The 57,671-nt window shown below is 60.6% G+C and carries 46 protein-coding genes, 1 tRNA gene and 1 pseudogene (1 of these 48 running past the window's edge); 30 read left to right on the plus strand and 18 right to left on the minus strand.

Annotation, left to right across the window (positions count from 1 at the left end; all coding sequences use genetic code 11):
* The 5 genes from AB5Y85_RS02420 to AB5Y85_RS02440 all read right to left on the minus strand — a co-directional run.
* Positions 1–1,123, minus strand: a 1,123-nt coding sequence (locus tag AB5Y85_RS02420) for an ATP-binding cassette domain-containing protein (RefSeq protein ID WP_368221119.1), incomplete at its 3' end; no start/stop codon positions are given.
* Positions 1,120–2,283, minus strand: a complete 1,164-nt coding sequence (gene macA / locus AB5Y85_RS02425; protein ID WP_257686675.1) for a macrolide transporter subunit MacA — start codon at positions 2,281–2,283, stop codon at positions 1,120–1,122. The genes macA and AB5Y85_RS02420, both read right to left, overlap by 4 nt.
* A gap of 250 nt (positions 2,284–2,533) precedes the next feature.
* Complete coding sequence (locus AB5Y85_RS02430; RefSeq protein WP_040065992.1) at positions 2,534–3,424, minus strand: manganese-dependent inorganic pyrophosphatase; 891 nt, start codon at positions 3,422–3,424, stop codon at positions 2,534–2,536.
* 342 nt (positions 3,425–3,766) lie between these two features.
* Positions 3,767–5,431 carry a DNA repair protein RecN gene (gene recN / locus AB5Y85_RS02435; protein ID WP_257686674.1) on the minus strand — a complete coding sequence of 555 codons (1,665 nt, stop codon included), beginning with the start codon at positions 5,429–5,431 and terminating at the stop codon, positions 3,767–3,769.
* Positions 5,432–5,571: 140 nt separating this feature from the next.
* Positions 5,572–6,885, minus strand: coding sequence for a 6-phospho-beta-glucosidase (locus AB5Y85_RS02440; RefSeq protein ID WP_257686673.1), 1,314 nt, complete (start codon positions 6,883–6,885; stop codon positions 5,572–5,574).
* Between the two features lie 162 nt (positions 6,886–7,047).
* On the opposite strand from AB5Y85_RS02440, the gene AB5Y85_RS02445 reads away from it, so the two are divergent.
* Positions 7,048–7,989: a LysR substrate-binding domain-containing protein gene (locus AB5Y85_RS02445; protein ID WP_257686672.1), complete on the plus strand. Its 942-nt coding sequence runs from the start codon at positions 7,048–7,050 to the stop codon at positions 7,987–7,989.
* Here the strand turns inward: AB5Y85_RS02445 and nadK are convergent.
* Positions 7,986–8,870 (minus strand): NAD(+) kinase, encoded by an 885-nt coding sequence (gene nadK / locus AB5Y85_RS02450; protein ID WP_042018657.1) that lies wholly within the window; start codon positions 8,868–8,870, stop codon positions 7,986–7,988. The genes AB5Y85_RS02445 and nadK overlap by 4 nt on opposite strands.
* A 292-nt stretch (positions 8,871–9,162) precedes the next feature.
* Between nadK and grpE the strand changes: the two genes are divergently transcribed.
* The 8 genes from grpE (at position 9,163) to AB5Y85_RS02490 (ending at position 19,967) form a co-directional block, all read left to right on the plus strand.
* The gene (gene grpE / locus AB5Y85_RS02455; protein ID WP_042058176.1) at positions 9,163–9,738 is read left to right on the plus strand and encodes a nucleotide exchange factor GrpE; all 576 of its coding nucleotides are present in this window, start codon (positions 9,163–9,165) and stop codon (positions 9,736–9,738) included.
* Between the two features lie 298 nt (positions 9,739–10,036).
* Positions 10,037–11,965 carry a molecular chaperone DnaK gene (gene dnaK, locus AB5Y85_RS02460; protein ID WP_368221121.1) on the plus strand — a complete coding sequence of 643 codons (1,929 nt, stop codon included), beginning with the start codon at positions 10,037–10,039 and terminating at the stop codon, positions 11,963–11,965.
* A 101-nt stretch (positions 11,966–12,066) separates the two neighbouring features.
* Positions 12,067–13,209 carry a molecular chaperone DnaJ gene (gene dnaJ, locus AB5Y85_RS02465; RefSeq protein WP_033136595.1) on the plus strand — a complete coding sequence of 381 codons (1,143 nt, stop codon included), beginning with the start codon at positions 12,067–12,069 and terminating at the stop codon, positions 13,207–13,209.
* Between the two features lie 264 nt (positions 13,210–13,473).
* Positions 13,474–14,994: a carbohydrate porin gene (locus AB5Y85_RS02470; protein WP_368221122.1), complete on the plus strand. Its 1,521-nt coding sequence runs from the start codon at positions 13,474–13,476 to the stop codon at positions 14,992–14,994.
* Positions 14,995–15,109: 115 nt separating this feature from the next.
* On the plus strand, positions 15,110–16,066 hold the full coding sequence (locus AB5Y85_RS02475) for an aminoimidazole riboside kinase (protein ID WP_368221123.1): 957 nt from the start codon (positions 15,110–15,112) through the stop codon (positions 16,064–16,066).
* An 83-nt stretch (positions 16,067–16,149) separates the two neighbouring features.
* Positions 16,150–17,514, plus strand: a complete 1,365-nt coding sequence (locus tag AB5Y85_RS02480; protein ID WP_043818633.1) for a sucrose-specific PTS transporter subunit IIBC — start codon at positions 16,150–16,152, stop codon at positions 17,512–17,514.
* Complete coding sequence (locus tag AB5Y85_RS02485) at positions 17,514–18,929, plus strand: glycoside hydrolase family 32 protein (protein ID WP_368221124.1); 1,416 nt, start codon at positions 17,514–17,516, stop codon at positions 18,927–18,929. Before AB5Y85_RS02480 ends, AB5Y85_RS02485 begins: the two co-directional genes overlap by 1 nt.
* Positions 18,930–18,956: 27 nt before the next feature.
* Positions 18,957–19,967, plus strand: a complete 1,011-nt coding sequence (locus AB5Y85_RS02490) for a LacI family DNA-binding transcriptional regulator (protein WP_368221125.1) — start codon at positions 18,957–18,959, stop codon at positions 19,965–19,967.
* 92 nt (positions 19,968–20,059) lie between these two features.
* Here AB5Y85_RS02490 and AB5Y85_RS02495 read toward each other — a convergent pair whose 3' ends face one another.
* The 4 genes from AB5Y85_RS02495 to AB5Y85_RS02510 form a co-directional block, all read right to left on the minus strand.
* On the minus strand, positions 20,060–20,788 hold the full coding sequence (locus tag AB5Y85_RS02495) for an MgtC/SapB family protein (protein ID WP_100654143.1): 729 nt from the start codon (positions 20,786–20,788) through the stop codon (positions 20,060–20,062).
* A gap of 218 nt (positions 20,789–21,006) precedes the next feature.
* Complete coding sequence (locus tag AB5Y85_RS02500) at positions 21,007–21,411, minus strand: hypothetical protein (RefSeq protein WP_005359258.1); 405 nt, start codon at positions 21,409–21,411, stop codon at positions 21,007–21,009.
* 381 nt (positions 21,412–21,792) lie between these two features.
* Positions 21,793–23,064 (minus strand): NAD(P)/FAD-dependent oxidoreductase, encoded by a 1,272-nt coding sequence (locus AB5Y85_RS02505; protein ID WP_005338013.1) that lies wholly within the window; start codon positions 23,062–23,064, stop codon positions 21,793–21,795.
* Between the two features lie 55 nt (positions 23,065–23,119).
* Positions 23,120–23,305, minus strand: coding sequence for a DUF2892 domain-containing protein (locus AB5Y85_RS02510; protein ID WP_005344304.1), 186 nt, complete (start codon positions 23,303–23,305; stop codon positions 23,120–23,122).
* 88 nt (positions 23,306–23,393) lie between these two features.
* Here AB5Y85_RS02510 and AB5Y85_RS02515 point away from each other — a divergent pair, with 88 nt between their 5' ends.
* Genes AB5Y85_RS02515 through AB5Y85_RS02555 form a run of 9 tightly spaced genes read left to right on the plus strand, consistent with a single transcriptional unit; the run spans position 23,394 to position 33,143 of the window.
* Entirely contained in the window at positions 23,394–23,708 is a 315-nt protein-coding gene (locus AB5Y85_RS02515; RefSeq protein ID WP_005338008.1) for a helix-turn-helix transcriptional regulator, read from the plus strand.
* A complete protein-coding gene (locus tag AB5Y85_RS02520) occupies positions 23,708–24,121 on the plus strand; it encodes a YeeE/YedE family protein (protein WP_041202268.1) in 414 nt (137 codons plus the stop codon). Before AB5Y85_RS02515 ends, AB5Y85_RS02520 begins: the two co-directional genes overlap by 1 nt.
* Positions 24,122–24,134: 13 nt before the next feature.
* Positions 24,135–24,605 carry a YeeE/YedE family protein gene (locus AB5Y85_RS02525; RefSeq protein ID WP_257686664.1) on the plus strand — a complete coding sequence of 157 codons (471 nt, stop codon included), beginning with the start codon at positions 24,135–24,137 and terminating at the stop codon, positions 24,603–24,605.
* Positions 24,606–24,646: 41 nt separating this feature from the next.
* Positions 24,647–25,702 carry an efflux RND transporter periplasmic adaptor subunit gene (locus tag AB5Y85_RS02530; RefSeq protein ID WP_319920208.1) on the plus strand — a complete coding sequence of 352 codons (1,056 nt, stop codon included), beginning with the start codon at positions 24,647–24,649 and terminating at the stop codon, positions 25,700–25,702.
* Positions 25,695–28,871: an efflux RND transporter permease subunit gene (locus tag AB5Y85_RS02535; RefSeq protein WP_319920196.1), complete on the plus strand. Its 3,177-nt coding sequence runs from the start codon at positions 25,695–25,697 to the stop codon at positions 28,869–28,871. The genes AB5Y85_RS02530 and AB5Y85_RS02535 overlap by 8 nt, the downstream gene beginning before the upstream one ends.
* Positions 28,872–28,898: 27 nt before the next feature.
* A complete protein-coding gene (locus AB5Y85_RS02540) occupies positions 28,899–30,038 on the plus strand; it encodes an efflux RND transporter periplasmic adaptor subunit (RefSeq protein WP_319920195.1) in 1,140 nt (379 codons plus the stop codon).
* Positions 30,031–30,729, plus strand: coding sequence for an ABC transporter ATP-binding protein (locus tag AB5Y85_RS02545; RefSeq protein WP_319920194.1), 699 nt, complete (start codon positions 30,031–30,033; stop codon positions 30,727–30,729). The genes AB5Y85_RS02540 and AB5Y85_RS02545 overlap by 8 nt, the downstream gene beginning before the upstream one ends.
* Positions 30,730–31,944 carry an ABC transporter permease gene (locus AB5Y85_RS02550; RefSeq protein ID WP_319920193.1) on the plus strand — a complete coding sequence of 405 codons (1,215 nt, stop codon included), beginning with the start codon at positions 30,730–30,732 and terminating at the stop codon, positions 31,942–31,944. It begins immediately after the preceding gene.
* On the plus strand, positions 31,944–33,143 hold the full coding sequence (locus AB5Y85_RS02555) for an ABC transporter permease (RefSeq protein ID WP_319920192.1): 1,200 nt from the start codon (positions 31,944–31,946) through the stop codon (positions 33,141–33,143). The genes AB5Y85_RS02550 and AB5Y85_RS02555 overlap by 1 nt, the downstream gene beginning before the upstream one ends.
* 51 nt (positions 33,144–33,194) lie before the next feature.
* Here AB5Y85_RS02555 and AB5Y85_RS02560 read toward each other — a convergent pair whose 3' ends face one another.
* Positions 33,195–35,657, minus strand: coding sequence for a diguanylate cyclase (locus AB5Y85_RS02560; protein ID WP_368221127.1), 2,463 nt, complete (start codon positions 35,655–35,657; stop codon positions 33,195–33,197).
* Positions 35,658–36,085: 428 nt separating this feature from the next.
* Here AB5Y85_RS02560 and AB5Y85_RS02565 point away from each other — a divergent pair, with 428 nt between their 5' ends.
* Both AB5Y85_RS02565 and AB5Y85_RS02570 read left to right on the plus strand, forming a co-directional pair.
* Positions 36,086–37,102, plus strand: coding sequence for a lipoate--protein ligase A (locus AB5Y85_RS02565; RefSeq protein ID WP_368221129.1), 1,017 nt, complete (start codon positions 36,086–36,088; stop codon positions 37,100–37,102).
* 224 nt (positions 37,103–37,326) lie between these two features.
* Positions 37,327–39,021 (plus strand): pyridoxal-dependent decarboxylase, encoded by a 1,695-nt coding sequence (locus AB5Y85_RS02570; RefSeq protein ID WP_270795408.1) that lies wholly within the window; start codon positions 37,327–37,329, stop codon positions 39,019–39,021.
* 146 nt (positions 39,022–39,167) lie between these two features.
* On the opposite strand, the gene AB5Y85_RS02575 is transcribed toward AB5Y85_RS02570, so the two are convergent.
* From AB5Y85_RS02575 to yiaY, 3 genes are all read right to left on the minus strand, one after another.
* Entirely contained in the window at positions 39,168–39,797 is a 630-nt protein-coding gene (locus AB5Y85_RS02575) for an NAD(P)H-binding protein (protein WP_368221131.1), read from the minus strand.
* 171 nt (positions 39,798–39,968) lie between these two features.
* On the minus strand, positions 39,969–40,307 hold the full coding sequence (bamE, locus tag AB5Y85_RS02580) for an outer membrane protein assembly factor BamE (protein ID WP_005337980.1): 339 nt from the start codon (positions 40,305–40,307) through the stop codon (positions 39,969–39,971).
* Positions 40,308–40,443: 136 nt separating this feature from the next.
* Entirely contained in the window at positions 40,444–41,595 is a 1,152-nt protein-coding gene (gene yiaY, locus AB5Y85_RS02585; RefSeq protein WP_368221132.1) for an L-threonine dehydrogenase, read from the minus strand.
* 382 nt (positions 41,596–41,977) lie between these two features.
* Between yiaY and udp the strand changes: the two genes are divergently transcribed.
* Positions 41,978–42,733, plus strand: coding sequence for a uridine phosphorylase (udp, locus tag AB5Y85_RS02590; protein WP_005337975.1), 756 nt, complete (start codon positions 41,978–41,980; stop codon positions 42,731–42,733).
* Between the two features lie 140 nt (positions 42,734–42,873).
* Here udp and AB5Y85_RS02595 read toward each other — a convergent pair whose 3' ends face one another.
* Positions 42,874–43,602, minus strand: a complete 729-nt coding sequence (locus tag AB5Y85_RS02595; protein ID WP_368221134.1) for an RluA family pseudouridine synthase — start codon at positions 43,600–43,602, stop codon at positions 42,874–42,876.
* A gap of 222 nt (positions 43,603–43,824) precedes the next feature.
* Here AB5Y85_RS02595 and rihA point away from each other — a divergent pair, with 222 nt between their 5' ends.
* The 3 genes and pseudogenes from rihA to AB5Y85_RS02610 form a co-directional block, all read left to right on the plus strand.
* Positions 43,825–44,760, plus strand: a complete 936-nt coding sequence (rihA, locus tag AB5Y85_RS02600) for a pyrimidine-specific ribonucleoside hydrolase RihA (protein WP_368221135.1) — start codon at positions 43,825–43,827, stop codon at positions 44,758–44,760.
* Between the two features lie 33 nt (positions 44,761–44,793).
* On the plus strand, positions 44,794–45,279 hold the full coding sequence (locus tag AB5Y85_RS02605; protein WP_368221136.1) for a hypothetical protein: 486 nt from the start codon (positions 44,794–44,796) through the stop codon (positions 45,277–45,279).
* A 61-nt stretch (positions 45,280–45,340) separates the two neighbouring features.
* Positions 45,341–45,490: pseudogene (locus AB5Y85_RS02610) on the plus strand (IS3 family transposase); the annotation flags it as partial.
* Positions 45,491–45,492: 2 nt separating this feature from the next.
* On the opposite strand, the gene AB5Y85_RS02615 reads toward AB5Y85_RS02610, so the two are convergent.
* Both AB5Y85_RS02615 and AB5Y85_RS02620 read right to left on the minus strand, forming a co-directional pair.
* Positions 45,493–46,482 (minus strand): DUF481 domain-containing protein, encoded by a 990-nt coding sequence (locus AB5Y85_RS02615; protein ID WP_368221137.1) that lies wholly within the window; start codon positions 46,480–46,482, stop codon positions 45,493–45,495.
* 39 nt (positions 46,483–46,521) lie between these two features.
* Positions 46,522–47,430, minus strand: coding sequence for a L,D-transpeptidase family protein (locus tag AB5Y85_RS02620; protein ID WP_368221156.1), 909 nt, complete (start codon positions 47,428–47,430; stop codon positions 46,522–46,524).
* Between the two features lie 440 nt (positions 47,431–47,870).
* Between AB5Y85_RS02620 and AB5Y85_RS02625 the strand changes: the two genes are divergently transcribed.
* Positions 47,871–47,960 (plus strand) — tRNA-Ser (locus tag AB5Y85_RS02625).
* A gap of 165 nt (positions 47,961–48,125) precedes the next feature.
* The gene (locus tag AB5Y85_RS02630; protein WP_201902199.1) at positions 48,126–49,376 is read left to right on the plus strand and encodes an integrase domain-containing protein; all 1,251 of its coding nucleotides are present in this window, start codon (positions 48,126–48,128) and stop codon (positions 49,374–49,376) included.
* Positions 49,377–49,590: 214 nt separating this feature from the next.
* Here AB5Y85_RS02630 and AB5Y85_RS02635 read toward each other — a convergent pair whose 3' ends face one another.
* Positions 49,591–50,766, minus strand: a complete 1,176-nt coding sequence (locus tag AB5Y85_RS02635) for a hypothetical protein (RefSeq protein WP_368221138.1) — start codon at positions 50,764–50,766, stop codon at positions 49,591–49,593.
* A 713-nt stretch (positions 50,767–51,479) separates the two neighbouring features.
* Between AB5Y85_RS02635 and AB5Y85_RS02640 the strand changes: the two genes are divergently transcribed.
* The 4 genes from AB5Y85_RS02640 to AB5Y85_RS02655 all read left to right on the plus strand — a co-directional run.
* On the plus strand, positions 51,480–53,330 hold the full coding sequence (locus AB5Y85_RS02640) for a type I restriction-modification system subunit M (protein ID WP_368221140.1): 1,851 nt from the start codon (positions 51,480–51,482) through the stop codon (positions 53,328–53,330).
* Positions 53,320–54,648 (plus strand): restriction endonuclease subunit S, encoded by a 1,329-nt coding sequence (locus tag AB5Y85_RS02645; RefSeq protein ID WP_368221141.1) that lies wholly within the window; start codon positions 53,320–53,322, stop codon positions 54,646–54,648. Before AB5Y85_RS02640 ends, AB5Y85_RS02645 begins: the two co-directional genes overlap by 11 nt.
* Positions 54,649–55,028: 380 nt before the next feature.
* Positions 55,029–56,648, plus strand: coding sequence for an AAA family ATPase (locus AB5Y85_RS02650; protein WP_368221143.1), 1,620 nt, complete (start codon positions 55,029–55,031; stop codon positions 56,646–56,648).
* Between the two features lie 110 nt (positions 56,649–56,758).
* Positions 56,759–57,671 carry the 5' portion of an McrC family protein gene (locus AB5Y85_RS02655; RefSeq protein WP_368221145.1) on the plus strand. The gene runs 302 nt beyond the window's last position, so only the first 913 of its 1,215 coding nucleotides appear in the window; the start codon lies at positions 56,759–56,761; the stop codon falls past the right edge of the window.

Raw genomic sequence — 57,671 nt, forward strand, 5'->3', positions numbered from 1 at the left:
GATAGCGCAACTGGCCGGAGCTGCCGATCTCGGGGCTGGCGCCCGCAAGATAGGGCTGCCCCAGCAGGGCATCGAGATCCCCCTTGTTGAGGGTCTGGATGCTGGCCATCTTCTCATCGCCCCATCCTTTACCCGGGAAGATTTCGATGGTGTTGGTGCCCATCGCATTGATCTGGTCGATCACCTTGGCGCGCGCCCCTTGACCAAGAGCGACCACGCTCACCACGGCGGCGATGCCGATGATGATGCCGAGCATGGTGAGGAAGGTGCGCATCCGGTGGGCGAGCATGGCATGGATCGCCATCCGTCCCGCTTCCCGATAGCGATCCCAGTCGTGACCCATGGCGCCTTTAGTGGGCACTATTTTTTGAGGGGCAGTGGTTGTGCTTGTGGCGGTGGCTGGAGCCAACACGGCCGTTTGGCAGGGGCCGCTATCTTGTTCAATCCGACCATCCTTGAGAGTGATGATCCGGTCGGCATGGCTGGCCACGTTCATATCGTGGGTGACCAGAATGATGGTGTGGCCCTGAGCGTGCAGCTCCTTGAGGATCGCCATCACCTCCTTGCCGCTCTGGCTATCCAGTGCGCCGGTCGGTTCATCGGCGAGGATCACTTCGCCGCCATTGGCCAGCGCCCGGGCGATACTGACCCGCTGCTGCTGACCGCCGGAGAGCTGGCCCGGGGTATGGTGACTGCGATCGGCCAGCCCCAGTCTGCCCAGCAGCTGACGCGCGCGCGCCTGGCGATCCGGGCGGCTGGTGCCGGCATAGACAGCTGGGATCTCCACGTTGGCGGTGGCATCGAGATGGGGCAGCAGGTGGTAGCGCTGAAAGATAAAGCCGAAGTGGTGGCAGCGCAGCCGGGCCAGCGCCAACGCATCCATGGTGGCGGTGTCCTGACCGCGAAACAGGTACTGGCCGCCGCTCGGGCTATCCAGGCAACCCAGCAAGTTCATCAGGGTCGATTTGCCAGAGCCGGATGCGCCGACAATGGCGATCATCTCTCCTGCCGAGATGGTGATATCAAGAGGGTAGAGCACGGTGACTTCGCTGTCGCCGCTCTGGTAGCGTCGCTCGACCCCTTTCAGCTGGATCAACGGCAGCTGGTTCAGGGGCTCACTCATAGCATCACCGCCATCTCATCATTGTCGGTGGGAGCACCGTGATTGAGCTGCACCTCCTCCTTCTCACTCAGCCCGCTGATCACCTCAATGCGGATCTCGTCCTTCATACCTGTCTTGATATGACGGGTTTCGGTCGTCTCATCTTCCTTGATCACGGTGACTTCATACTCGTTGTCACCCAGCGACTTGCCGAGGGCAGTTTGCGGCACAGTGAGCACCTGCTTGCGCTCGCCGAGCACAATGGTCACCTGGGTGGTCATTGCGACCCGCAGGGTATGAGCGGGATTGGGTACATCGAACAGGGCGTAGTAGTAGACAGCCGCATTGCTGGTGGTGGTACCTGTGGTGGCCTGATCGTTGATGTTGGTAGGCGCTAACTCCACGGCGCGAAGCTTACCCTGATAGCGGGTATCCGGATCGCCGATCAAGGTGAAATAGACCGGCATGCCGGCTTTGACCTTGGTGACATCAGCTTCGGAGATCTGCGCCTTGACCGTCATGGTCTCGAGGTTGGCCAGCTTGAGCACGGTCGGCACCGTCTGGCTGGCAGCCAGGGTCTGGCCCTGACGGGTCACAATGCTGATGACGGTGCCATCCATCGGCGCCAGGATCTTGGTGTAGCCCAGCTCGGTCTTGGCCCTATCAACCTTGATCAGGGCGTTGTCGATATTGGCCTGGCTGTTTTGCAGTTCGGCGCGGGTGACTGCCAGCAGAGCCTCGGCACTCTCCAGATCGGCCCGTGAGCTCGCCTCCTGCTTGAACATCTGCTGCTGGCGCCGCCAGGCGAGCTCGTTCTGTTTGAGTTGCGCCTGCTTGATCTTGAGCTGGGCGCGGTTGCTGGCAAGCTCTGCCTCGGCCGTCTTGAGGTTGTTCTGGGCAATCAGGGGATCGATCTCGGCCAGCAGGTCTCCCTGCTTGACCTGATCACCTGCCTCGACGGCCAGCTTGGTGACTTGACCGGAGACCTGAGCCCCCACATCCACCTGTTCTACGGCCTGCAGCACACCACTGGCCAGCACGGTCTGGGCAATATCCTCGCGGGTCACCTGAGCGGTCAGCATCGCCTTGGGTGGTTGACTGGGCCAGAGCAGCCAGCCGAGGAGCACCACGGCGATCAGCATGGTGATGGTCAGGGTTCTCTGCTTGGGGGTTATGTTCATCGATCACCTGAATGGAAACGGAAAAGGTTGTGCGCGGCGATTATCCTGCAGCAAAGCCCTGATAAATAACAGCCGCAAATATGTAAGCAAAGTTATGGCGTTAACTGTCAATAAGCCGAGAAAGGAGTAAGCGAGAGCCCGCAGTGGTGATCAAGATGGTCAGCAAGAGGATAGGGAGTGCTGCTGGCGGTGGCGATGAAAAAGCCCTGCGCAGAGGCAGGGCTTTGAAATAGGTTATGGCGAGGGAGGGTCAGGCCTTGGCCAGCAGATCCATCACCCAGGGCAGACCCTGCTTCTTGCGGCTGACAAAGCCCGGGTGGTAGCTGGACTCTGCCGGTACTTTGGCGTGTTCGGTAAAGTAGATACGGCTGGCTGCGGCCGTCAGGTCAGTCACCATCAGCACGAAGAAGTCGAGCCCTTCGCTCGCCACGCGCTGGGCCATCTCCTGCTGCAGGGCTGGCAAGTGCTCGGCCAGCTGCTGCTCGCTGCCCACTTCGATCTGGCTCATGATGAAGTTCAGACCTTCGGCCTGGAATGCCTTCTCATCCTGCTGCAGCAGTTGAGCTGGGGTCAGGCCGCTCAGGTCGGTTTTCGCCATCAGCAGCTGTTGGCCGAATTCGGCTAGCGATACTTCGGCCAGCGGTGCCAGACGCTCACAGGCGATCTTGTCCTGCTCGGTGGTGGTCGGCGAGGTGAGACAGAGGGTGTCGCTCATGATGGCGCCCAGCATCAGGCGAGCCTGGCTGCGGGTCACAGTGCCTTGCTGGCTCAGCAGATCGAAGGCGATGGTGCAGGTGCAGCCGACGGCACGGATCCAGGCATCCAGCGGAGATTGGGTGACCAGAGTGCCGAGACGGTGGTGATCCACCAGGCCCAGTACATTGGCTTGTGCCAGTGTGGCAGGGCCCTGTTCCAGATCACTGAAATCCACCAGCCAGACATCTTCACCGGTCAGATCTTTGGTCAGCAATTCGGGTTCGCTGACGCCTGCCTGCTCCAGAATAAAACGGGTTTCGGTGCGCAGGTCACCCAGACGCCATGGGGTGGCCTGACGGCCCTGGCCATTGAGCCAGTCGGTGATAACCAGCGCACTGCAGATACTGTCGCTATCAGGATTCTTGTGACCAAAAACGTGGATCATAGACAAAGCCTCACAATTGGATACCCATAAAGGGGGGCAACACTATGCGAAATCCGCCACATGAAGGCAACCGGATCAACGCCCATGTTGCTGCCAGCTTCGCCTAACTCGCCATTTTATTGATCTGGGTAGGTAATCCTGACGCGAGTTCAGTTATCACAGTTGGCTATTGGCTATTGGCTATTGGCTATTGGCTATTGGCTATTGGCTATTGGCTATTGGCTATTGGCTATTGGCTATTGCTGACTATGAAGGCCATGGCACTCGTCCGTACCTGCTAAGTCAGCATGTTCGGTCTGCCCTGTCAGTCGCCATCGCTGCAAATCGGCTTTATTGCCAGATTCAACGGCGCAGCAGCTCGCGAGCATTGGCCAGGGTGTTGTCGGTGATCTGGTCGCCACCGAGCAGGCGTGCCAGCTCATTGAGACGGGCATTCTGGTCGAGCGCATCCATCCGGGTTTCGGTGGTTTTGCCATCGGTATGCTTGCTCACCACCATATGCTGGTGGCCGTTGCCTGCCACCTGAGGCAAGTGAGTGACCACCATCACCTGAGTGGACTCGCCGAGCTGGCGCAGCAGGCGACCCACCACGGCGGCAGTCGGGCCGCTGATCCCCACATCCACTTCGTCGAAAATCAGAGTCGGGGTTGAGACCTTGCGGGCGCTGATCACTACGATGGCGAGACTGATGCGCGACAGTTCACCGCCTGACGCCACCTTGCCAAGCGGCTGAATGGGTTGGCCCGGGTTGGTGGTGACCATAAATTCCACCCGATCGATACCCAGCGGAGAGAGGCTGCTCTGGGCATCGGGGCGTACCTCGATGGCGAAGCGGCCATCCGGCATCGCTAGCTCATGCATGCTGCTGGTTACCTTGGCACCCAGTTCCTCGGCATAACGTTGACGGCTCTGGCTCAGTGCCTCGGCAGCCTGGACAAACGCCTGACGGGCGTCTGCCAGTTCATCTTCCATCCCCTCTAACCGTTCTTCGTCGGAATTGAGGCGGGCGAGATCGGAGGCCAGCTCCTGATGGTGTTGGGCCAGATCTGCCGGTTTGACGTGGTGTTTGCGAGCCAGATTGATCGCCTTGGAGAGGCGGGCTTCCAGCTCGTTGAAACGTTCGGGATCCAGCTCCAGTCGGTCGAGGTAGCTGCGCAGTTCGCTGTGGCTCTCCTGCACCCCGATCAGTGCTTCGTTCAGCATCTCCAGTACCGGAGTGAGACGGCTGTCCATGCTGACCAGCCCCTCGGCGCGATCGACGGCCGATTGCAGCAGGCCAGCGATGGTGGTCTCTTCGTTGTCATAGAGCAGATCGAGGCAGGCGCCGCACTCCTGCATCAGCTCGGTGCCGTTGGCGAGGCGCTGGTGCTCCTCCTCTATCTCTTCAAATTCCCCTGGCTGCAGGGCGAATTCGTCCAGCTCCTGCACCTGATACTCGATCAGCTGGCGACGGGCCTCCCGCTGCTGTTGCTCGGCCTTGAGCCGGTTCAATTCGTTTTGCAGTTGGCGCCACTGCTGATAGTGCTGACGCACCTCGTCGAGCAACAGATGGTGGCCGGCGTAGCCATCGAGCAGGGCGAGCTGGTAGTCGGGTTTGAGCAGCATCTGGTGGGCATGCTGACCGTGCACGTTGACCAGCAGCTGGCCCAGATTCTTGAGCTGGGTGAGGGGGACGGGAACTCCGTTGATATAGCTGCGTGAGCGGCCCTCGGCGGAGATGACGCGCCGCACGATACACTCACCTTCGTTTTCCAGCTCGTTGGTGGCGAGCCAGGCACGGGCGGCCGGGTTGTTGTCCAGCAGGAAGCGGGCGCTGACCTCGCTTTTGTCGCTATCGGGTCGCACCATGCCGGCTTCGGCCCGCTCTCCGAGACAGAGACCGAGTGCGTCGATGGCGATGGATTTACCGGCACCGGTCTCACCGGTGATGCAGGTCATGCCCGGTTGCAGATCGAGTTCGAGAAACTTGACGATGGCGAAGTTGTTGACGGTCAGCTGGGTCAGCATGGTCTCATCCTGTATAAGTCAACATTACTGTGTATGCATCCAGTATATACTGGTCTTATATACAGTAAAGAGGGCGCCGCCATTTTTAACGAATAGAGGCCACCAGAGCGGTGGCCTGCGGGATTGCAACAAGGAGCATGTCAGTGAAAGGCTGACATCAGATCCGGATGGGCAGCGATCACCTCGCCCAGTGCCTGTTCCAGTCGACTTCCGCTGGTGATTAGGGGGTTGAGCACCAAGGCGCGCCAGGCGGTATGGCGGTTGCCGGTGATGGCGGCCTCGATGGTGAGCTGCTCGAACTCCTTCATCAACTGCAGCAGGCGCAGGGTATCTTGCGGGAAGGGGGCCACGTTGAGTGGCAGCGGGCCCGATTTGGTGATGAGGGAGCTGACCTCCACCGCGCACTCGTCTGGCAGGCCGTTGATGGCGCCATTGTTGCGGGTGTTGACGTGCATGATGATGCGCTTGTCGTTGTGGATGGCACTCATCAGTTCGCACGCCGCTTCCGAGTAATACTGGCCGCCGCGACCTTCCAGAGCCTTCGGTTTCTCGGCGAGATCCGGGTTGCGATAGAGATCGAACAGTTGTTGTTCAATGGCCTTGACCACTTCGCCACGGGTCCCTTCACCGCTAGCCTCCCCGAGCTCCTGTTTGAGAATATCGTCGCTCATGTAGTAGTAGCGCAGATAGGCGCAGGGGATCATACCCAGATTGGCCAGCAGATCCTTGGGCCAGGCAAAGGGGGGAATATTGCGTGGTACCAGCGGGTCGTGCCCTTGCGCGAGTCGGGCGATCACCGCGCCGAGTTTATCTTCGCCCTGATGCTGTATCTGGCGCACGAAGATAAAGTGATTGAGGCCGGCCACCTGCATGATGAACTCTTGCTCATCGCGGGTATCCAGCAGAGTCGCGACCCCTTTTTGCATGATCACCGGCACGTTGCACAGCCCCACCGCCTTGATCTTGCTGTGGCGCAACACGGCTTCGGTCACCATGCCCGACGGATTGGTGAAGTTGAGCAGCCAGGCATCGGGGCAGAGGCGCTCCATGTCGGCGGCGATCTGCAGGGCGATGGGGATGGTCCGGCAGGCGTTGGCAAAGCCGCCGAGTCCGTTGGTCTCCTGACCGATCAGGCCATATTTCAACGAGATCCGCTCATCGCTGATACGTGCCTCCAGGCACCCGGCACGGAATTGGGAACAAACGTAGTCGGCATCGCGCAGCGCCTCTTCTCGCTCCAGCCGGGTTTCAACTCGAACCGCCAGTCCGGCCTTGGCCAGCATGCGGCGGGTGAGGGCGGCAATGATCTCCATCTTCTCGCGGCCATCGTCGATGTCTACCAGCCAGAGTTCGCGCAGTGGCAACTCGTGCTGACGCTGGATCAAGCCCTCGATTAGCTCCGGGGTGTAGCTGGAGCCTGCGCCGATGACCACAATCTTGAGTCCGTTTTTCATTGTCCACCTCATTAACAGGGATAGGGTTTGACCCTATTAAAGAGGGGCTGGGGCGGGCCGACAAACGAAATATGGGGCAGCATGGATTAGCCTGTTTCATGCATAAGGGGAAATGGCATACTGATGGCCTGCACCGCAACGCGCGTCATCACGAGGTTATCCATGCTGGTTCAACAGAACACTCTTGCCCTGCTGCACACCTTCGAGAGCACGGCCCGCCACCTCAGCTTTACACGGGCAGCCGAGGAGATGAACCTCACCCAGGGGGCCATCAGCCACCGTATTCGCCATCTGGAGGGGTTATTGGGGTTTCGTCTGTTTATTCGCCTGACCCGCAAGCTTGAATTGACGGAGGAGGGGACTCGTCTGCTGGCGACCATCAGCCACTCCCTGCGCCAGATCAACGAGGAGATTGAAGATATTCGTGCTCAGGATCTGCGTGGCACGCTCCATGTGGGGGTTGCGCCGACGCTGGGGCTCAACTGGCTGATGCCCAGATTGCCGCGCTTCCAGCAGCGCTGGCCCGGGTTGAACGTGATGATGCGGGTTCGAGCCGGGGCGGTGGATTTCAACGAGGAGCGGGTAGATCTGGCCATCTACTACGGCGCAACCCGCTGCAGTGATCTGCACCGTGAACTGTTGATGGAGGAGCGCCTGATACCTGTCTGCTCCCCCGCCTATGCAGAGCGGCTGGGATTGTTGAGAGATCCGGTTCGGCTGGCGGAGGCCTGTTTTATCCATGCCTCGGAGTCGACCGATGTGCAGCAGCTCTTCTCGGAGTGGCGGCTCTGGTGCGATGACTTAGGCATGTCGCTGCCCTATGAACAGCGCCACTACGGCTTCAATCACTATCAGATGGCATTGCAAGCCGCGCAAGGAGGCATGGGGGTGGCTATGGGGCGGGAGGTGCTGGTGCGCAGCTTGCTGGAACAGGGCTCGCTGGTTGCGGTAGGTGGCTCGGCTGTGGCGGCCGGGCGCAATTACGAGCTAATCTCGCCGCGGGAGAACCGCGAGCGGCCGCGTTTTCGCGCCTTCAGCGACTGGCTGCGCAGCGAGGTGGCGCTTAGCCAGAGCACTGCTGCACAGTTCGATCCCGCAGATTAAAACAGCTTGCTGCCCCAGCCGAGCTTGTTGCGCAGCACGTGGAAGTAGCTGTAGTCGAGCGGATGCACCAGATGGAGCTGGTGGTGGCTCTTCTTGATGAGGATCTCGTCCCCCGGGTGGACCGCCAGCGTCACCTGACCATCACAGCTGACCTGCATGGCATCGTCCTGATTGTCCGGTGAGACCAGCAGGCGCACTTCGCTGTCGGCATCGAGCACGATTGGGCGACTGCTCAGAGTGTGCGGGAACATGGGCACCAGCGTGATGGCGTTGAGTTTGGGAGTGAGGATGGGGCCGCCAGCCGACAGGGAGTAAGCGGTGGAGCCGGTCGGGGTGGCCACTATGATGCCGTCCGAGCGCTGGCTATACATAAAGCTGCCATCGATATAGACCTCGAACTCGATCATATGGGCGATCTTGCCTGGGTGCAGCACTGCCTCGTTGACTGCCAGATTGCTCGACTTGCGCTCGCCGTGGCGATAGACCGAGGCCTCCAGCAGGAAGCGGTGTTCGCTCTTGTAGTGACCGGAGAGCACCTGTTCCAGCGGCAGCAGATAATCCTGCGGCGAGAGGTCGGTCAGAAAGCCGAGGTTGCCCCGGTTGACCCCGATCACCGCTACATCGAAGCGCGACAGCACCCGTGCCGCCCCCAGCATGTTGCCGTCACCGCCGACCACGATGGCGAGATCGGCCTGCTGGCCGAGCTGCACCAGATCCATCACGTTTTCATCGAGGATGCTCAGGGTCTGGGCGACCCGGCTCTCGACCAGTACCCGAAAACCGCGGGCGGTCAGGTATTGATGCAGGCCGGTCAGCGTCTGGTTGGCCCCTTCATGGTGGGGTTTGCCAATCAGGGCGATGGTTTTGAACGGAGAATCCATAGTCTGTCGGGTCTGGGATGGGTATTGCGGGCCAGTATACAGTGCTTTGGCCCGCTTGTGACGCTCTCCCGTGTCACGGGGGCAGCTATCCCCTTGAGTCAGCTGGCTAAAGGGTGAGCTGCAACGCCAAGAAACAGCCGCTTGCGGCAGATCATCCACCCTGATTGGCCTTTTACCCCTTGAAAGCCGGGGATGCATCCCCATAATAGCGCCAACATAGTCGGTCTGTTGTCGTCCGGTCGCTCAACCTGACGTCAGGGCCCTCATAAGTAACCCCGGAATTGGAGATGTCATGAACCACGAAGAGCAAAAGGTTGAAGCGATGGAGCAAGTGGAAGTCCAGCCAGTCGAGCCGACCGATGTAGACAGTGAAGTGACAGCCGAGCAGGCCCGCATTGCCGAACTGGAAGCGCAGCTGGAAACCGCTATCCAAAAAGCGGCGGAAGAGCGTGAACGCGCCCTGCGTACCGCCGCCGAAATGGAGAACCTGCGCCGTCGTACCGAGCTGGATGTCGAGAAGGCGCACAAATTCGCTCTGGAGAAGTTCGCAGGCGAATTGCTGCCGGTGCTGGACAACCTTGAGCGCGCCATCGAACTGGCCGACAAGGAGAACGAAGCCCTCAAGCCGATGATCGAAGGTGTCGAGCTGACCCTGAAATCCATGCAGAGCGGCGTGGCCAAGTTCGGTCTGGTGGCGCTCGACCCGCTCAACCAGCCGTTTGATCCCAACGCTCATCAGGCGATGAGCATGGTGCCGAGTGCCGATGTGGCGCCGAACACCGTCATTGCCGTGATGCAGAAGGGCTACGACCTCAACGGTCGGGTGATCCGTCCGGCCATGGTGATGATCGCTAAAGCGGTCGACTGATTGGCTGTGGGTACCCGAGCCCGCCTCGTGGCGGGCTTTTTGTTTCGTAGTGCAGCACCCGCTCATGGTGCCCGGCTTCACGGCTCAACGTGACCGAGCAACCATGACAAAGGGTGTGGTTTTTTGGGGTTGGGGCTTGAAGCTGCGTCTGGCGACCCCATATAGGGTACAAGGCCGCGGCGGCACAAAAAATTTGATGCCGGGAGCTTGAAAGCCAGATTGGCAGCCCCCACCTAGCCGTTAACGCATTAAGGCGAGTTCCTCGCCAGTTTATTCAAAGTATTTGGAGATTCGTCAAATGGGTAAAATCATCGGTATTGACCTGGGTACTACCAACTCCTGCGTCGCTATTCTGGATGGCGACACTGCTCGCGTGATCGAGAACGCAGAAGGCGATCGTACTACTCCGTCCATCATTGCCTATGCCGATGATGGCGAGATCCTGGTTGGTCAGCCGGCCAAGCGTCAGGCCATCACCAACCCGAAAAACACCCTGTTCGCCATCAAGCGTCTGATCGGTCGTCGTTTTGAAGATGAAGAAGTGCAGCGTGACCTGAAAATCATGCCGTACGCCATCGCCAAAGCTGACAACGGCGATGCCTGGGTTGAAGTGAAGGGCAAGAAAATGGCACCGCCGCAGATCTCTGCCGAAGTGCTGAAAAAGATGAAGAAGACCGCCGAAGACTACCTGGGCGAGCCGGTAACCGAAGCAGTCATCACTGTTCCGGCCTACTTCAACGACGCCCAGCGTCAGGCTACCAAGGATGCCGGTCGCATCGCCGGTCTGGATGTAAAACGCATCATCAACGAACCGACCGCAGCTGCTTTCGCTTACGGCGTGAACAAGGTCAAGGGTGAGCGCAAGGTTGCCGTATATGACCTGGGTGGCGGTACTTTCGATATCTCCATCATCGAGATCGACGAAGTGGAAGGCGAGACCACCTTCGAAGTACTGGCGACCAACGGTAACACCCACCTGGGTGGTGAAGACTTCGACAACCGCGTCATCAACTATCTGGTAGACGAGTTCAAGCGTGAGCAGGGCATCGACCTGCGCAACGACCAGCTGGCTCTGCAGCGTTTGAAAGATGCCGCCGAGAAAGCCAAGATCGAGCTCTCTTCTGCCCAGCAGACCGACGTCAACCTGCCGTACATCACTGCAGATGCCACCGGTCCGAAGCACATGAACATCAAGGTGACCCGCGCCAAGCTGGAGTCCCTGGTAGAAGACATGGTGAAAGACTCTCTGGAGCCGGTTCGTGTTGCCCTGAAAGACTCCGGTCTGGCAGTTGGCGAGATCGACGACGTGATCCTGGTTGGTGGTCAGACCCGTATGCCGCTGGTTCAGAAGACCGTTGCCGAGTTCTTTGGCAAAGAGCCGCGTAAAGACGTCAACCCGGACGAAGCCGTGGCCATGGGTGCTGCCATCCAGGGTGCCGTACTGTCCGGTGACAAGACCGACGTGCTGCTGCTGGACGTTACTCCGCTCTCCCTGGGTATCGAAACCATGGGTAGCGTGATGACTGCGCTGATTGAGAAGAACACCACCATCCCGACCAAGAAGTCCCAGGTGTTCTCCACTGCCGAAGACAACCAGTCTGCCGTGACCATTCACGTGCTGCAGGGTGAGCGCAAGCGCGCCAGCGACAACAAGTCTCTGGGCCAGTTCAACCTGGAAGGCATCCGTCCGGCACCGCGCGGTCTGCCGCAGATCGAAGTGACCTTCGACATCGATGCCAACGGTATCCTGCACGTCTCTGCGAAAGACAAAGAGACCAACAAAGAGCAGAAGATCACCATCCAGGCCTCCTCTGGTCTGTCTGATGACGAGATCGAGCGTATGGTACGCGAAGCCGAAGCCAACGCGGCCGAGGACAAGAAGTTCGAAGAGCTGGTACAGGCCCGCAACCAGGCTGATGGTCTGGTCCACTCCGTCCGCAAGCAGATCACCGAAGCCGGTGAAGCCCTGCCTGCCGATGAGAAGAGCAAGATCGAAGCCGCGGTGAGCGAGCTGGAAGCGGCCCTCAAGGGTGACGACAAGGCTGCCATCGAAGCCAAACAGCAGGCTCTGCTGGAAGCGTCCCAGAAGCTGATGGAAATTGCCCAGCAGCAGGCTCAGGCCCAGGGCGCAGCCGGTGCTGATGCCGGTCAGTCCTCCTCTTCTGCCAAGGCTGACGACGACGTCGTCGACGCCGAGTTCGAAGAAGTGAAAGACGACAAGAAGTAAGCCCTACCCAGATGGGCGAAGTCCGCTTCGCCCATCGGCTTGGTCAATGAATTCACGGGCGTTGGGTAACCAACGCCCGTCTGCGTAACCACAGGATGAGTATGTCGAAGCGCGATTTCTACGAAGTACTGGGTGTGGCGAAAGATGCCGACGATCGCGAGATCAAGAAGGCGTACAAGCGCCTGGCCATGAAGTATCACCCGGACCGTAACCAGGGTGATGCCGCATCCGAAGAGAAGTTCAAAGAGGTCAAGGAAGCCTACGAGGTCCTGACCGATGCCAACCTGCGTGCCCGATACGACCAGTACGGCCATGCCGGTGTTGACCCGAGCCAGGGTGGCGGTGGCCACGGCGGCTTTGGCGGCAATGCCGACTTCGCCGACATGTTTGGTGACGTATTCGGTGACATCTTCGGCGGTGGCCGTGGTGGTGCCCGTCGTGGCCCGGCCCGTGGCTCCGACCTGCGTTACACCATGGAGCTGACGCTGGAAGAGGCGGTACGCGGGGTCTCCAAGGAGATCAAGGTGCCGACCCTGGTTCACTGCGAAGTCTGTAACGGCTCCGGTGCCCACACCGGCAGCAGTGCCCAGACTTGCCCGACCTGCCACGGCTCCGGCCAGGTGCAGATGCGTCAGGGCTTCTTCGCGGTGCAGCAGGCGTGCCCGCACTGTCACGGCCGCGGCAAGATCATCAAGGATCCGTGCCGCAAGTGTCACGGTGAAGGTCGCTACCAGCGCACCAAGACCCTGTCGGTGAAAATTCCGGCGGGCGTCGATACCGGCGATCGCATCCGTCTCTCCGGCGAAGGAGAAGCGGGGGAAGCAGGGGCACCGGCAGGGGATCTCTACGTACAGGTGCACGTCAAAGAGCACGAGATCTTCGTGCGTGACGGTAACAACCTCTACTGCGAAGTGCCCATCAGCTTCACCGCAGCTGCGCTGGGTGGCGAGATTGAAGTGCCGACCCTGGATGGCCGCGTCAAGCTCAAGGTCACTCCGGAGACCCAGACCGGCAAGATGTTCCGCATGCGCGGCAAGGGTGTCAAGTCCGTGCGCTCCGGTCAGGTAGGGGATCTGATGTGCAAGGTGGTGATCGAGACTCCGGTCAACCTCACCGAGCAGCAGAAAGAGCTGTTGCGCCAGCTGGACGAGTCCTTCAGCGGTGCCGCTGCCAAGACCCACAAGCCGAAATCGGAAGGCTTCTTCGAAGGGGTGAAACGCTTCTTCGACGATCTGACCAGCTGATTTCAGCCACCCGAATAAACAGAGCCGGCCTTGTGCTGGCTCTTTTTTTGCCCGCCGTTTAGCCAGGATCCGCCTTATTGAGTGGATCCTGATGAGGGATCCTCCTCACAACTCCCGCCAATTCCTGCTGTACAAATGTTATCCCGCTCACACTGTTGCTGAAACGGTTTAGTTGTCGTATTGAGTTAGCTAAATTGGTTTAGCTATGCTCTGACTGTCGATAACAACAGCGCCCGTCCGGGCCACAGATGACAGGTGAGGAAGATGATGATGTTCAAGAGCAAGTTGGCGCTGGCGGTAGCGCTGGGATTGGGGATGAGCAGCCCGCTGTGGGCGGCGCAGGCGAGTGTCGCAGGGGAGAGTGTAGGAGGAGAGAGTGTCGAGGCCCGTCTGGCGGCGCTGGAGGCGCGGGTGCAGGCGGCCGAAGCGAGAGCCGAGGCGGCAGAGAGCCGTGCCAGTCAGGCGGAAGTGAAGGCGAGCGCGGCGAGCGAGCAGGCGCAGGTGGCCGACAGCCGTAGCCAGAAGGTGGATGAGAAGACCGCTGGTGCCCAGGGCTTCGAGTTTCACGGCTATGCCCGCTCGGGCCTGTTGGTCAACAGCAATGGCAACGGTGGGCGCGGCGGCCCCTACATCACGCCAGCCGGTTCGGTGGGTGGGGCCGTCGGTCGCCTTGGCAACGAGGATGACACCTACATGGAGGCCAACCTGCTGAAAACCCAGACCTTCGAGGATGGCAGCTGGGCCCGCTACAAGCTGATGCTGGCGGACGGGGTAGAGACCAGCAACGACTGGACCGCCAGCGATTCGAGCCTCAATACCCGTCAGGTGTTTGCCGAGATCGGCAATCTGGCTAGCTTCGACGGCCCCTTCAAGAATGCGGTGCTCTGGGCGGGCAAGCGCTTTGACCGCGACAACTTTGACATCCACTGGCTCGATTCCGACGTGGTGTTCCTGGCCGGTACCGGCGGCGGCGTCTACGACGTGCAGCTGGCCGACAGCTGGAAGGCCAACTTCTCTCTCTATGGCCGGGATTACGGCGACATCAGCGCCAGCGGTCTCTCCGATATCGAGAGCTACATCCTCACCATGAACAACCGCGTCGGTAACTGGCAGTGGATGGTGAACGGTCTCTCGGCCAAGGACAATGACGCCCGCATCAATGACAAGGGGGCGGGCAGCGAGGCGGCGGACAAGGGGGCACACACCCTGCTGGCCTACCACGGCGAGAGCTTCTTCGGCCTCAACCCCGGTTTTGCCAAGGCGGCGGTGCTGTACGGTCATGGGCTGGGGGCCGAGGTCAAGGGGCTGGGCTCTGACAGCGAGCTGCTGCCGGACGCCGATGCAGTGCGGGTCGCCGTGTTTGGCGCCACCGATCTCAACTCGCGCTGGCGTTTTGCCCCGGCCCTGCTGGCCGAGCAGAGTCAGGATCGCTACGTGAAAGGGGACGAGTATCGCTGGCTTACCTTCAATACCCGGGTGGCGCAGGTGCTGAGCCAGAACGTCGAGCTGGTCTACGAGGCGGCCTGGCAGTACATGGATCTCGACCCCAAGGGTTACAAGGGACGCCAGGCGGTGAACGGCAACTTCACCAAGCTCACCTTCGCCCCCACCTTCAAGGCGCAGACCGCCGGTTTCTTCGAACGTCCCGAGCTGCGGGTGTTCGCCAGTTGGATGGACTGGTCCTCCGAGCTCGACAACTACGCCAGCGACGATGCCATGGGCCAGAGCAACTTCACCGCCGGTGGAGAGTGGAACTTTGGCGTGCAGATGGAAACCTGGTTCTAGTTCGTTATCCCGATCACAAAAATGGCAACCGGTGCCGAGATCTGTTGGTTGGCTAAAACGGTTTAGCTGATAATGCCAGCCAACAGAACAGAGTTCGGCTTTGACCGTGGATCCGATGCAGCAGTGGAGTAGCAAGGTGACGAATCGTGTGTGGGTAATGGGTGATGCGGTGGTGGACTTGATCCCGGAAGGGGCGTTGCACTACCTCAAGTGTCCGGGTGGCGCGCCCGCAAATGTGGCGGTTGGCGTGGCACGGCTGGGTGGCGATGCGGCCTTTATCGGCCGTGTCGGCGCCGATCCGTTCGGCCACTTTATGGCTGAGACCCTGAGCGGGGAGGGGGTGGATGTGGCCGCGCTGTGGCTCGATCCTGACCATTGCACCTCGACCGTGCTGGTAGAACTGGATGACGAGGGGGAGCGCAGCTTCACCTTTATGGTGCGCCCCAGTGCCGACCAGTTCCTCACCCCAAATGAGTTGCCTCGCTTCGATGCCGGTCAGTGGCTGCTCACCTGCTCCATCGCGCTCGCCAACGAGCCGGTACGCACCAGCTGCCTGCAGGCCATGGCGGCCATCAAGGCGGCAGGCGGGCGGGTCTGCTTCGACCCCAACTTGCGTCCCGAGGTGTGGGGCAACCCCGCCGAGATGCTGCCGCTGGTACGTCAGGCCATCGGGCGGGCGGATGTGGTCAAGCTCTCCATCGAGGAGCTGCAACTGCTGAGTGGCGAGGATGAACTGGCTGCCGGGCTTGCAACTCTCTCTGGCCCGGCGCTGGTGCTGGTGACCAGAGGGGCGGCCGGGGTGGTGGCTCGCCTTGATGGCGAGTTGCTGGAGTGGGTGGGGCAGAAAGTGACGCCCATCGATACCACGGGGGCGGGGGATGCCTTCGTCGCCGGTCTGCTGGCGGCGCTGGCCGGGCGCTCGTCGCTGCCGACTCTGGCCGAGCTACCCGCCATCCTGGCTCAGGCCCACGGCTGCGGGGCGCTCGCCACCACCGCCAAGGGGGCGATGACGGCGCTGCCGACCCGCTCCGAACTGGATGCCTTTTTGCGATCAGGCGCAAGCGGCTGTTGAGCTGAGGCTAGAAGCCCGGCTCGACAGCCCCTACTCTCATGTGACAAGGGCCCGCCAGCGTGGCGGGTCATAAGAGGAAGAATATGAATATCAGTGCGATAGCCAAGGATCTGGTGCCCCTGCTCGGGGGCAAGGAGAATATCGTCAGCGCTGCCCACTGCGCCACCCGGCTGCGGTTGGTGCTGGCCGATGACAGCAAGGTAAACAAGGCCGCCATCGACAAGCTGGAGGGGGTCAAGGGGTGCTTTAGCAACGCGGGCCAAATTCAGGTGATCTTCGGCACCGGTCTGGTCAACAAGGTCTATGCGGAGTTTGTGGCGCTGACCGGTACCGGCACCGCCAGCAAGGCGGAGCTGACCGACATGGCGGCGGCCAAGCTCAACGTGGCCCAGCGGTTGGCGCGAACCCTCTCCAACATCTTCGTGCCGATCATTCCGGCCATCGTCGCCTCGGGCTTGCTGATGGGGCTGCTCGGCATGGTGCGCACCTACGGCTGGGCCAATGCCGACAGCGCCCTGTTTGTGATGCTCGACATGTTCAGCTCGGCGGCATTTATCATATTGCCCATTCTGATCGGCTTTACGGCAGCACGTGAGTTTGGCGGCAATCCGTACCTCGGGGCGACCCTTGGTGGCATCCTCACCCACCCGGCGCTGACCAACGCCTGGGGCGTGGCCGGTGGCTTCAAGACCATGGACTTTTTCGGGCTGGATGTGGCGATGATCGGCTATCAGGGCACCGTCTTCCCGGTGCTCTTGGCAGTCTGGTTTATGTCCCATCTGGAGAAACAGCTGCGCAAGCGCATTCCGGATGCGCTGGATCTGATCCTCACCCCGTTTTTGACCGTCATCATCACCGGTTTCGTGGCACTGCTCTTTATCGGCCCGGCGGGTCGGGTATTGGGGGATGGCATCTCGTTCGGTCTGAGCGCCCTCTATGAGCAGGCGGGCTGGCTGGCGGGGCTGGTGTTTGGCGGCACTTACTCGCTTATTGTCATCACCGGCATCCATCACAGCTTCCACGCCATCGAGGCGGGGCTGCTGGCCAATCCGCAAATTGGCGTCAACTTCCTGCTGCCCATCTGGGCTATGGCCAACGTGGCACAGGGCGGGGCTTGCCTCGCGGTCTACTTCAAGACTCGCGACGTGAAGATCAAGGCCATCACGGTGCCGGCGGCCATGTCCTGCCTGCTGGGTATCACGGAAGCGGCGATCTTCGGGGTGAACCTGCGTTACATCAAACCCTTCCTCGCCGGTCTGTTTGGCGGGGCCTGCGGCGGCGCCTACGTGGTGGCGGCCAAGGTGGGGATGACGGCGGTGGGGCTGACCGGTATTCCCGGCATGGCCATCGTCCAGCCCATGAGCCTTATTCACTACATCATCGGGCTGGTGATCGCCTTTGGCGCCGCCTTCGCCGCTTCCTACCTGCTCAAGTACAAGGTGGAGTGATGAAGGAAAGCGATCTTCTCAACCTGATTGTCCGGTCGCTGCTGGCCGGACAGCTCAAGGCGGCGGCCGATCCCCATCGGCCCCGTTGGCATCTGGCAGCTCCGGTGGGGCTGCTTAACGATCCCAACGGCTTTATCGAGCACGACGGGCGCTACCACCTTTTCTACCAGTGGAATCCGCTGGGCTGCGAGCACCGCAACAAGGGCTGGGGCCATGTCACCTCCACCGATCTGCTGCATTGGCAGCACGAGCCGGTGGCGCTGTTGCCCACCGAAGCCTATGAGAGCCACGGCTGCTATTCGGGCTCTGCGGTGAGCGACGAGCAGGGGCGTCTGACCCTTATCTACACCGGTAATGTCAAATACCCGGATGGCAGCCGCACCGCTTATCAGTGTCTGGCCCGCGCCGACGGTGAGGCCGGTTTTGCCAAGCTGGGGCCTGTGCTGGATCTGCCCGCAGGCTACAGCGGCCATGTGCGCGATCCCAAGGTGTGGCACGACGGCCAGCAGTGGCTGATGGTGCTGGGGGCTCGCACTCTGGATGACAAGGGGGAAGTGCTGCTCTATCGCGGCGACACCCTGCAAAGCTGGCAGCGGGTGGGCCCCATCGCCGGTAGCGGGCGAGGGGGGCTGGGTGAGTTTGGCTATATGTGGGAGTGCCCGGATCTCTTCCCGTTGGGGGATCGCCATGTGTTGATCAGCTGCCCGCAGGGGATTGCCCCAGAAGGCGAGGATTATCGCAACCTCTACCAGTGCGGCTGGCTTTCTGGCAACTTCGACGGCGAGCGCTTCGAGCACGGGGTTTTCCACGAGTTGGACCGGGGCTTCGAGTTCTATGCCCCCCAGACCACTCTGGATAGCCAGGGTCGGCGCTTGCTGTTTGGCTGGCTGGGTCTGCCGGAGGAGAACGAGATGAGCCAACCTACTGTCGCTCACGGCTGGATCCACCAGATGAGCTGCCCGCGGGAGCTGTTCTGGCAGGATGAGTGGCTCTGCCAGCGGCCGGTGGCGGAGCTGGCGGCATTGAAGGGAGAGTTGACCCGTTTCGAGGGGACGCTCGGCGAATTTCCGGGGCTGGCCATCGACTCGGCCTGGCTCGATCTGTATCTCTGCGGTGAGGGGCGTCTCTGGTTCGGCGCCGTGGCCGAGCTAGTGTGGCAGCCGGACCGTATCACCTTGCGGCGCCAGAATTGGCAGAGCGGAGCGTGGGAGACCCGCAGCAGCCCATGGGCTGGCGGGCGGATCACCGTGCTATGCGATCGCTCCAGTCTGGAGTGCTTCATCGATGAGGGTCGCCACAGCCTGTCGGCGCGCTATTTTCCCGGGGACAAGCCGCAACTTTCATCAGGTAACGGCGATGATGGCTGCAAAATTTGCCTCAATCACTGGCCGCTGTCGGCATGCCTAGTACAATAGCCCGGTTCTAGTCAGCCGGGAGGCCAGGTGGAGAAGAAGAAACGGATCACGATTGCCCAGATCGCCGAACTGGCGGGGGTGTCCAAGGCGACCGCCAGTCTGGTGCTCAACGGGAAGAGTGCGGAGTACCGGATTGCCGATGATACCCGCAAGCGCATTCAGGCGGTGGCGGAGGAGTATCACTACCTGCCTAGCTTTCACGCCCGCTCCCTGCGCGAGACCCGCAGTTACACCTGGGGGCTGGTGATCCCCGATCTCACCAACTTCGGTTTTGCCCGCATCGCCCGCGCCCTCGAGGCCCACTGCCGGGAGGCGGGTATCCAGCTGCTGATCGCCTGCTCCGAGGATGATCCCGCCCTCGAGCAGCGGGTGGTGGACAACCTTATCAGCCGTCAGGTGGATGGGCTGATTGTTGCCTCCAGCGGCCACAGCGATGACATCTATGCCCGTATCCACGACCGCCTGCCGGTGGTACAGCTCGACCGCCATATTGGCGAGTCGCGCCTGCCCATGGTGATCTCCGATGCCTGCAAGGCCACCGCCGAGCTGGTGCGGGACATGGCCAGCGAGTGCGGCGAGGAGATCTACTACTTCGGCGGCCTGCTGGATCTCTCCCCCAGCCGTCACCGGCTGGCGGGCTATGAGCTGGGGCTCCATCGCGCCGGTTTTGAAGCCGATGCCGCCCGGGTGCGCCATCGCGACTACCAGCCGAGCTCCGGTTATCAGCTGATGGCCGAGCTGGTGGCCGAGCTGGGGGCGCCCCCCAGGGGGCTCTTTACTGCCTCCTTTACCCTGCTGGAAGGGGTGCTGCGCTACCTCAACGAGGCGGGGCTGATGGAGACGGGCATGCGCCTGTGTACCTTCGATGATCACGACCTGCTCGACTGCATTCCCATGCGCATCGACTCGGTGGCGCAGGATTGTCCGGCGCTGGCCCACGCCGCTTTCGAGCTGATGCAGCAACTGATTGCGGGCAATCCTCCGGCTCAGACCGCTCAGGTGATTACCCCCAGGGTGCGCTGGCGCAGTCGCCGCTAGTCACACTTCACCCATCCCATATGAGAAAGCCCCGCCATTGCTGGCGGGGCTTTTTGCCGTTGGCGGATGGAGCCATGACTCTGGCTGACAGCTCAGTCGGTGGTACTGGTGCGCCAGAACACCTGCTTGATATGGGGGTGGATGGCCAGCTTTTGCATCAGGGCATCCAGCTCGTCGCCATCGATGGAGGTAGCCAGCAACACCGCCGAGATCTCCAGATCCCCCTCGCCAAACGGCTCGATGTCGAGCTCGCTCAGGGGGTAGTTGGCCTGCTCCAGCATCTCCTCGAGCCAGTGCAGCACCTCCTTTTGATGCTCGCGCGGGGTCAGGGCCGTCACCTTGTAGGTCACTTCGGTGTCGGTATTGTCCACCGGGCGACGGTTGATCTGATTGACCAGCGGTCGCAGCAGGGTGTTGGCGGCGAGCACAAACAGGGCGCCCAGAATTGCCTCCATGGCCAGCCCGGCGCCACAGGCGGCGCCGACTGCTGCCACGCCCCAGAGAGTGGCGGCGGTGTTGATGCCGCGGATATTGCCCGACTCGCGCATGATGACGCCGGCGCCGAGAAAGCCGATGCCGGAGACGATATAGGCCACCACATGGACCACGTTGTAGTTGCCGCCGTGCAGGTCATAGATGCGCTGGGCCAGACTGACGAACAGGGCGGCCCCTACGGCGACCAGCACGTTGGTGCGAAGGCCCGCGGTACGTTGGCGGTACTGGCGCTCCAGCCCGACCAGACTGCCAAGCACAAAGGCGAGCAGCAGGCTGGCCAGGGTGTCGAGCAGGGAGATCATGTCAATTTGTTGCCACATCTTCATGGCGTACTCCTTCTGATGAGCGCTGGTTTGGTGCAATCCATGATGAAACGCCGGGAGGCGGATGGATCAGGGGATGATTGCGCGGATGGCCAGCAGACAAACAAAAACGCGGCGTCCCGGGGCGTGAGCATCATCGGATGCCCTGACGCTCGGAGAGGACGCAACAAGTGGGGCCAGCGTGGCTGGCCTCTTTCACTGTGGTTAACGCAGGTGTGCGGTCAGTTGAGCTCGGGATCGCAGTCGATGCGTGGGCGCAGTTGCCAGCGCACAGGATGTGCCACCCCGACCTGATGAACAAACTGCACCAGATAGCGTCGCTGGGGCGGGGTGCACTGCAGGTTGAGCACCAGCTCTCGCCCGCCGCCGCGACCCGGCTTCATCGATTGCATTGGTTGCAGCCCCGCCGGTTGCAGGGTGTGGTTCACCATATCCAGCACCTGTTCCATATCGGCGCGATCCTCACAGCGGATCTGCAGCCGGTAGTGGTGCTGACGCTGTTTGCCGCCCAGCCAGCGTGGCAGCATGCCACGGCCGAGCCGGCTCAACAGGGGGTGAGCCCGGGTAGCAACAGAACCTGTTGCGACCGCGCGATCTGCAGCCGGTTTGATTGAGATAAAACGCATAGCAGCCTCCTTGTGGGAAGCAGAAACTATGCAGGCATGGCGACCGTGGCGGTTGGCCACTGGTTGTCAGACGTCAAGTGTAAAAAGGGAGAAGAGGGGAGTGGATTTCCGCTTCTCGCAGGGTTGCGAGCATGCGGCAGAGAAAGACCTGCGGCTAGCTCGCGACCTTGGTACCGACGATGAGGGTCGGTCTACAACTGTCACTTGATGAGTTGCCCACTGATGGTCTCCGCTATTGATAAGAGGCTCGAATGATAGCCGAGGCGGCAGGCAGGGTAAACCCCGCGCTGCCCGCAGCAACATCTTGAAACATAATCGAAAGCCCCGTTTTGCCGCGCAGGGCCGCCAAAAGCAGACCCGGCGAGGGCCGGGTCTGCGGGGTCATTCGGTCTTGTCGATGCCGAGGTATTTGAGCATCAGTTTTTCGTAGATGGGCTCGGTATCCCCCACCTGCATCTTGTGCAGGAAGTACTTCTCAAAGGCGATCTTGGCCAGATGGACCCACTTTCCTTTCTTGAACCAGGCGACGTTGCGCGGCGGGATCTGCGGCATGGCGACGAAGGCGGCACCTGTGTCCCCCATGTCTGCCAGACAGATGGCATTCCACACTGCCTTGGTCACCGGCGGCTGGCCGCTGAGCTCCGCCTTGATGTTGTGGCTCAGGGTGCGCACCATCGCCTCAATCATGTAACCGGTCTTGGGCACCCCGGTTGGTACCGGCGTCTTGTGCGGCGGTGCAATGGCGATGCAGACCCCGGCGGCGTAAATCTGCGGGAAGGCGGGATTGCGCTGGTGCTCGTCGACGATGACAAAGCCGCGGGGATTGACCAGCCCCTCGATGCCCCGCAGCGGCGCAATGCCGACAAAGGCGGGCAGCATCATGGCGTGTTTGTAGGGCAGGGTGTGGGTGCGCTTGATGTTGCCCTCATCGTCCAGCTCCTCCACCGTCATCTGGCCATCTTGCGCCGCCACGGTGCGGGCATTGCAGATCCACTGCACGTCGCGCATCCGCAATTCGCTCTCCAGCATCCCCTTGGAGTCACCCACGCCGTTGAGACCAAGGTGGCCGATGTAGGGCTCGCTGGTGACAAAGGTCATGGGCACATTTTTTCTCACCTTCTTGTCGCGCAGGTGGCGATCGAGGATGAACGCATACTCGTAGGCGGGGCCGAAGCAGGAGGCGCCCGGCATGGCGCCGACAATCACAGGGCCGGGCTCATCGACCAGTGCGCTGACACTGTGGCGGCACTCTTCGGCGTGGGAGAGGGTACAGACGCTGGTGGTGCCACCGGATTCGGGGCCAGCCCCCGTCACCTCGTCAAAGGCGAGGGCCGGGCCGGTGCAGATCGCCAGAAAGTCGTAACGCAGGGTCTGGCCATCGGAGAGGGTGAGCTGCTGCGCCGCCGGTTGCAGCTCGGTCAGGGCGGCATGGATAAAGCGGATCCCCTTTTTCTTCACATGGGGTTCGATGGGGATCGAGGTCTCCTTGCGCTCCCGCCACTGGACGGCAATCCAGGGGTTGGAGGGGGTAAATTCAAAGTCCGGCTTGTCATTGATGAGGATCACCTCATGCTGCTTGCCCAGTTCGGCCTTGAGTTCGTAGGCGGCAGACATGCCCCCGAGACCCGCGCCGATGACGATTACCGTTGCCATGTTCAGCCTCCTGCGTTTATTACACGCTCATATGAGCCTAGGTCATCCGACCCTGTTATTTAAATCCTATCCGTTTGAGGATCATCGCTGCCGGGCAGAAACCGGTGAATGCGCTCTGGATCAGGTTGACCCCGACAAAGGCACTCAACCAGACAAAGCCCGGATGAACCCAGGTGGTAAGGATCAGCGAGAGCAGCAACATGCAACCCGCGACGATTCTGACTCCGTTATCTACTGTCATGGTCTTTCTCCTCATCTACTTTAGATATTGCTAATTTAGTGTTGTTTTATACAATAGAACAAATATCAGCAATTGCTAATTTACTCTTATGAGCCAATTCGACGAGATGAACAGACATGCGACAGCCGCCGCCTCCCTGCTCAAGGCGTTGGCTCATCCCGAACGCCTGATGGTGCTCTGCCAGCTGGTGGAGGGGGAGAAGGGGGTCGGGGAGCTGCTGGCCCATAGCCAACTCGGGCAGTCGGCCTTCTCCCAGCAGTTGTCGGTGCTCAAGCGCTACGGCCTGATCCGTTCGCGCAAGGTCTCCCAGCAGATCTACTACTCGCTGGTGAGCGAGGCGGCCGCAGATGTGTTGGGAGCGCTGCAAACCCATTTTTGTCACTCGGAAAATAAGGAATCTTGATGATGGAAAGCCAATGGCTGCTCTCTTTGGGCGGTGGCATGCTGGCGGGGCTGTCGGCCCTGATCCTGATGTTGTTCAACGGCCGGGTGGCCGGGATCAGCGGCATTCTGGCCGGTGCGCTGCAACACCGTGCACCGTGGCGGGTGCTGTTTCTGCTGGGGCTGGGGGCGGGCGCCTGGTTGGCGCTGACTCTGGGTTGGGCCAGTATGCCCGCATTCACCACCTTGCCCGGCTGGCCTGTAGTGCTGCTGGCAGGTCTGCTGGTCGGCATCGGTACCCGTCTTGGCAATGGCTGCACCAGCGGTCACGGTATCTGTGGCATGGGGCGGCTCTCCCTGCGCTCCATCGTCGCCACCCTGACCTTTATGGCGGCAGGCTTTATCACCGTCTTTGTCACTCATCATCTGCTGTAAGGGGCTGATCGCCATGAAGTTGCTGACAAGTTTGTTTGCGGGTGTGTTGTTCGGACTGGGGATGGCCATCTCCGGCATGATGGATCCCGCCCGGGTCACCGGATTTCTCGATCTGGCCGGGGCCTGGGATCCCAGCCTCGCCTTCGTGATGGGGGGCGCCCTGCTGGTCTTTATGCCGGGTTATTTTCTGCTGGTGAAACCCCGTCGCCAGAGTGTGCTGGGGGAGCCCATCGCAGCCGTACCAGCCCCTCGGCTGGAGCTCAGGCTGATCGGCGGGGCCGCGCTGTTTGGCATCGGCTGGGGATTGGTGGGTATCTGCCCGGGGCCTGCTCTGAGTCTCATTTCCAGCGGGCAGCCCATGATAATGTTGTTTATAGCGGCCATGGTGGCCGGGATCTTGCTGTTTGACAGAGGGCTGGCCAGGTTGCTGACCAAGGCGCCAGCTCGGGGAGTGGATAAGGTGCGCCAGTCCCATACCGCCTGATCCCGTGAAGTGACAGATTACGCCAGGGAAGGAGAGTAATGATGGAAAAGATCCGGTTGCTGGGGATCACCTTGTTGGTGATGACATCGCAGGCCATGACATCCCCCCGGGCCTTTGCCGCGGACGGGGAGCCTATTGCCCCACTGACAGTGCCCCCGTTGACAGTGGCGCCACAGCCGGTGACCGACTGGTTGACGCTGGATGGCACCGTCAGTGCCATCAATCAGGGGACGGTGGCGGCCCAGACCAGCGGCCGGGTCTCCCGCATGCTGGTGGATGTGAACGATCAGGTGCAGGCGGGGCAGCCGCTGCTGGAGATCAGCGGCAAAGAGCAGTTTGCCGCTGTCACGGGTGCCGAGGCGCGGCTGGCGCGGGCGCAGGCTCAGCAAGTGGAAGCCGAGCGCCAGCTTGCCCGCTTTCAGGCGCTGATTGCCAAGGGGGTGATCACCCGCGCCCAGCTCGATAATGCCCAGGCGACGGATCGCGCCGCCCGCGCCGAGGTGAACGCTGCCGATGCGGCCCTCACTCAGGCCCGTGAGGCCTACGGTTATACCCGCATTCTGGCCCCTTACGCCGGAGTGGTGACCAAACGGCTGGTAGAGCTGGGGGAGACTGTCGCCCCCGGTACCCCGCTGCTCTCCGGCTTCTCTCTCGACACCTTGCGGGTGGAGGTGGAGTTGCCCCAATCCGCCCTGACGCTTGCTCGTGAGCCTGCGGATGTGCAGGTGCTGCTGCCGGATGGCAAGCTTGTTACCCCGGTCAAACTGACCCGCTTCAATTATGCCGACAGCCAGAGCCACGCCTTCAGGTTGCGCCTCGACTTGCCGCCGCAAACCGCCGGGGTATTGCCCGGCATGTGGCTCAAGGTGCAGCTCAAGCAGGGTGAGCGTCAGGTGTTGCAGGTGCCGGATCGCGCCCTGCTGCGGCAAGGGGAATTCAATGGCGTCTATCTGCAGCAGCCCGCTGGCTGGGCCCTGACGCCGGTGCGGGTCGGCCATTGCTTTGAAGGGCAGTGCGAGATCCTGGCCGGGCTGCAAGCCGGTGACAAGCTGGCTCCCGATGCCTGGGCGCAGCAGCAGGAGGTGGCCCATGAGTAGCGAGCTGAACGGCAACAAGGAGAGGCTGGGGCCTGCCGGTCGGCTGGCTGTGCTGTTCCAAGGCTCGGCCATCACGCCGCTGCTGGCGCTGGTGGGGCTGTTGCTCGGTCTGTTTGCCGTGCTGGTGACCCCCAAGGAGGAGGAGCCGCAGATCGATGTCACCTTCGCTGATGTCTATATTCCCTTCCCGGGAGCCACTCCGGCTGAAGTGGCCTCTCTCGTCACTACCCCTGCCGAGCAGGTGGTCTCCCAGATAAAGGGCATTGATACCCTCTACTCTTTTTCCCAACCCGATGGCGCCCTGCTGGTGGTGGTGTTCAAGGTGGGGGTGAGCCGCGAGCAGGCCATCGTCGATCTCAACAACCAGCTCGACTCCAACCGCGACTGGCTGCCACAGGGGATCGGAGTCGGTCAGCCGCTGGTGAAACCCCGGGGGATCGATGATGTCCCCATCGTCAGCCTCACATTATGGAGCAAAGACTGGAACAAAGAGGGGAGCAAACAACTGGGGGCACCCGAGCTGACCCGGGTCGCCCATGAGCTGGAGACCGAACTCAAGCGCATTCCCGGTACCCGCGATGTTTACAGTCTGGGCAGCCAGAGTGCCGTGCTGCGGGTGATGCCGGATCCGGCGGCCCTCAGCGCCCACGGCATCAGCTGGAGTGAGCTGAGCCAACGTCTTGCGGCCGCCAATCAGGTGGGCCCGACACAGGCTATCGAGCAGAACAACAGTGAGATCAAGGTGCAGGTGGGGCAGTTCCTGCAAAGCGAGCAGGAGGCCCGCGAGCTGGTAGTGGGGCTGCACGACGGCAAGCCGGTCTATCTGGGGGATGTGGCCAGGGTCTCTCTGGGTCAGGAGACTCCGACCAAACGCAGCTGGATGGGGCTGGGGCAGGCCAGTTATCCGGCGGTGACCCTGGCCATCGGCAAGCAGCCGGGCCAGAACGCGGTCGAGGTGGCCAAGCGGGTGGAGGCGCGGGTTGAGAGTCTCAAAAATCGGCTTATCCCTGCCGGGGTCGAGGTGACGGTGACCCGGGACTACGGCGTCACCGCCGAGACCAAATCCAACACCCTCATTGGCAAGCTGATTTTTGCCACCACGGCGGTGGTGCTGCTGGTGCTGGTGAGCATGGGCTGGCGCGAGGCGCTGGTAGTGGGGGTGGCCATCGTCATCACCCTGGCGCTGACCCTGTTTGCCAGTTGGGCCTGGGGCTTTACCCTCAACCGGGTGTCGCTGTTTGCGCTGATCTTCTCAATCGGCATTCTGGTGGATGACGCCATAGTCGTGGTGGAGAACATCCATCGCCATCGCGGTTTGGGCAGGGGGTCGCTCAAGGATCTTATTCCGGGGGCGGTGGACGAAGTGGGGGGGCCGACCATACTGGCGACCCTGACCGTGATCGCGGCCCTGCTGCCGATGGCCTTTGTCAGCGGTCTGATGGGCCCCTACATGAGCCCCATCCCCATCAATGCCAGCATGGGGATGCTTATCTCCCTGCTGGTGGCCTTTATCTTCTCCCCCTGGCTGGCGAGCCATTTGCTCAAGGGGGAGGTGCAGGCTGCCCACGGCGAGGCCAAGGCCGGCCTCTTTCACCGGCTGATGACCCCTTTCCTGATCGGTGAAGGCGCCAAGCGCGCCAGACGCAAACTCTGGCTGGTGGTGTTGCTGTTGGTCGGGGCCGCCACCGCCATGCCGGTGGTGCAGTGGGTTGTGCTCAAGATGCTCCCCTTTGACAACAAGTCGGAATTCCAGCTGGTGCTCGATATGCCTGAGGGGGCAACTCTGGAGCAGACCGAGCGCACCCTGCTGGCGGTTGGGCGGGAGCTTGCCAAGGTGGCGGAGGTGAAGGATTACCAGATCTACGCCGGCACCGCTGCCCCCATCAATTTCAACGGGCTGGTGCGCCACTACTTTATCCGCAGCGGCGCCAACGTGGGGGATATTCAGGTCAATCTGGTGGACAAGCATGAGCGGGATCGCAGCAGTCACCAGATTGCCCAATCGGTTCGGGCGCCGCTGCAGGCTATCGCCAGTGCGGCAGGGGGCAACCTCAAGGTGGTGGAGGTGCCGCCCGGCCCGCCGGTCTGGTCCCCCATCGTTGCCGAGATCTATGGCCCGACTCAGGCCGCCCGCGAAGCGGCCGCTCGCGCCGTACAGGCCCGTTTTGTGGCCACGGCGGATCTGGTGGATGTGGATATCTATCTGACCGACCCGCAGCCCAAGTGGCGGCTGGTGGTGGATCGCAGCAAGGCGGCCCTGCTCGGGGTCGATCTCGGGGAGCTGGTGAACACCCTCAATGGCGGGGTGGGTTATCAGGATGCCAGCTGGCTGCAGGGGCAAGGCGCCAAGTATCCGGTGCCGATCCGCATCGAACTGGCTCCCGGTGACAAACGGGATCTGGCGGGTGTGCTGGCCCTCAAGGTGCGCAGCCAGAGCGGCCAGCTGGTGCGGGTCTCCGAGCTGGTGAGTCGCCGTGATGAGGTGGCCCCCAGCTATATCATGCACAAGAACATGCAGCCCATGGTGATGGTGGTGGCCGACATGGGTGGCCACACCGACAGCCCGCTCTACGGCATGTTTGCCGCCGGTGCCAATATCGACCTGCCCCAATATTACGTGCAGCAGCCCGACAAGCTGGGGGAAGTGGCGCTGTTGTGGGACGGAGAGTGGAAGATTACCTACGAAACCTTCCGCGACATGGGTATCGCCTACGGGGTGGGGATGATCCTCATCTATCTGCTGGTGGTGGCCCAGTTCCGCTCCTATCTGGTGCCACTCATCATCATGGCTCCCATTCCGCTCACCATCATCGGGGTGATGCCGGGCCACGCCCTGCTGGGGGCCCAGTTTACCGCTACCTCGATGATCGGGATGATCGCCCTGGCCGGGATCATCGTACGCAACAGCATCCTGCTGGTGGACTTTATCGAGCAGCAGCGCAGCGCCGGGGTGGCGTTCGAGCAGGCGGTGATCGAAGCGGCGCAGGTGCGGGCCAAACCCATCATGCTGACGGCGTTGGCGGCGATGATCGGAGCCCTGTTTATCCTCGATGATCCCATCTTCAACGGACTGGCCATCAGCCTGATTTTCGGGATCCTGGTCTCCACTTTGCTCACCTTGGTGGTGATACCCTTGCTCTATTATGCCCTGCTCTCCCGACGCTCATGACGGGAGTCACTAGCGAAAGGATGCGCGATGAAGAGAGGTTGGTTGTGGTGGGGAAGTGGCGCCGTGGTAGCGGTGGCTGCTGTGGCATGGTGGTGGCGACCGCAGCCGACGCCGATCAGGCTGGCAGAGGTCGGGCGGGGGGATGTGCTGGTCACCGTGGTCAACACCCGGGCTGGCACCATCAAGTCGTGCCAGCGGGCCGGGCTCAGTCTGCCCGGTGGCGGCGTGGTGGAGCAGATCGCCGTCAAGGCCGGGGAGCGGGTGGCGCAGGGAGATCTGCTGCTGACCCTCTGGAGTGACGATATTCACGCCGATCTCGCCCGGGCCCGCGCCCAGCAGGCCCTTGGCAAGACCCAGCGCGAGGAGCGTTGCAGCGAGGCGGCCTACTACGAGCGGGAGGCTAACCGGCTGGCCACCTTGCTGGCCAAAAACCTCACCTCCCGCACCCTCGCCGAGCAGGCCCAGAATCTGGCCGATACCCGCCGCTATGTTTGTCAGGCATCCCGTCAGCAGGAGCGGGTTGACGAGGCGCAGGTCGCCCAGGTGGAGGCCCGCTTGAGCGAGCGCCGCCTGCTGGCGCCGTTTGCCGGCGTGGTGGCGGAGGTCAACAGCAAGCTGGGCGAATATATGACCCCCTCACCGCCCGGGGTCGCCATGCCTCCGGTGATCGATCTTATCGACGATCGCTGTCTGTATGTCTCTGCCCCCATCGATGAGGTCGATGCCGCCCGTCTCAAGATGGGTCAGTCTGCCCGGGTACTGCTCGATGCCATGCCCGGGCGCGATTTTGCCGCCACCGTCACCCGCATCGCCCCCTATGTGAAGGAGCTGGAGAAGCAGGCCCGCACCGTCGAGGTGGAGGCGGCGCTCACCGCCCTGCCCACCGATGTGCCCTTGCTTATTGGCTACAGTGCCGACCTTGAGGTCGAGGTGACCCGCGCCACCGAGGTGCTGCGGGTGGCGGCCAGCAGCCGGGCCGACGATGGCAGCGTGTTGCGACTGGAAGGGGATAAGCTGGTGCGGGTGCTGCCCCGCTGGGGTGTGGAGAACTGGAACTGGATTGAGGTGGCCGAGGGGCTCGCCGCCGGTGAGCGGCTGGCAGCCCAGCCCGGACAGATTGTCGGGGAGGGCCCTTTCAGCGCCGCCACGGAGCAGCCGGATGAGTAATCTCATTCGCCTCGATGCCGTCAGTCGTCGCTTTACTCTGGGTGGCAGCGAGGTGGCTGCCCTCGATCGCGTCTCTCTGCGAGTTGCCGAGGGGGAGTATCTGGCGGTGATGGGCCCCTCGGGATCCGGCAAGTCGACCCTGCTCAATGTGCTGGGGTTGCTGGATCGGCCCGACGAGGGGCGCTACTGGCTGGGAGGGGAGGATACCGCCACCCTGTCAGAGCCGGCGCTGGCCCAGCTGCGCGGCCATCGTATCGGTTTCGTGTTCCAGTCGTTTCACTTGATCTCCCGCCTCACCGCCCGTGAAAACGTCGAGCTGCCGCTGATGCTGTGCGGGATTGCTCCCGCCGAGCGCCATCGCCGCAGCCAGCAGTTGCTGGGGGAGTTGGGGCTGGAGAACCGGGCCGGACACCGCCCTGCCGAACTCTCCGGCGGTCAGCGTCAGCGGGTAGCCATCGCCCGTGCCATGGCAATGGCGCCGCGGCTGATCCTGGCTGACGAGCCCACCGGCAATCTCGACTCCCGCTCCGGGGAGGAGGTGATTACCCTGCTGGAGGGGCTCAACCGGGAGCAAGGGATCACGCTGGTGGTGGTGACCCACGATCCGCGCCTCGGGGAACGAGCGGGCAGGCGGATACTGATGAACGATGGCCGTATCAGCACCGATAGCACTCATAGTGACGGAGGCTGAATGCGGCGGCCCGATGTGATCCGCTTTGCCGCCGTGGCCCTGCTGCGCCAGCGCTCACGGGCACTGGTGCTGATCCTGGCGGTGAGTCTGAGCGTCACTTCGGTGCTGCTGCTCACCGCGCTGGGGGAAGGGGCGAGGCGCTATGTGGCCGACCAGTTCAGCTCCCTTGGCAAGGATCTGCTGGTGATGTTCCCGGGCCGCAAGGAGACCACCGGCGGGCTGCCGCCGGTCACCGGCAACAGCCTGCGGCAGATCACTCTCGATGACATGCACTATCTTGGCCAGCACCAGCCAAACGTGCGGCTGGTACCGCTGGTGATGGGCTTTGCCGAGGCCAAACAGGGGGCGCGGCTGCGCCAGACCATGCTGCTTGGCAGCAGCAACGGGCTGCGCGATACCCACGGGCTGGAGCTGCTCTCCGGCCGCTGGTTGCCGGGGGATGCCGCAGAGGATCGACCGGCCGTCCTGCTCGGGGCCAAGGTGGCCCGGGAGCTGTTCGGTCAGGCCGACCCGGTCGGCCAGTGGCTGCGTTTTGACAATCGCCGTTTTCGGGTGGTGGGGGTCTTCACCAGCCAGAGCAGCAATCTGGGGATGGATATGGCGGAAGCCGCGCTGATCCCGGTCGGCAGCGCCATGCGGCTGTTCAATACCGAGGGGCTGTTTCGGCTGCTGATCCAGCCGCTGGCGGGGCTGGCCGTGCCGCCGCTGGTCAAGCGACTGGAGCAGCTGATGCAGGCGCGCCACGGGGTGCTCGATGTGACCGTGGTGCGCCGTGACGCCATGCTGGCCACCTTCTCCACCATTCTCTCGACTCTCACCCTGGCGGTTGCCGGTATCGGCGCCATCAGCCTGCTGGTCTCCGGCATCATGATGATGAATCTGGCGCTGATCAGCACCCGCCAGCGCACCGGCGAGATCGGTCTGTTCAAGGCGCTGGGGGCCGACAGTCGCCAGATCCGCCAGCTGTTTTTATGGGAGGCGCTGCTGCTGAGCGGCGGTGGCGCGCTGTTTGGCACAGCCCTGGGCTATGCCCTGGTGGCCCTCGCCGGAGTGATTTGGCCCAGTTTTCCGGCGGCGGTCCCTTTGCTTGCGACCCTCTGCACCATACCGGCGGCCCTGCTGACCGGGCTGTTTTTTAGCTGGCTGCCCGCTTCCCGGGCGGCACGGCAAGATCCGGTCAGTAGCCTGCGCAGCGGGCAATGGAGTGGGGGCTGATGCGCGCCGCTGATCTGCTGTTCTGGCTCTGGCGCGCCTTGCTGGCGGGGCGCAGTCGCAGCCTGCTGTCGGCGCTGGGTATCGCCATCGGGATCGCCTCGGTGACCCTGCTCACCGGTATCGGCGAGGGGCTCAGGCTCTATCTGCTCGACAGTTTCTCCCAATTCGGTACCCGGCTGATCGCCGTGACCCCGGGCAAGACCGAAACCGCCGGCGGGCCGCCCGGCATCCTCTCCAGCAGCCGTCCCCTGCTGCTGGAGGATGCCGATGCCCTCGCCAGATTGCCAGGTATCGAGGCGGCACTGCCGGTGGTGCAGGGGCAGGGGGAGGTGCGCAGCCGCGGGCTGACCCGCAGCACCGCCATTCTGGGCACCGGCCCGGCGGCGCTCTCCGGCTGGCGACTCACCCTGGTGCAGGGGCGCTTTCTGCCCGCCGATGACAGTGCCATGCCCCGCGCCTATGCGGTGCTGGGCGCCAAGGTGGCGGCGGAGCTGTTTCCCGGTGGCGATGCGCCGGGCAGCCTGCTACGCGCCGGTGATCGCCGCTTTCGGGTGGCCGGGGTGCTGGCCCCCAAGGGGCAATTTCTCGGTTTTGATCTGGACGACATGATCTATCTGCCCGCCGCCCACGCCCAGGCGCTATTCAACAAGGAGGGGCTGCAGGAGATCGATGTCATCTATCGCGCCGGGCAGACGGAGGCCGACATCTCGGCCCAGATCCGGCGGGTGCTGATCGCCCGCCACGGCGCCGAGGATTTTACCCTCACCTCCCAGCAGGACATGCTGACCAGCCTCGACAAGATCCTCTCCATCATCAAACTGGCGGTTGGCGGGCTTGGCATTATCTCGCTGCTGATCGGGGCGGTCGGCATCTTCAGCATCATGAGCATCGCCCAGCAGGAGCGGATCCCCGAGGTGGGCTTGCTGATGGCGCTGGGTTGCCCGCGGCGCCGTATTCTGCTGCTGTTTCTGCTCGAAGCCGTGGTGCTGGCGCTGCTGGGCGGGGCTATGGGGCTGACCCTGCTTGGCGGGCTCAAGCTGTTGCTCGCCTTGCTGGCGGCTGGCTTGCCGCTCACCCTCCATCCTCTTTATCTGCTGCTGGCACTGGGTTGCAGCGCCCTGGTCGGTCTGCTGGCCGGGGTTGCCCCCGCATTGCGGGCAGTGCGTCTCGACCCTGTGGTTGCCCTGCGAGGTGATTAGGCGACCCCTTCTGCGACCGGCACGCTGCGCTCTGGCCTGAACAGGGGGGGACTAGGCGACCTCCTCCGCAACCGGCACGCTGCGCTCTGATCTGAACAGGGGGAAGTAGCGGCGATCCGCCTGACTCATGTGGCCGACCACCAGCTCCTGAATGATGAAGTTGAGCAGCTCGTCGTTGCCCAGCTTCCCCGCTTTGGCGGCGTGCAGCAGCTGACCTGCCTTGTTGAGCAGGCGCTGGTGATCCTGGCGGTGGCTGGCCAGCTCCCGATAGTCGATCTCCGCCAGCATCTGCTCTTCAAAGGCGAAGTGGTGACGGGCCATCTCGAACAGGCTTTCCAGACTCTCCAGAAACGGGGCCGGGTGTTCGTGTTGATCCTTGACCCGCTCCAGCAGCCGGTTGGTCAGCACGAACAGCTGGCGATGTTCGGCATCGATACGCGGGTGACCGCACTCGTGGCCGGGTTGCCACAGCAGGGCGCCCTGCTCCGGATCAAGCCCTGCGCTAAAGAGGCAGACCCGGCCACGGCCGCGATGCTTTGCCTGATACATCGCCTGATCGGCCTGGTGCATCAGGGTCTTGGCATCCTCTCCGTGCTCCGGATAGAGCGCCAGCCCGATGCTGCTGGAGATAAGCAGCTCCTGCCCCTCCAGCTGGAACGGATCGCGCAACTGGCGGTGCAGCTTGTCGGCCACCGCCAGCACTTCATCGCCGGTATCGGGCAGCAAGATGACGAACTCGTCGCCCCCCAGCCGTGCCACCAGATCCTGCTCCCGCACACAGTGACGCATTCGTTCGGCCACCAGATTGAGCAGGATATCCCCGGTCTCGTGGCCGAAGGTGTCGTTGATCGGCTTGAAGTGATCGAGATCGATAAACATCAAAGCCAGCGGACGGGGCGCCTCCTGATCCAGCAGCTCCTTAAGCCGTTGTTGCAGCAGGCGGCGATTAGGCAGGCCGGTGAGGGGGTCGTAGAAGGCGAGGCGGTGCATCATGGCCTCCCGCGCCGCCCGCTCGGTGATATCCCTTGTGACGCCCAGGATCGCCTCGGGTTGGGCCGTGCCACTGCCATGGAGCGTGGTGATGGTCTCGGTCGCCACCAGATGGCCATGTTTGTGACGCAACTGGGTGCGGATGACGCGGCGAGTCTGGTCGTGTTCCCCCCGTTGCCAGGCGGTGAGGGTGGCGGAGATCTCCTCGCGCAGCAGTTGCCGCGAGGCATCCGGCAGCAGTTGCTTGAGTGGCATGGCGAACAGCTCGGGAGCCTCGTAGCCGCTCAGGGCGGCGATGGCCGGACTGACATAGCGAAAGCGCAAGCTGCTGGCATCCATGGTCCAGATCACATCGGCGCTGTTCTCCGCCACGAAGCGGTAGTGCTGCTCGCTCTGGGCCAGTTCACGGGTCAGCCGCTGGCGATCCCGCGCCTCCTGACGCAGCCGCAGATAGAGGTGCAAAAAGATGCCGAGCAGGGTCATCAGGGTAAAGGTGACGAGCATGGCCACCGCCACGCTCTTGTCGAGCAACTTGCGCTGCTGGCGCAGCCGCTCTTGTGCCGGGTCGTAGATAAAGTGGTCGAGGTTGGGCAGCACCTGGAGCATGCCCGCCTCCAGATAGGTTTTGGCGATCTGAAGCCAGCGCTCCTGCTGCATGTAACCCGGTTCGACAAGATCCGGCTGCATCAGCGCTCTGGTTTCGCGGGCCTCGAACGCCAGCTGTTCACGACCCGCGCCGCTCGGGTACTGCTCCATGATCAGGTTGATCATCTCTTCGGGGTTATCCATCGCATAGCGCCACCCCTTGAGGCTGGCCTGCTGGAAGGCGTAGACCCGATCCTGTCGGGTGATCAGCTCCCGCTCGGAGGTAAACAGGTTGTCACCGTAGAAGTCGAAGCCGACGGTACGCGGTCTGAAGACCCGATAGGGGATCCCTTTTTGCTGCAGATAGAAGGGTTCGGTGGAGCTGTAGGCGCTGATGGCATCCACCTCGCCCGCCAGCAGTGCCTGCAGTCCTCTCTCATAGGGAACAGTGACCCAGTCACGGCGCTCGTTATGCCGGGTCAGATAGGTCAGCAGCTCGTTGGAGCCCGGCTCCAGCATCAGCCGCTTGTTGGCCAGATCCGCCGGGTTGCGGATATCGGGCCGCTCCAGCGTCAGCAGCACCAGTGGCGAGTGTTGCAGCAGGGCGGCGAGCACCACCACTGGTCGGCCAGCGGCCCGGTCCAGCAGCAGGTCACTGCCGCTGATGCCAAAATGGGCCTTTCCCGAGATCACCTCGCTGACCACATCGGTCCGGTCGTTCGCCTCGCGCAGGGTGACCCGCAGACCGGCATCCTGATAGAAGCCCTTGGCGATGGCCGCGTAGTAACCGGCAAACTGGAATTGATGTTGCCAGGGCAGTTGCACGATGACCTGCTCCTCGGCCCGCAAGGGGGGAGAGATCAGGGTGGCGATGACCATACTGACCAGCATCGGCAGGAACCAGCTGGGGCGCTGGCGGGGGTCGGCGTTCTCCGTCATACAGCGTTCTCTCGGGAGGCGGTGTCTAAGCTAGATTCAAGCAATTCGTTGTAACCTGCAAGGGGGGTGAAGGCGTTTGCAATGGGGTGTCCGAGACATTAAAAGTCATTTTTGTGTCATTCATCACACTCGATATGCGCATACTGTTTTTTGGCGAGTTATGTGACGAAGAAGAGAGCCATATGGCCAATTAAAGTGGTCGCATTCTAGCCATTTTTTCCCGTTTTTATCGTTGTCTTTGTGGTTTGACTGCATTTTTTTCGTGGTTTCACGTCAAGTTGTGTCGTTATATCAAAAGATACTTTTATGGGACGGTCGGGTGTGAAGCCAATGTATCCATGCTGCTGCGCGCCGGTTAAGGTGAAACGGGTCAGTGGTGGCCCCGTCAGTGTTATCATGTTGCCCCCTGTTCCGGATAAGGTCCTGTTATGTCCCGCTTGCGTCTTCTTATCTCCGACTCTCACGATCCCCTGTTCAATCTGGCTGTCGAGGAGTGCATCTTCCGCCAGATGGACCCCGGCCAGCGGGTGCTGTTCCTCTGGCGCAACGCCAATACCGTGGTGATCGGCCGGGCCCAGAACCCGTGGAAGGAGTGCAATACCCGCCGCATAGAAGAGGATGGCGTGACCCTGGCGCGCCGCAGCAGTGGTGGTGGCGCCGTGTTCCACGACCTTGGCAACAGCTGCTTCACCTTCATGGCGGGCAAGCCGGAGTATGACAAGAGCATCTCCACCGCCATCGTGCTGGACGGGCTCAAGCGGTTGGGGATCGAGGCCTTTGCCTCCGGTCGCAACGATCTGTTGGTGGCCACCCCGGACGGGGAGCGCAAGGTATCGGGGTCAGCCTATCGGGAGACCCTGGATCGCGGTTTCCACCACGGCACCCTGCTGCTGGATGCCGATCTTGGTCGCCTCGCCAACTACCTCAATCCCGACCCCAAGAAGCTGGCCGCCAAGGGGATCAGCTCGGTGCGCAGCCGGGTGGCCAATCTGTGCGAACTGCTGCCGGGGATCGACCATCAGCAGGTGAGCGAGGCGCTTACCGAGGCGTTTTTCCACCACTACGGTGCGCGGGTCGAACCCGAGCATATCTCCCCGGCGCAGATGCCGGATCTGCCGGGCTTTGCCGAGCCCTTCGCCCGCCAGCGCAGCTGGGAGTGGAACTATGGCCATGCCCCGGCGTTCAGCCATCTGCTGGAGGAGCGCTTTGGCTGGGGCGGCGTGGAGCTGCACTTTGATGTGGAGAAGGGGGTTATCACCCGGGCGCAGCTGTTCAGCGATACCCTGGAACCCGCCCCGTTCGATCTGCTGGCGGCCGAGCTGGCGGGTTGCGACTATCGGTCGGAGGCGGTCGCCGCGCGCCTGCAGCCCTGGCTGGCAGCTTTTCCGCAGCAGCAGAGCGAGCTGATGGAGTTTGCCCAGTGGCTGTTGGCCTCCCTGCGTTGAGGGGGGACGGTGCGCTGATGGCCGTCTGGTAGTAAGGACTCTGTCAGCCAACATGTGAACGAGATCACGAAATGCAAAGAGGCGCCCCAAAGGCGCCTTTTTGCCAGCCCTTGTCATGGCTGATGCATGACAAAAAGTAGGGTAGGCCATTAGATATTGTCGCTGTCGGCACCGCTGGCACAGGGGTATAACGGCCGCACATTTGCTGTACTAATGGTATAAAAATGAGTGACTTAGTTTATCTGAAAGACGAAAGCGTCAACGCCGTCCACCCCGAGTTCTCAAACCGGTTTGCAGCCGTAAAAGCCAACTTTTTCTCGCGCAATCCCGATCTCTGGCCGGTTTTTCGCGAACCCGGCTTTGCCACCCTCAATGAATTTCGGGCCCGTGGCCTGGCCCCGGATGCCCGTCTGAACGCCTGGCCAGATGGCCGCGCCCGCCTTGCCGATCTCTGCGAGACCATGCCGGTGCCCGCCACCATGCGCACCCCGGGCGAGCCGATGGCCGAGCTGCTGTTTGCCGCCGCCCTGTCGAAGGATTGGGAGAACCCCTCCAGCGTCGAGAACGTCATCACCATGTCGGCGGATCCCGCCATCTACGGCGCCCAGCTGGGCATTCTGGCCAACCCCAATCTGGTCTACTCCGAATATGCCGGGGTGGCCGAGGAGCTGGAGAAGAAGGTGGTGCGCCAGATAGCGCTGCTGGCGGGTTATGATCCCGAGCGTGCCACCGGCATCTTCACCCAGGGGGGCACCTTCTGTAACCTCTATGGCTACCTGCTCGGCATTCGCAAAAGCCTGCCGGAGGCCAAGCACAAGGGGCTCGGCCACTATCAGGATTACCGCATTATCAACTCCCAGGGCGGTCACTACTCCAATATCACCAACCTCTCCCTGCTTGGGGTCGATATCGAGAACAAGACCATCCGCATTCAGGTCGGCGAGAACAATGACATCGATCTTGACCACCTCGAGCGCACCCTGACCGCCTGCTTCGCCCTGAAGCACGTGGTACCCACCATCATGCTTACCATGGGCACCACCGACACCTTCGGGGTGGATCAGGTGAAACCCGTGTTCGAGCTGCGCAATCGCCTCTGCGAGCAGTTCGAGGTGACGGTCAAGCCGCACATCCACGTCGATGCCGCTATCGGCTGGTCGATGATCTTCTTCCTCGATTACGACTTTGCCACCAACCCGCTCGCCATCAACAGCGCGACCCTGGCGGGGATCGAGCGCAACGTGGCGCGTTTTGCCGAGCTGAAATATGCCGACTCCTTCACTGTCGACTTCCAGAAGTGGGGCTATGTGCCCTACACCTCCAGTCTGGTGATGATCAAGGAGCAGGATGATCTCAAGGCGATGGAGAATGACCCGGAGAACTTCTCCTATTTTGAGCGGGACATTCAGGGCCAGACCCACCTGCAATCCACCATCGAGTGCTCCCGCGGCGCGAGCGGCCTGTTCGGTGCCTATGCGGCGCTCAACTACATGGGGGTCGAGGGGTATCGCACCGTGCTGGCCCACTGCCTGCAAAATGCCAACTACTTCCGCTTCCGGCTAAGCCAGCTCGGCAATGTCAAGTTGGTGGCGCAGGAGAATCAGGGGCCGAGCGTTGGCTTCAAGATCTACAACCCCGAGTGGGTGAGCGATCCGGAGGCCGAGTTCGCCTTCGAGCTGGCCCGCTCCAGCGATCCTGCCTACAAGGCCCGTTTGCAGCGCAACACCGACTACCACCGCAGCCTGTTCAAGGGGCGCGGCAAGGTGGGGCTCTACACCAACTGGGTGGAGGCGGTGGCCCACTCCGACTACGACGCACGGGGCAAATACTCCTACATCGCCGGAGAGAAGGCGGTCTTTATGAACCCCGCCTGCACCCGCGAGCAGATCGACGCCTTTATCGACCATATTCGCGGTTGAGGGCGGTTGCCCTGACTGCCGAGCGCGGTCAATGGTGGCAAGAGGTGGTTGGGGTGTATCACGCCAACAGATAGACGAAGGGCAAGCCGGCTGGCTTGCCCTTCTGTTTTCACGACTGAATGCGAAAGCGGTGGAAAAGGCCGGGCTCAGAGGGCCAGCAACTGCTCGTTTTCGACAATCTCGCACCCGGCGGGCAGTTTCGAGAGGGCGATCATGGCGCGAGCCACCTGACGGGCCTCGATGGCGCGCCAGCGGGCGAGCTTGCCCACCAGCAGCGGTCGAAACAGCGGGTAGATGGTCTGAAAGACCTGCTCGGAGAGGCGCGGTGGCTGGCGATCACCCAGCAGCATGGCGGGCCGCACGATGGCGAGCCGTGGCCAGGATTGGGCCAGCAGGGCTTGCTCCATCTCTCCCTTGGTACGCGGATAGAGAGCCGGGGACGATGCGCTGGCCCCCATGCTCGAGACCACGATCAGCCGTTGACAACCGTGGCGGTGGGCCAGCTCGGCAAAGGCGACCACGTAGTCGAGATCGACCCGGCGAAACGCCTCGGCAGAGCCCGCCTCCTTGCGGGTGGTACCAAGGGCACAGAAGGCGATATCGACCGGGCGGGAGAGGGTGACGCTGGCCAGATCATCAAAATTGACCGGCAGCCAGTGGTGCGCCTCCTTGCCCGGCTTGCGACAGAGCAGGGTCAGTTCATGTTCGGCAGGCAGTTGCTGCACCAGTTCGCGACCGATCAGGCCGCTGGCTCCGGCAATCAGGATCCGGCTCATGGGGATTCTCCCTGTGTCATTCGATGGTGTTGATGCCATGGTGGCTGCTCATCAGCATCAGGCAATTTGCGAGCAGCTGCAATGGGGAGGAATGACTCAGTGTTGTCGGGCAGGATACATAACGCTGGGCTGGATAAAACAAAACCGGCGCGAGGCCGGTTTTGCGGGATATCAGAGCGGGGTATTGAAAGCTGCTGGCAGCGGGAAGTCACCCGTCACTGTGGTCAGCCTGTCGTTGGCGAAGGTGACAGTGAGCTCTTTGCGCTCCTTGTCGCCGTGGCCCGGCTGGAATTCATAGAGGTAGTACCAGGTGTTGGGGTCAAAGCCGTCACGCAGCATGGGGGTCCCCAGCACATAGCTGACCTGCTCGCGGGTCATCCCCTGGCGCAGTTTGTCGACCTGTTTTTGTTCCACATAGTTGCCCTGGGGAATATCGATACGATATACCAGGCTGCAACCGGAGAGGGTGAGGGCGGTCAAAGCCGCGGCAATCAGGTGTTTCATCCGCATATCGAGTTCAGATCATCCATACAGTCTTTTTGGCTCGGCAAATCATACCGACTCCCTCCACGGAAGTAAAAAGCCATTGATCCATCAGCCAATAAAAAGGGCCGCACTGCGACCCTTTCTGGCAATCCGGCAGCCGTTACATCGCCGCGCGGAAGATGGCAACGATCTCTTCGTGGCTCGCCTGTTTCGGGTTGGTGAAGCCGCAGGCATCTTTCAGGGCGTTGCTGGCCAGGGTATCGAAGTCATCGGCCTTGACGCCGAGCTGCTTCAGACCGGCCGGGATCTTCACATCCAGCGCCAGCTGCTTGATGGCGGCAATGGCAGCGGCGGCGCCCTGCTCGTCGTTCATGGCGCTCACATCCACCCCCATATAGCGGGCGACATCCTTCAGACGAGCCGCGCTCACCTGGGCGTTGAACGCCTGAACGTGGGGCAGCAGCACGGCGTTGCAGACACCATGGGGCAGGTCATAGAAACCGCCCAGCTGGTGGGCCATGGCGTGCACATAGCCCAGGCTTGCGTTGTTGAAGGCCATGCCGGCCAGGAACTGGGCATAAGCCATCTGCTCGCGGGCATGCAGGTCATCGCCATGGTGAACGGCGGTGCGCAGGTGCTTGGCAATCAGCTCGATGGCCATCACGGCGCTGGCATCGGTTACCGGGGTGGCGATGGTGGAGACATAGGCTTCGATGGCGTGGGTCAGGGCATCCATACCGGTGGCGGCGGTGAGACCGGCTGGCTTGGCCAGCATCAGCTCGGGATCGTTGACCGACATCAGCGGGGTAACGTGCTTGTCGATGATGGCCATTTTCACGTGGCGCGCTTCGTCGGTGATGATGCAGAAGCGGGTCATCTCGGAGGCGGTACCGGCGGTGGTGTTGATGGCGATAAGCGGCAGTTGCGGTTTGGCGGAGCGATCCACCCCTTCGTAATCCTTGATGCTGCCACCGTTGGCGGCGACCAGCGCGATGCCCTTGGCGCAGTCGTGGGGCGAGCCGCCCCCCAGCGAGATGACGCAGTCGCAGCCGTTGGCCTTGATCATCGCCAGACCCGCTTCAACGTTGCTGGTAGTGGGGTTGGGTTTGGTCTCATCGAAAACTGCGCTTTCAATGCCATGTTCAGCCAACAGGGTGGTGAGCTTGGCGACCACGCCGATCTGGTTGAGGATTTTGTCGGTGACGATCAGCGCCTTGCGATAGCCGTAACCCTTGATATCGGCGGCAGCCTCTTGCAGACAGCCGGCACCCATCAGGTTGATAGCGGGAATATAGAACTTGAATGTAGCCATGATGGACTTCCTATAGTTAGCCATTAAGTGGTAGTTAAGAGCTAGGCTACCATCTAGAAAGGGATACAAAAGCATCTTGTTTACAACTTTACGGGGTCGATCACGAGTCGTTAATTAAGCGCTGAACCAGGCTTGACTTTCCCGCATCTGACTCGATTTACAGAAAAACGTTTGTCAATTATTTCATTGAGTTAGCAAACGTTTTGCGCAATGTTTGTCACTGTCAATGCGTGGAAGTGTGAGGCGCTTCAAGGAATTGGAAAGCGCTTTCGACCATAGTTGGCGCCTCCCCGAAGAGGGGGGTAAAGGCTTGAAAGTATCATAAAGAATCATCTTAACTTGTGCCCTGACCATGCTGGCAGGGGGCAACCAGGAGTCCAATATGTCTGATGTATTTCACTTGGGTTTGAAGAAAGCGGATCTGCAAGGCGCCACCCTGGCGATCGTCCCCGGTGACCCCGAGCGCGTGAAGCGTATCGCAGAGCTGTTGGATAACCCGGTGCACCTGGCCAGCCATCGTGAATTCACTACCTGGCGCGGCGAGATGGACGGCAAGGCCGTGATCATCTGCTCTACCGGTATCGGTGGCCCGTCCACCTCCATCGCGGTAGAAGAGCTGGCCCAGCTGGGCATCCGCACCTTCCTGCGCATCGGCACCACCGGCGCCATCCAGCCGCACCTGAACGTGGGTGACGTGATCGTGACCACCGGTTCCGTGCGCCTCGACGGTGCCAGCCTGCACTTTGCACCGATGGAGTTCCCGGCTGTTGCCGACTTCGACTGCACCACCGCGCTGGTGAACACCGCCAAAGAGATGGGCTCCAAGCTGCACATCGGTGTGACTGCCTCCTCCGACACCTTCTACCCGGGTCAGGAGCGTTACGACACCGTATCCGGTCGCGTAGTGAGCCGTTTCCAGGGTTCCATGAAAGAGTGGCAAGCCATGGGCGTGCTGAACTATGAGATGGAATCTGCAACCCTGCTGACCATGTGCTCCAGCCAGGGCCTGCGTGCCGGTATGGTGGCTGGCGTTATCGTCAACCGTACCCAGCAAGAGATCCCGAACGCTGAGACCATGGCGAAGACCGAATCTGATGCCATCAAGATCGTACTGGGCGCTGCCCGCAAGCTGATCTGATAGCACCACAAAGAGTGGGGGGTGGGGGCCGTTGCGAAAGCGCGGCCCCTATCTTTATCCGCCATTTGTCCCTTTTCTTCTCGCGTCACGCCTTTCTCTATTCCCGCCGCACTCGCGCTGGTTGTCTCTACTGATTGCCTCTAAAACGGCGCTGGACAGCGCACTTGCATCGGCTTGCCGCTCACCGGATGAGTAAAATCCAGCTCGCTGGCGTGCAGCATCAGCCGCGGCGCCTGTTTGCAGCCGGGGGGAAGCAGGCCATCATAGAGATCGCAACCTAGGATGGGGTGGCCCAGCAACTGACTGTGGATGCGCAGCTGATGGGTGCGGCCGGTCTCCGGCACCAGTCGTACCCGGGTCAAAGGCACGGTCTGCCCCTGCATCTGCTGCTCCAGCCGCTCAATCACCTGATAGCGGGAGCGGGCGGGTTTGCCGCTGGCAGCGCAGATCTTCATCAGCGGGAAAATCGACGGGTCCTTGGCGATGGGGGCATCGATAAGCCCTTCATCACTAGCCAGATGACCGCACAGCAGGGCGCTGTAGGCCTTGCTCACCGCCCGCTGGCTGAACTGCTGGCAGAGCAGGGCATTGATGGCCTTGTTTCTGGCCACCACCATGAGACCCGAGGTGCCAAAATCTAGGCGATGCACCAGGGTGCAGCCAGGGAAATCCTGTACCAGTCGATAATGCACCGAGTCGAGGTTCTGCGGGTTCTTGCCTGACAGACTCAGCAGGCCGCTTGGCTTGTTGATGAGCAGCAGGTGTTCATCCTCGAACAGGATCTCGATGGCGGCATTGCAGGGCGGGGCGATAAAGGTGTCGACGATAACGGACATAGGGCACACGGGCTGGAAACGGGGGACGATCATACCCGAACCGGCGCGGCCGGGCGAATGGGCGGTGCGCTGCCTCGGAAAATGAACGGCATGACGCCATGCAAACTTTTGATAGTGAGCCGTGTTGATCGAGGCTGTATACAGTGCAAACTGCCCAGGTCACCAACAAGGCCCCGTTTTGTGACCCCTTCCCGAGTTCATCCGAGGCTTGCTTGTTAAGGTATGGCTCCCTGTTATGTTGTAAGGACTCATCCCATGGCACTGCCCGTTATTCTCGATTGTGATCCCGGCCACGACGACGCCATCGCCCTCATTCTGGCGCTGGCCAGCCCTGAACTGAAGGTGCTGGCGGTTACCACCAGCGCGGGCAACCAGACGCCGGACAAGACCCTCAACAATGCCCTGCGCATTCTCACCCTGCTGGGACGTGACGATATTCCGGTGGCGGCGGGGGCACCGAAACCGCTGGCCCGGGAGCTTATCATCGCCGATAACGTCCATGGCGAATCGGGTCTCGATGGCCCCAAACTGCCTGATCCTGCCTTTGTGCCACAGGCCATGACTGGGCTTGAATTGATGGCCAAATGTCTGCGCGAGAGCCTAGAACCTGTGACCCTAGTGCCGACCGGCCCGCTCACCAATATCGCCCTGTTGCTGGCGGCTCACCCAGAGCTAAAGGGCAAGATCGCTCGCATCGTGCTGATGGGGGGCGCCGCAGGGGCCGGCAACTGGACCCCGGCGGCGGAATTCAATATTTATGTGGACCCGGAAGCGGCCGATATGGTTTTCAAGTCGGGGATACCCATCACCATGTGTGGCCTTGATGTGACCCATGAGGCGCAGGTGATGGACGAGGATATCGAGCGGGTACGCGCCATCACCAATCCGGTAGCCCAGTGCGTGGCCGGGCTGCTCGACTTTTTCATGATCTACCATCGGGATCCCAAGTGGGGATTTGCTGGTGCACCGCTCCACGACCCCTGTACCATTGCCTGGTTGCTGGCTCCCGAGCTGTTCCACGGAGTCGAGTGCCGGGTCGATATCGAGACCCGGGGGGAGCATACCGTGGGGATGACGGTGGTGGATCGCTACGGTCTGACCGGCAAGCCAGCCAATGCGCTGGTATTGTTGGGGCTGGATCGTCCGGGCTTTATCGATCTGCTGGTGACGCGGCTGCGGGCGTTTGACTGAGCGCCGGTTCATTTTTGCAAGAAGGGAAGGGGAATGTGGAAGAGAGGCTTGGTGCTGCTGGCCGGGTTGCAACTGATGGGCTGTGCGACGCCATTCGAGCGGATGTGGCAGGGGCTGGCGACCTGTGAATTTACCGATCTCTATGTGGATGAGACGGGCAGGCCCGCCAATCTACAACTGGCCAACTACACCCCCTACAAGGTGAGCGACGGCTTTGCCTGGTACAAGGTGCACGAGGAGCTGCACGGCTTGCCGGTGGTCGGTTTTATCGTGCCGGCCTCCAGCTTCGAAGTGCACGCCCTCTTTGTTGATACCCCCATCGCCAATGCCCGCCGCTTGACCCACAACGCCTACGGCAGCGAGTTTGGCGACGAGCAGAAGCATGACGAGGGCTCAGCCCCTCTGCTGCTGCGCGATCCCAACAACCCCAAGCGATCCATCATCGACTGCACCCGCGGCGAGTCTGACGGAGAACTTGAGGATTCGGCCATGCCAGCCATGGCTGAGGTAGGCTTTTAGTGTTCGTGTGTCCCGTCCTGAATATGGTTTGCACTTTTTCCCCCAATAAATCGAGAGCTCGATGGGACAAGGTGTGAAACGGACACAGCGCGATTACTCGCTGACTTTGAAACTGGCGTTGGTCGAGCAGATTGAAAAAGGCGAGCTAACCTGCCAACAAGCACAATCTCGATATAGCATTCAGGGCAATTCGACCATTCAGGTATGGTTGACTCAGAAACTGGCGCCAAGGCTGAGCAGGTGTCTTAATTCGCTCTCCCGGGGTTCCGGGCTGCCTGTGTCGACAAGGATGTCAGCATCTTCCCAATCCAGCTCACTCGACCAGGAGAGGCGCAGATGGTCGTTGAAGTAGTAGCGCAATCCTATGCTGCCTTTCAGGTCCTGATTACGTGTGAAATAGGGGGAGGCTTGTGCCAGATATTTCAGATAGCGCCCCTGGCTGAACAGCTCCATTTTCTCCTGCCAGAGGGAGAAAGGTTGGCGATAATCCCAGTTAAAACCGGCGAAGGGGTAGTCAATGACCCGTTCACCCAGAAAAATCTTGGGAACCTCGCTATCTTCACGGAAGTAGAGTCGGCTTAATCCCCCTTGGGCCATCAGCTCCAGTCGGCGGCGTTTGTCGTTCCAGAAGCGGTAGCCAGGCCCCGAGCCATAGTCCATGTAGAGATAGCGATCTTTATCCAGCATGTCATATTCGGCATCGAGTGAGGTGCGCAAGAACCACTGCTGGTTGAAGAAGTAGTCCAGCGTAGGGTTGAGCTGATAATCATGGCTGTCGGTGACGTTGTCAGCGGTCTCATAGGTATATTCACCGGAGAAGCTGTAACGCCAGTCCAGATTGGCCAGCTCGCTTTTCCACTTGAGGTTGACGTTGTTGGTCTGCTTGTCATTCTGTTTGAGTTTGACATTGAGATCGCCACTACCGGTCCAGAGCCAGGCGTTGCGTTCATCCTGGTCGTCCTCGAACAGCTTGAGCCCACCCTTTGCCGTTGCCTTGGGGTTGTCCTCTTTATCGATGCGCCAGCGTTTGATGGCCTCCCGCTGGACGGTGACTGCGCCGCTGTAGGGCAGGGCGATGCGCACCGACTGTTCGGTCACCTCCTCGATGTTGCCGGTCAGACGGTCGCCATTGCTCATCCAGAGGATGTCCTTGGCCCACAAGGAGTGACAGGCCAACAGGAGTAGGAGGGGCAGGAATTTCATGAGGTAAGGTGACTCCGGTGCGACTCGGGCGCTGGTGACTTAGCCACTGACAAGTTGGCTGCTGATGGGGCGGGGCAGGCCATTTTTGCTCTCCAGCGCAGCCGTCACCTCATCCTGCATCACGTCAGGTGCGCTGATAAAGCTCTCTATGGCCGGAGATAGCACCAGCGGGGCGCCATTTTCAAGCTCCTCTTCGGTGCGGGAGAGCGGGGAGTGTACCTCCAGCCAGCGGTGACCATCCGGTTCGATGGCTACCTTGACCGGTTGATTGATGACCCGTACCGGCGTGCCGATCGGCACAATCTTGAACAGGGCTTCGATATCGTCAGGTCGCAGCCGGATGCAGCCTGCACTTACCCGCAGGCCAACGCCAAAATCCTTGTTGGTGCCGTGGATCAGGTAGTCGCGCTTGCCATAGCCAAGGCGCATGGCGAACTTACCGAGGGGATTCTCCGGGCCGGGGGGCACCACGGCGGGCAGGGTGATCCCTTTTTGCTCCAGCCAGGATTTGCGCACCATGGGGCCGGGTACCCAGGTCGGGTTGGGATTCTTCTCGATGACGGTAGTGGTCATCTCCGGAGTCTCGCGGCCGATATCACCAATCCCGATGGGCAGCACGATGACCTCGCTCTTCCCTTTGGGGAAGTAGTAGAGACGCAGTTCGGGCAGATTGATGACGATCCCCTCGCGAGGAACATCGGGCAGCAGCATCTGGGTGGGCAGCGTCAAGCGGGTGCCCGGCTTGGGTAAATAGGGATCTACACCCGGATTTGCCTCAAGTAGCGCCAAAAATCCAATTTGCGTATTTTTGCCAACCAGTTCCAGATGTTCATTCTGCTGGATGATGTAATCCTCCAGCTCACCGATGAGGCGACTCCCGGCAGGTGGCAGCGGGTAGCGTTTGGCCTCTGCCGGCGCGGCGCAGAGCAGGATCGCTGCCAGTAGCATGGAAAGGGCGGGCGTTAAGGGTAGGGGCTTGAGTTTCGGCAATCGCATAAGAAGATCCATCAGTTCAATCGGGGCGGAATATCATCAATACAGCCGCCAGAATGGCGCGATTGTTCCTCAATCAGCCCATGATTACCAGCTTGCCGCGCACAAGCAATGATGTGGGGATACATAGGAAACCTGCCAAAAATCGGCATCACCCATAAATTTGAGCGCCAAGCAGGAAAAAGAGACGCCTGATGGCAATGGGGCAATATCACGATATGGATAATGGCCGAGTGTGCGAGAGGGTTAATGTCGGGTGGATGCAGGGTGGCCTGGCAACGCGAACAGCACGCGCCACATTGTGAGCCTGCTCCCAGATATCTGATTCAGCCATTTGATATCTAAGAAATTTTTATTGCATCCTCGGCCAAGCTTGGGTAAAACTCTCTCCCCACGGAGAGATGCCGGAGTGGCCGAACGGGATTGACTCGAAATCAATTGTGGCAGCAATGCCACCCAGGGTTCGAATCCCTGTCTCTCCGCCAAATTGTAGTCCGAGATAGTCTGGGACAGTACTGGAAACCCGCATGGCATAAGGCCTTGCGGGTTTTTTAGTGTCCGGCGAAGTTCGGTTTGATTTGCCTAAAACCGGTGGTTTTTGGTACATGTTTTGGTACATGACGTGCGGCATTACGATGGAGCGTGTACCAATGCCAAGAATTACCAAACCCCTCTCTGCCACGGAAGTGCGTAACGCAAAACCCCGTGAGATCGAATGGACTCTTTCAGATGGAAACGGCCTTGAGCTGTGCGTCTCCCCTAACGGGAATAAGCTATGGCGCTTTCGATACACTCGACCAAGTGGGTCGCGTACCCGGATCTCGCTAGGCGCATACCCGGAGATATCGTTGTCGGACGCCCGCGATCAGGCAGATGCATACCGCCGGTTGCTAGCCAAAGGCAAAGACCCCCAGGACCAAAAGGCTGAAGAACGACTTGCAGCCAACCTCACCTTCCGCATTGTTGCCGAGGAATGGAGGGCGCTGCACCAACGCAGGGTGACCGCTGAGTATGCCAAGGACCTGTGGAACTCACTGGAGCGGCATGTGTTGCCCGGATTGGGGCATATCCCGATCCAGCAAGTGACGGCACAGCATGCAATTGCTGCATTGCGCCCTCTCAAGCTGGAGGAGAAGCACGAGTCGGTTCGACGTAGTTGCCAGCGAATCAACGAGATCATGACGTATGCCGTTAACTCGGGCTACATCATGGCCAACCCGTGTGCAGGTATCCGTCAGGTATTTGATAAACCAACCAAGCAGCACTTGCCCAGTATCGAGCCAAGTCAGTTACCCGTTCTTCTCCGAGCAGTAAACCAAGCCAGCATTACCGTGATTACGCGTAATCTCATCATGTGGAGCCTCCATACCCTTGCTAGGCCGGGTGAGGCCGCAACAGCCCGGTGGGATGAAATTGACTGGGAGGCCAAGGTATGGCGTATACCAGCCGAAAAGATGAAACGTCGCCGGGAGCATCAGGTACCTCTCACAGATCAAGCTCTCGATATTCTGCACGCAATGAAGCCGATATCGGGCAGGTTTCCCTACGTCTTTCCCGGGGAACGTAATCGACGTAGCCACTGTAACAAGTCAACGGTCAATATGGCTTTGAAGCGTATGGGATTCGCTGACAAGCTTGTAGCACACGGATTCAGGTCACTTGGAAGTACGGTGCTCAACGAGCGAGGGTTTGCAAAGGACTTGATTGAAGTCGCACTGAGTCACATGGATCGAGACGCTGTACGTGCAGCCTATAACCGTACCGATTTCCTAGAAAGACGCAGGCCTATGATGGAGTGGTGGAGCAACCACATTCAGACTATGGCGCGTAGAGCCACTGAGCTTGACGAGGAAGAGCCTGCGCTAGATGTCGAGGCTGACAGTGCCGAACTTGTTAATTGAAGCTAGCAGATCTTATTGAGCGGTTTAGCCTATCGAACAGCTCATATCATGAGGCCATTTGACAGTGTCATTGTGTCATTGTGTCACGACATCACTGCGAGCTTCTTGGCCCATGCCGGTGTATGTTCGCTCAGGCTCTGACGTCGCTCAGTCCTCCAGGGCGCTTGCTGGCCAAGGGATAAGGGGGCAGGTGCCCCCTTGTTCTTTGATTGCGCTATAGAGCCTCTGAGGCGCTCTGGGCGAACAAGCGCTGTGCTTCCTCTTCTGCCTTGCTGGCAAGCTCGGGGGCGAGTGGGGGCAGTTCGATGCCTTCCCGTCCGGCCACATAGAGTGGTCCACCCACATCATCATCGTATAGGCTGCCATCCTCGTGGATGGCTCTTAAGTCGTCCTGAGTGAAGTCGTCGCCAAGCAACTGGGCTAAACGCAGCCATACCCAAGACTGGTAGAGGTTGTCCCGGTCGTACTCTTCAATGAGGGCGAGCATGGCCTGTGTATCGCCTCTCTGCGCTGCTTGCGTCAACCAGTGGTGGGCAGCTTGTTGGTTGTCGTGTTCCATTGCGAGCCATGCGATGGCTGCCGGGTCGCTCACCGTGGCTGGGTCAATGTCAAAGATGCCGCTATCCAACCTTGCTTCGGCCAGTGCAAAGCGTGCCTCGACGATGCCGCCTTGGGCGGCTTTGAGGGTGTGATGAAGCCAGCGTTGTTGTTGTTCCAACATTGCAGCGAAGCCGTTGGCAAACTCCAGTTCTGGACCGCTCAACACCATCCCTTCCTGTTGCTTTCTGTACCAGTAGCCGTTTGGCACGTCGGAGTTATCAATATAAGTCTCTGCATCACCCAATCGCTGTGCCAGCCACCAGTGCACCTGTGGATGGCCTCGTTCTGCGAAGGCCTCCAGTTGCTGCAGTGCCTGTAGGGCGATGGGGGGCTGATGGTAGGCATCAAGTTGCGTTAGTAGTGCCTGCGCCGCATCGAGTTGCGTCGTGCTGGATGGGGCTGGTTGGAGCTGCGCGTCGTCATCCTCGACCTCATCATCGAGCCAGCCATCTTCCCATGTGTCATCCCAATCGCCTTCATCAGTCAGGCCGAGAGCCTCGACTTGGATGCTCACCACGCCAGCACGCTGTAGATGCTGGCCAACCAGCAGCGACAGGGTCTGGGGTTGGGGTAACGCGAGCTCACGTCCTCGCTGCTCGAGTAGGCCGAGGTCAGGCTGACAGGGCCAAGGTGTCTGGTGCAGCACGATCGCCTCGGCTTGAAGCGCAGCGTAGCTGCGGTAGCCGAAAGCGGCGGCGATCAGTTCGTAGAGGTGGCTGGTCTTGAGTGACAGTGCGCTTGAGTCAACGAGTTGCTGGCGCGTGTCGTGCACGAATTGCTTGATAGTCATGATCCAATCTCCGAGTCCACGCTTCGGGTCAGGCGCACACGTTTAAGCAACCGGAAGGTGGATGCTGGGTATCAGATCATTAAGGGTTTGGGGTATTCAATGCCGGTTTGACTCGTGTGCAAGTCGTGCGGGCCGCACCCAAGCACGGTAGCTAACTGCGCAGTCTTGGGCAAGTGACGTTGAAACAAAATTCCGCATTGTTGACCCACTTAACAATAACGACGTTTGTATGGTCACCTTGGTATTGATTTAATTGTCATTTGTCTATGCTGTTTCGGGTGAGAGTCCGTGTGAGTTTGGTAGTGACGATCCCATTGCTTTCGTTCCTCCGTGAGATGTTCGTGCGTTAGTCGGGCCTGTTATCAGGCCCTTTTTTTATTGTGTCTGGCTGATCTGCTTGCCTTCTGACCACTTGAGCTACCTCGCCTGCGATGAGCGCATCCAGCGTGACATTACGCATAGTGCTGCGGGGTTCATTTGTATAAACTGCCCGCCAGATAATGGATAGACGACTGACGGGCCGGACTTTTTCTCGCCGATGCATCACCTTGGCTGCATCGCCTTCTGTTGACCCACCACCCTGGATAGGTCCCTGCTGCGCCCGTAAGGCTCGGCATGCGCCGTTCCGTCAGTCTGACAACTTGGCCCGCATCCTCACCCTGGCTTTCGCGCAGGTGGGCTGTGAAGGCAACACGCATTAACCGGAGAACCCCATGACCGACCCCAACGAGCTCAGCACAGCGCTGCTGGCCGCCGTTCCTGAAGATGGCAGCAGTATCGGCAACCAAGCCCTGATGGAAACCTTGAAAGCCCAATTCAGCGACCTGACCGATGAGGACTTTACCGCCGCACGCGAGGCCCTGCTGGAACAGGGCGTACTGCGCAAGGGGCGCGGGCGGGGTGGTGCTGTGCTTCGGGTGTTGGAAGGCGAAGCCGCCGCTGCAGCACCACGCAAAGCGAAAGCCAGTGGCAAGGGCAAGCAGGCCAAGGATGAGCCGCAAGCGACCGGTATCGAGGGGCTGAAGAAGACCCTGTGGGCTGCCGCAGACAAGCTGCGTGCCGACATGGACGCCGCCGAGTACAAGCACATTGTGCTGGGCCTTATCTTCCTCAAGTACATCTCCGACTCCTTCGCCGCCCGTCGCGCCGAGCTTACCCGCCGCTTTGCCGATGAGAGCGACGAGTACTTCCTCTACGACTGTGACGATGAGCTGCTGGCCGAGGAGCTTGAAGATCGCGATTACTACCGTGAGGTGAATGCCTTTTGGGTACCGGAAGGGGCCCGTTGGGAGGGCCTCCGTGCTCAGGCCAAAGATGCCGCCATCGGTAAGCTAATCGACGATGCGCTGACCCTGATCGAACAGGAGAACCCACGGCTCAAGGGCATCCTCGACAAGCGCTACGCCCGTGCCCAGTTGCCCGATGGCAAGCTCGGCGAGCTGGTGGATCTGGTTTCCAAGATTGGCTTTGGCAGTGATGTCGGTGAAGCACGCGACATCCTGGGGCAGGTCTACGAGTACTTCCTTGGCGAGTTTGCCAGTGCCGAGGGCAAGAAGGGGGGCCAGTTCTATACCCCTGCCAGCATCGTCAAAACGCTAGTGGCGGTGCTTGCTCCCCATCATGGTCAGGTCTACGACCCCTGCTGCGGTTCAGGCGGCATGTTTGTGCAGTCGGAGAGGTTTATCGAAGCCCATGGCGGCAAGTTGGGTGACGTCTCCATCTACGGTCAGGAGTCGAATCCGACCACTTGGCGGCTGGCGGCGATGAACCTTGCCATCCAGGGGATGGACTACAACCTCGGGCGCGAAAACGGTGATACCTTCACCCGCAATCAGCACCCTGACTTGCGTGCAGACTTCGTGCTGGCCAACCCGCCGTTCAATATCAGCGACTGGTGGCATGGTAGCCTCGAGGGGGATCCGCGCTGGGTCTACGGTACGCCGCCTGCGGGCAACGCCAACTATGCGTGGCTGCAGCATATGCTCTACCACCTCAAACCAACTGGTCGTGCCGGTATCGTGCTGGCCAATGGATCCATGAGCTCGAGCCAGAATAGCGAGGGCGACATTCGCCGTGCCATGGTGGAGGCGGACGTGGTGGAGTGTATGGTGGCCCTGCCGAGTCAGCTCTTCACCAACACCCAGATCCCGGCTTGCCTCTGGTTCCTTGCCAAGAACAAGACCCGCCGCCAAGGCGAGGTGCTGTTTATCGATGCCCGTAAACTGGGCACCATGATCAGCCGGGTGCAGTGCGAACTCGATGAGCACGCGATTGCCCGTATTGCCGATACCTTCCACGCGTGGAAAGGGGACGGGGAGTGCGATCAGCCTTACGAGGATGTAGCGGGCTTCTGCTGCAGCGTAACCCTGTCTGAGATCGCCGAACACGGCCATGTGTTGACCCCCGGCCGCTATGTGGGCACCGAAGAGGTGGAGGAGGACGATGAGGCCTTCGCAGACAAGATGGCTCGGTTGACCAAGCAACTTGGCGACCAGATGGCCAAGGGGGCCAAGCTGGATCTGTTGATCAAACAGAAGCTTGGGGGGCTTGGGTATGAGTTCTGAGTGGCCTTTGGTTGCTGTTGAAGATGTTTGCGAGTTGATCGTCGATTGCGTGAACAAAACGGCACCCATCGTAGAAGAGCCTACGCCCTATCGGATGATACGAACGACAAATGTTAGGAATGGGCGGATCGACCTCTCGACATGTCGGTATGTTGTTAAAGAAACTTATGAAAAGTGGACTCGCCGAGCTAGGTTGCAGCCGGGTGATGTGATCCTTACTCGAGAAGCTCCTATTGGTGAGGTTGGATTAGTTAACGAGAGCGAAGGAGTATTTCTCGGCCAAAGGCTCATGCAATACAGAGCTGACCCCAAACACCTAGATCCACGCTTTTTACTTTATTCATTTTTATCTCCGGCTTTGCAGCATCAATTTCGTAGTCATGAGGGGTCTGGTTCAGTCGTTAGCCATATCCGGGTCGGCGACTGTTTCAAGTTCAAAATGCGTTTACCTCCATTGGCAATCCAACAGGAGATTGCTGCACTACTCGGAGCACTCGATGAACGCATCGCTCTGCTGCGCGAAACCAATGTCACGTTGGAGGCCATCGCACATGCACTGTTCAAGTCGTGGTTTGTTGACTTTGATCCAGCTCATGCGCGTGCTCGCGGCGAGCAGTCCGCAGGGCTGGCACCCGAGGTCGCCGCGTTGTTTCCTGATAGCTTCGAAGAGTCCGAGCTTGGCATGGTGCCGAAGGGGTGGAATACAGGAACTCTTGGAGATGTCGCCCACTTTCAGAATGGTTATGCCTTTAAGAGCAAGGACTGGTGTGAATCTGGGCACCCAGTAGTGAAGATTGGCGACGTTAAACCGGGAATCATAGATTTTTCTGGGTGTTCGTATATAGCTCCCGAAACGACGGAGGGCCTAAGCCGATTCAAACTTAGACGAGGTGACCTGCTCGTTGGTATGACTGGATACGTTGGGGAAACGGGGCTTGTGCCTCACGTAGAGCAGCATGCATATCTAAATCAACGAGTTGGGCGCATTGCCACAAAATCTGGTTTGATTGATTTGGGATTTGTTTACTGCTTAGTTAGAAACTCTGCATTCAAAGGTTATGCCGAAGCACGTTCTCATGGCAGTGCACAAGCGAATGTTAGCGGTGCAGTACTACTGGATTATCCCGTGGTCACTCCGACACAAAGCATCTTGGATCGTTTCAACGGCTCTGTTGGAGTATTGCTTGAACGCATTCTGTCAAATCACGAGCAAGCCCAAACCCTCGCCAACTTGCGCGATACACTGCTACCCCGCCTGATCTCCGGCCAACTGCGCTTGCCGGATGCCGAGGCAATGGTGTCGGAGGCGCAAGCATGATACTCGCAACTGAGGCGCACTCCGCTACGCTCGTCGTCAAGTTGACCCAGGGGGCTGTTGATAATGGCTATATCAGCATCGGGCGCCACCAATTTGCCTTCTTTCCTGTGGATGTTATAGCGAATGACCAAGGTGAAGCAGATGCAGCTATTGAGCTGGTTTTGCCAACCGGAGAGAAGGTCACTACCGCCGTGCTGGGTAAGTTTGGCCGGTTGCAGAAACGCTTTGGAACCATGTTCAAGCAGTTGTCTGTATGTGCTGGCGATCAGTTGCAATTGGCTCGGATAGGCTCTGACCCCTATCGGTATCAACTTACCCATATTCCGAATGGCTCGATTATGACTCCTCCCACCCCATCCGCATCGCAGCAGGACGCTCCCATGCCACAACTTGCACCATCCCCACTCAACCAGATCCTCTATGGTCCCCCCGGCACTGGCAAGACCTACCACACTATCAACAAGGCGCTGGCTATTCTCGACCCCGAGTGTCTGGCACAACACGACGATGATGTGAGCCCAGAGGCCCGCAAGGCGCTTAAAGCGCGCTTTGATGAGCTGGTCAAGGAGGGGCGTATCGACTTTGTGACCTTCCACCAGAGCTTCAGTTATGAAGACTTTGTGGAGGGGATCCGTGCCGAGAGTGATGGAGACAGCGGTCAACTGACTTATGACGTGGTTGATGGCGTCTTCAAGCGCATGTGTGACGCGGTGGCCGCCAAAGTCACGCGCAGCGACAGCCATGAGGCGATGACGCTGGAGGGACGCCGGGTCTGGAAGATGTCGCTTGGCAATACCCTGGGGGAGGATGCCCATGTGTTTGACGACTGCATAGAGCAGGGCGTTATTCGGTTGGGCTACGGCAGTTCCCACGACTATAGCAAGTGTCGGACCCGCAGCGACGTACAGAGTGTGTTGGAACAATCGGTAGGCAAGATCAATAACCCAAATGATTATGCCGTTACCAGCGTGATGACGCTGGTCAATCGGATGAAGATTGGCGACCTTGTGGTGGTCACCGATGGTAACTTCAAGTTCCGCGCAATCGGCGAGATTACCGGTGATTATCGCTGTGACGTGCACTACGAGGGGGATGACAGCTACGCGCAGGTCAGGCCGGTCAAGTGGCTATGCCGGTTCAGCCCCTCGCTCCCATGCGGTGAGCTGATCAACGGCCAATTCAGCCAGATGACGCTCTATGAGTTGAAGGCCCCGACCTTGATCCCGGAGAAGCTGCTTGCTCTGGTCAATGCCACAGCATCACAAGCTGGGTCGCAGAGTGAAGCTGGCGCGACACCATCAAACAAACGCGTACTGATCATCGACGAGATCAACCGGGGTAACGTTTCACGCATATTCGGTGAGTTGATCACCCTGATAGAGCCAAGCAAGCGAGCTGGTGCTGACGAGGCGCTGACCACTACTCTGCCTTACTCCAAGCGCCCCTTTAGCGTACCGGACAACCTCTACCTTATCGGCACCATGAACACCGCTGACCGCTCCTTGGCCGGACTCGATATCGCTCTGCGTCGCCGCTTTGTGTTTGAAGAGATGCCGCCCAGGGCCGAGCTGCTTGATGGCGTGGTCATCGAGGAAGAGGGGCACAAGGTAGACGTAGGTCGCTTGCTGCATACGCTGAACCAGCGTATCGAGGTGCTGTTGGACCGCGACCATTGCCTCGGTCATGCCTACTTTATGCCGCTCAAAGCGGCTGCCAAGCCAACCTTGGCGCAGTTGGGATACATCTTCCAGCATCAGATCCTGCCGTTGTTGCAGGAGTACTTCTTTGAGGACTGGCAGCGCATCGCCTGGGTGCTCAATGATCATCGTAAGAGCAAGGCTGAGGCGATGTTCCTCGAGGCGCCCAAGCTCGAACTCAAGACCCTGCTTGGTGATATAGCGGTTGGGGGACAACGCCAACGTTGGAGCATCAATGAGAAGGCGTTTAGGCGTATTGAGGCCTATGTCTTGACCATCGAGGGTGACAAGGGGGCGCAGTGAAGGCTCCCATCACGGTTCGTGAGTATGGTCGGCTAACCGTTAGAGATAACACTGTTAATACGCTGACACTTGCCCATATTGACCCGGTTGATTTCGATTGGTTATGTCGGTTGAGCCAGCGCTACAAGGTAAGCCATGCACCCGCTCTTGCGCAGGTGGAAGATAGCCGGACCTTGCAACTGGACAACTACGTGGGGGTGATAGAGACCCCCACCGGGCAGGTGATCGAGATCCTGCCCAAGACCGCCAATGAGGATGACCCACTCGAGGATGGTCGTGAGTTGATCCGCCGGATGCTGGAGCGAGCCCTGGATCTGCCACCCCGTGAAACGGCGGAGGCGTCGCTGGAACGCTTTGATATGCCGCTTAACGAGTGGGTTATCGCGCGCTTTCTGGCCGAGCTCGATCAGCTGGTCAAACGCGGCGTACGCAGTGACTATCAGCGCCTTGAGGCGACCGAGCCGTTCTTGCGTGGTCAGCTGGATGTCGCCCGGCAGATGCGCCAGCCACCGGGCCGGGGCCACCACTTTGCGTTACGTTACGACCTCTTCTTGCCCGACCGGGCCGAGAACCGGCTGCTCAAGCGGGCGCTGGAGACCGTCGCCAATGCGACTCAGCACCCGGACAACTGGCGGTTGGCACAGGAGCTACGCCACTTGCTGGTGGATGTGCCTGCCAGCCGCGATGTGGAAGGGGATTTCAGACTGTGGCGACATGACCGCTTGATGGCTCACTATCAAGGGGTTCGGCCGTGGTGCGAGCTCATCCTCTATCGTGCCATGCCGAGTGCCCTGAATGGTGAGTGGCGCGGCATCAGCCTACTGTTCCCCATGGAGAAGCTGTTCGAGCGCTATGTAGAGTCGTGCCTGCGTGAAGAGCTGTTGCCCGATGCCAACCTCAAGGCCCAGGTGGCCAGTCAGTACCTTTGCACCCAGCAAGGCAAGCAGATGTTCCGGTTACAGCCGGACCTCTTGTTGCAGCACGGTAACAAGCGTTGGGTGATGGATGTGAAGTGGAAGCGGC

The sequence above is a fragment of the Aeromonas sp. R3-1 genome, from assembly GCF_040908345.1.
Classification (GTDB): domain Bacteria; phylum Pseudomonadota; class Gammaproteobacteria; order Enterobacterales; family Aeromonadaceae; genus Aeromonas; species Aeromonas veronii.

What these genes read in the sequence shown, in the direction of transcription:
- AB5Y85_RS02650 (WP_368221143.1), top strand. Translation starts at nt 55,029, where the DNA reads ATGCCACAACTTGCACCATCCCCACTCAACCAGATCCTCTATGGTCCC.
- AB5Y85_RS02550 (WP_319920193.1), top strand. Translation starts at nt 30,730, where the DNA reads ATGCGGCGGCCCGATGTGATCCGCTTTGCCGCCGTGGCCCTGCTGCGC.
- AB5Y85_RS02645 (WP_368221141.1), top strand. Translation starts at nt 53,320, where the DNA reads ATGAGTTCTGAGTGGCCTTTGGTTGCTGTTGAAGATGTTTGCGAGTTG.
- AB5Y85_RS02495 (WP_100654143.1), bottom strand. Translation starts at nt 20,788, where the DNA reads ATGAAGATGTGGCAACAAATTGACATGATCTCCCTGCTCGACACCCTG.
- AB5Y85_RS02635 (WP_368221138.1), bottom strand. Translation starts at nt 50,766, where the DNA reads ATGACTATCAAGCAATTCGTGCACGACACGCGCCAGCAACTCGTTGAC.
- AB5Y85_RS02555 (WP_319920192.1), top strand. Translation starts at nt 31,944, where the DNA reads ATGCGCGCCGCTGATCTGCTGTTCTGGCTCTGGCGCGCCTTGCTGGCG.
- AB5Y85_RS02540 (WP_319920195.1), top strand. Translation starts at nt 28,899, where the DNA reads ATGAAGAGAGGTTGGTTGTGGTGGGGAAGTGGCGCCGTGGTAGCGGTG.
- AB5Y85_RS02505 (WP_005338013.1), bottom strand. Translation starts at nt 23,064, where the DNA reads ATGGCAACGGTAATCGTCATCGGCGCGGGTCTCGGGGGCATGTCTGCC.
- nadK (WP_042018657.1), bottom strand. Translation starts at nt 8,870, where the DNA reads ATGGATTCTCCGTTCAAAACCATCGCCCTGATTGGCAAACCCCACCAT.
- AB5Y85_RS02595 (WP_368221134.1), bottom strand. Translation starts at nt 43,602, where the DNA reads ATGATCGTCCCCCGTTTCCAGCCCGTGTGCCCTATGTCCGTTATCGTC.
- recN (WP_257686674.1), bottom strand. Translation starts at nt 5,431, where the DNA reads ATGCTGACCCAGCTGACCGTCAACAACTTCGCCATCGTCAAGTTTCTC.
- AB5Y85_RS02475 (WP_368221123.1), top strand. Translation starts at nt 15,110, where the DNA reads ATGCAGCAGTGGAGTAGCAAGGTGACGAATCGTGTGTGGGTAATGGGT.
- AB5Y85_RS02545 (WP_319920194.1), top strand. Translation starts at nt 30,031, where the DNA reads ATGAGTAATCTCATTCGCCTCGATGCCGTCAGTCGTCGCTTTACTCTG.
- dnaJ (WP_033136595.1), top strand. Translation starts at nt 12,067, where the DNA reads ATGTCGAAGCGCGATTTCTACGAAGTACTGGGTGTGGCGAAAGATGCC.
- AB5Y85_RS02560 (WP_368221127.1), bottom strand. Translation starts at nt 35,657, where the DNA reads ATGACGGAGAACGCCGACCCCCGCCAGCGCCCCAGCTGGTTCCTGCCG.
- AB5Y85_RS02615 (WP_368221137.1), bottom strand. Translation starts at nt 46,482, where the DNA reads ATGAAATTCCTGCCCCTCCTACTCCTGTTGGCCTGTCACTCCTTGTGG.
- AB5Y85_RS02515 (WP_005338008.1), top strand. Translation starts at nt 23,394, where the DNA reads ATGAGCCAATTCGACGAGATGAACAGACATGCGACAGCCGCCGCCTCC.
- AB5Y85_RS02520 (WP_041202268.1), top strand. Translation starts at nt 23,708, where the DNA reads ATGATGGAAAGCCAATGGCTGCTCTCTTTGGGCGGTGGCATGCTGGCG.
- AB5Y85_RS02440 (WP_257686673.1), bottom strand. Translation starts at nt 6,885, where the DNA reads ATGAAAAACGGACTCAAGATTGTGGTCATCGGCGCAGGCTCCAGCTAC.
- AB5Y85_RS02570 (WP_270795408.1), top strand. Translation starts at nt 37,327, where the DNA reads ATGAGTGACTTAGTTTATCTGAAAGACGAAAGCGTCAACGCCGTCCAC.
- macA (WP_257686675.1), bottom strand. Translation starts at nt 2,283, where the DNA reads ATGAACATAACCCCCAAGCAGAGAACCCTGACCATCACCATGCTGATC.
- AB5Y85_RS02430 (WP_040065992.1), bottom strand. Translation starts at nt 3,424, where the DNA reads ATGATCCACGTTTTTGGTCACAAGAATCCTGATAGCGACAGTATCTGC.
- grpE (WP_042058176.1), top strand. Translation starts at nt 9,163, where the DNA reads ATGAACCACGAAGAGCAAAAGGTTGAAGCGATGGAGCAAGTGGAAGTC.
- AB5Y85_RS02535 (WP_319920196.1), top strand. Translation starts at nt 25,695, where the DNA reads ATGAGTAGCGAGCTGAACGGCAACAAGGAGAGGCTGGGGCCTGCCGGT.
- udp (WP_005337975.1), top strand. Translation starts at nt 41,978, where the DNA reads ATGTCTGATGTATTTCACTTGGGTTTGAAGAAAGCGGATCTGCAAGGC.
- AB5Y85_RS02510 (WP_005344304.1), bottom strand. Translation starts at nt 23,305, where the DNA reads ATGACAGTAGATAACGGAGTCAGAATCGTCGCGGGTTGCATGTTGCTG.
- dnaK (WP_368221121.1), top strand. Translation starts at nt 10,037, where the DNA reads ATGGGTAAAATCATCGGTATTGACCTGGGTACTACCAACTCCTGCGTC.
- AB5Y85_RS02500 (WP_005359258.1), bottom strand. Translation starts at nt 21,411, where the DNA reads ATGCGTTTTATCTCAATCAAACCGGCTGCAGATCGCGCGGTCGCAACA.
- AB5Y85_RS02530 (WP_319920208.1), top strand. Translation starts at nt 24,647, where the DNA reads ATGGAAAAGATCCGGTTGCTGGGGATCACCTTGTTGGTGATGACATCG.
- AB5Y85_RS02620 (WP_368221156.1), bottom strand. Translation starts at nt 47,430, where the DNA reads ATGCTACTGGCAGCGATCCTGCTCTGCGCCGCGCCGGCAGAGGCCAAA.
- AB5Y85_RS02525 (WP_257686664.1), top strand. Translation starts at nt 24,135, where the DNA reads ATGAAGTTGCTGACAAGTTTGTTTGCGGGTGTGTTGTTCGGACTGGGG.
- AB5Y85_RS02480 (WP_043818633.1), top strand. Translation starts at nt 16,150, where the DNA reads ATGAATATCAGTGCGATAGCCAAGGATCTGGTGCCCCTGCTCGGGGGC.
- AB5Y85_RS02565 (WP_368221129.1), top strand. Translation starts at nt 36,086, where the DNA reads ATGTCCCGCTTGCGTCTTCTTATCTCCGACTCTCACGATCCCCTGTTC.
- AB5Y85_RS02630 (WP_201902199.1), top strand. Translation starts at nt 48,126, where the DNA reads ATGCCAAGAATTACCAAACCCCTCTCTGCCACGGAAGTGCGTAACGCA.
- AB5Y85_RS02470 (WP_368221122.1), top strand. Translation starts at nt 13,474, where the DNA reads ATGATGATGTTCAAGAGCAAGTTGGCGCTGGCGGTAGCGCTGGGATTG.
- AB5Y85_RS02485 (WP_368221124.1), top strand. Translation starts at nt 17,514, where the DNA reads ATGAAGGAAAGCGATCTTCTCAACCTGATTGTCCGGTCGCTGCTGGCC.
- bamE (WP_005337980.1), bottom strand. Translation starts at nt 40,307, where the DNA reads ATGCGGATGAAACACCTGATTGCCGCGGCTTTGACCGCCCTCACCCTC.
- AB5Y85_RS02605 (WP_368221136.1), top strand. Translation starts at nt 44,794, where the DNA reads ATGTGGAAGAGAGGCTTGGTGCTGCTGGCCGGGTTGCAACTGATGGGC.
- rihA (WP_368221135.1), top strand. Translation starts at nt 43,825, where the DNA reads ATGGCACTGCCCGTTATTCTCGATTGTGATCCCGGCCACGACGACGCC.
- AB5Y85_RS02640 (WP_368221140.1), top strand. Translation starts at nt 51,480, where the DNA reads ATGACCGACCCCAACGAGCTCAGCACAGCGCTGCTGGCCGCCGTTCCT.
- AB5Y85_RS02575 (WP_368221131.1), bottom strand. Translation starts at nt 39,797, where the DNA reads ATGAGCCGGATCCTGATTGCCGGAGCCAGCGGCCTGATCGGTCGCGAA.
- yiaY (WP_368221132.1), bottom strand. Translation starts at nt 41,595, where the DNA reads ATGGCTACATTCAAGTTCTATATTCCCGCTATCAACCTGATGGGTGCC.
- AB5Y85_RS02445 (WP_257686672.1), top strand. Translation starts at nt 7,048, where the DNA reads ATGCTGGTTCAACAGAACACTCTTGCCCTGCTGCACACCTTCGAGAGC.